The sequence below is a fragment of the Micromonospora alfalfae genome (assembly GCF_022230925.1).
Classification (GTDB): Bacteria; Actinomycetota; Actinomycetes; order Mycobacteriales; family Micromonosporaceae; genus Micromonospora; species Micromonospora alfalfae.
Window position 1 is genome coordinate 230,686 of record NZ_JAKKFH010000062.1, and the last position, 57,671, is coordinate 288,356.

At 70.3% G+C, this 57,671-nt stretch carries 43 protein-coding genes (2 of these 43 only partly in view); 30 read left to right on the plus strand and 13 right to left on the minus strand.

The annotated features are described in order from the left end of the window. The 3 genes from MED01_RS33985 to MED01_RS33995 form a co-directional block, all read left to right on the plus strand. Positions 1–1,859: the 3' portion of a heavy metal translocating P-type ATPase gene (locus MED01_RS33985; protein WP_372493793.1), read on the plus strand. 232 nt of this gene lie to the left of the window's left edge; only the last 1,859 of its 2,091 coding nucleotides appear in the window; its start codon lies off the left edge, out of view; it ends in the stop codon at positions 1,857–1,859. A 60-nt stretch (positions 1,860–1,919) separates the two neighbouring features. Then, positions 1,920–2,351 (plus strand): DUF6153 family protein, encoded by a 432-nt coding sequence (locus MED01_RS33990; protein ID WP_238672577.1) that lies wholly within the window; start codon positions 1,920–1,922, stop codon positions 2,349–2,351. A gap of 96 nt (positions 2,352–2,447) precedes the next feature. Continuing rightward, positions 2,448–3,110, plus strand: a complete 663-nt coding sequence (locus MED01_RS33995) for a DUF305 domain-containing protein (protein ID WP_238672578.1) — start codon at positions 2,448–2,450, stop codon at positions 3,108–3,110. Between the two features lie 163 nt (positions 3,111–3,273). Here the strand turns inward: MED01_RS33995 and MED01_RS34000 are convergent, their stop codons facing one another. Next, positions 3,274–3,531, minus strand: a complete 258-nt coding sequence (locus tag MED01_RS34000; RefSeq protein WP_238672708.1) for a flavin reductase — start codon at positions 3,529–3,531, stop codon at positions 3,274–3,276. Between the two features lie 279 nt (positions 3,532–3,810). Here MED01_RS34000 and MED01_RS34005 point away from each other — a divergent pair, with 279 nt between their 5' ends. Both MED01_RS34005 and MED01_RS34010 read left to right on the plus strand, forming a co-directional pair. Next, the gene (locus MED01_RS34005; RefSeq protein ID WP_238672580.1) at positions 3,811–4,611 is read left to right on the plus strand and encodes a helix-turn-helix domain-containing protein; all 801 of its coding nucleotides are present in this window, start codon (positions 3,811–3,813) and stop codon (positions 4,609–4,611) included. Beyond that, complete coding sequence (locus MED01_RS34010) at positions 4,605–4,787, plus strand: DUF397 domain-containing protein (RefSeq protein ID WP_238672709.1); 183 nt, start codon at positions 4,605–4,607, stop codon at positions 4,785–4,787. The genes MED01_RS34005 and MED01_RS34010 overlap by 7 nt, the downstream gene beginning before the upstream one ends. Positions 4,788–4,888: 101 nt before the next feature. Here MED01_RS34010 and MED01_RS34015 read toward each other — a convergent pair whose 3' ends face one another. Both MED01_RS34015 and MED01_RS34020 read right to left on the minus strand, forming a co-directional pair. Further along, positions 4,889–5,962, minus strand: coding sequence for a hypothetical protein (locus MED01_RS34015; RefSeq protein ID WP_238672581.1), 1,074 nt, complete (start codon positions 5,960–5,962; stop codon positions 4,889–4,891). Further along, on the minus strand, positions 5,959–6,300 hold the full coding sequence (locus tag MED01_RS34020; RefSeq protein WP_238672583.1) for a PadR family transcriptional regulator: 342 nt from the start codon (positions 6,298–6,300) through the stop codon (positions 5,959–5,961). The genes MED01_RS34015 and MED01_RS34020 overlap by 4 nt, the downstream gene beginning before the upstream one ends. Before the next feature lie 110 nt (positions 6,301–6,410). Here MED01_RS34020 and MED01_RS34025 point away from each other — a divergent pair, with 110 nt between their 5' ends. The 3 genes from MED01_RS34025 to MED01_RS34035 all read left to right on the plus strand — a co-directional run bounded on the left by MED01_RS34025 (position 6,411) and on the right by MED01_RS34035 (position 8,055). Beyond that, positions 6,411–7,115, plus strand: coding sequence for a VOC family protein (locus MED01_RS34025; protein ID WP_238672584.1), 705 nt, complete (start codon positions 6,411–6,413; stop codon positions 7,113–7,115). Between the two features lie 185 nt (positions 7,116–7,300). Further along, entirely contained in the window at positions 7,301–7,732 is a 432-nt protein-coding gene (locus MED01_RS34030; protein WP_238672585.1) for a RusA family crossover junction endodeoxyribonuclease, read from the plus strand. Between the two features lie 47 nt (positions 7,733–7,779). Further along, positions 7,780–8,055: a hypothetical protein gene (locus tag MED01_RS34035; protein ID WP_238672586.1), complete on the plus strand. Its 276-nt coding sequence runs from the start codon at positions 7,780–7,782 to the stop codon at positions 8,053–8,055. A 13-nt stretch (positions 8,056–8,068) separates the two neighbouring features. Here MED01_RS34035 and MED01_RS34040 read toward each other — a convergent pair whose 3' ends face one another. Then, positions 8,069–8,845, minus strand: coding sequence for a L,D-transpeptidase family protein (locus MED01_RS34040; protein ID WP_238672587.1), 777 nt, complete (start codon positions 8,843–8,845; stop codon positions 8,069–8,071). Positions 8,846–9,255: 410 nt separating this feature from the next. Continuing rightward, positions 9,256–9,966: an HAD family hydrolase gene (locus MED01_RS34045; RefSeq protein WP_238672589.1), complete on the minus strand. Its 711-nt coding sequence runs from the start codon at positions 9,964–9,966 to the stop codon at positions 9,256–9,258. A gap of 171 nt (positions 9,967–10,137) precedes the next feature. On the opposite strand from MED01_RS34045, the gene MED01_RS34050 reads away from it, so the two are divergent. Next, positions 10,138–10,764, plus strand: coding sequence for a hypothetical protein (locus MED01_RS34050; RefSeq protein WP_238672591.1), 627 nt, complete (start codon positions 10,138–10,140; stop codon positions 10,762–10,764). 31 nt (positions 10,765–10,795) lie between these two features. On the opposite strand, the gene MED01_RS34055 is transcribed toward MED01_RS34050, so the two are convergent. Next, positions 10,796–11,374 carry a TetR/AcrR family transcriptional regulator gene (locus MED01_RS34055; protein ID WP_112602341.1) on the minus strand — a complete coding sequence of 193 codons (579 nt, stop codon included), beginning with the start codon at positions 11,372–11,374 and terminating at the stop codon, positions 10,796–10,798. A 178-nt stretch (positions 11,375–11,552) separates the two neighbouring features. Between MED01_RS34055 and MED01_RS34060 the strand changes: the two genes are divergently transcribed. Next, positions 11,553–12,752: a low temperature requirement protein A gene (locus MED01_RS34060; protein ID WP_238672593.1), complete on the plus strand. Its 1,200-nt coding sequence runs from the start codon at positions 11,553–11,555 to the stop codon at positions 12,750–12,752. 7 nt (positions 12,753–12,759) lie between these two features. Here MED01_RS34060 and MED01_RS34065 read toward each other — a convergent pair whose 3' ends face one another. Continuing rightward, on the minus strand, positions 12,760–13,674 hold the full coding sequence (locus MED01_RS34065) for an RNA polymerase sigma-70 factor (RefSeq protein WP_238672594.1): 915 nt from the start codon (positions 13,672–13,674) through the stop codon (positions 12,760–12,762). Between the two features lie 158 nt (positions 13,675–13,832). Here MED01_RS34065 and MED01_RS34070 point away from each other — a divergent pair, with 158 nt between their 5' ends. After that, positions 13,833–14,216 (plus strand): DoxX family protein, encoded by a 384-nt coding sequence (locus MED01_RS34070; protein ID WP_238672596.1) that lies wholly within the window; start codon positions 13,833–13,835, stop codon positions 14,214–14,216. 194 nt (positions 14,217–14,410) lie between these two features. Here the strand turns inward: MED01_RS34070 and MED01_RS34075 are convergent, their stop codons facing one another. Further along, positions 14,411–16,759 carry an IPT/TIG domain-containing protein gene (locus MED01_RS34075; protein ID WP_238672598.1) on the minus strand — a complete coding sequence of 783 codons (2,349 nt, stop codon included), beginning with the start codon at positions 16,757–16,759 and terminating at the stop codon, positions 14,411–14,413. A gap of 307 nt (positions 16,760–17,066) precedes the next feature. Here MED01_RS34075 and MED01_RS34080 point away from each other — a divergent pair, with 307 nt between their 5' ends. The 3 genes from MED01_RS34080 (at position 17,067) to MED01_RS34090 (ending at position 26,415) form a co-directional block, all read left to right on the plus strand. Further along, on the plus strand, positions 17,067–19,961 hold the full coding sequence (locus tag MED01_RS34080) for an ATP-binding protein (protein WP_238672600.1): 2,895 nt from the start codon (positions 17,067–17,069) through the stop codon (positions 19,959–19,961). A gap of 80 nt (positions 19,962–20,041) precedes the next feature. Continuing rightward, positions 20,042–20,212 carry a hypothetical protein gene (locus tag MED01_RS34085; protein ID WP_238672602.1) on the plus strand — a complete coding sequence of 57 codons (171 nt, stop codon included), beginning with the start codon at positions 20,042–20,044 and terminating at the stop codon, positions 20,210–20,212. A gap of 14 nt (positions 20,213–20,226) precedes the next feature. Further along, positions 20,227–26,415 (plus strand): S8 family serine peptidase, encoded by a 6,189-nt coding sequence (locus MED01_RS34090; protein WP_238672604.1) that lies wholly within the window; start codon positions 20,227–20,229, stop codon positions 26,413–26,415. Positions 26,416–26,812: 397 nt separating this feature from the next. On the opposite strand, the gene MED01_RS34095 is transcribed toward MED01_RS34090, so the two are convergent. Beyond that, on the minus strand, positions 26,813–27,643 hold the full coding sequence (locus tag MED01_RS34095) for a TIGR02452 family protein (protein WP_238672605.1): 831 nt from the start codon (positions 27,641–27,643) through the stop codon (positions 26,813–26,815). 315 nt (positions 27,644–27,958) lie between these two features. Between MED01_RS34095 and MED01_RS34100 the strand changes: the two genes are divergently transcribed. Together MED01_RS34100 and MED01_RS34105 are read left to right on the plus strand one after the other, a co-directional pair. Beyond that, on the plus strand, positions 27,959–29,260 hold the full coding sequence (locus tag MED01_RS34100; protein WP_238672607.1) for a pentapeptide repeat-containing protein: 1,302 nt from the start codon (positions 27,959–27,961) through the stop codon (positions 29,258–29,260). A 597-nt stretch (positions 29,261–29,857) separates the two neighbouring features. Continuing rightward, positions 29,858–30,748 (plus strand): hypothetical protein, encoded by an 891-nt coding sequence (locus tag MED01_RS34105; protein WP_238672609.1) that lies wholly within the window; start codon positions 29,858–29,860, stop codon positions 30,746–30,748. 133 nt (positions 30,749–30,881) lie between these two features. On the opposite strand, the gene MED01_RS34110 is transcribed toward MED01_RS34105, so the two are convergent. Then, entirely contained in the window at positions 30,882–33,590 is a 2,709-nt protein-coding gene (locus MED01_RS34110) for an MGH1-like glycoside hydrolase domain-containing protein (RefSeq protein WP_238672610.1), read from the minus strand. Between the two features lie 42 nt (positions 33,591–33,632). Between MED01_RS34110 and MED01_RS34115 the strand changes: the two genes are divergently transcribed. From MED01_RS34115 to MED01_RS34170, 12 genes are all read left to right on the plus strand, one after another. Then, a complete protein-coding gene (locus tag MED01_RS34115) occupies positions 33,633–35,576 on the plus strand; it encodes an amylo-alpha-1,6-glucosidase (protein WP_238672611.1) in 1,944 nt (647 codons plus the stop codon). Between the two features lie 136 nt (positions 35,577–35,712). Next, on the plus strand, positions 35,713–37,047 hold the full coding sequence (locus MED01_RS34120; RefSeq protein WP_238672612.1) for a glycosyltransferase family 4 protein: 1,335 nt from the start codon (positions 35,713–35,715) through the stop codon (positions 37,045–37,047). Positions 37,048–37,130: 83 nt separating this feature from the next. Then, positions 37,131–38,807: a serine/threonine-protein kinase gene (locus MED01_RS34125; RefSeq protein ID WP_308193593.1), complete on the plus strand. Its 1,677-nt coding sequence runs from the start codon at positions 37,131–37,133 to the stop codon at positions 38,805–38,807. A 119-nt stretch (positions 38,808–38,926) separates the two neighbouring features. Beyond that, positions 38,927–40,558 carry a serine/threonine-protein kinase gene (locus MED01_RS34130; RefSeq protein WP_238672613.1) on the plus strand — a complete coding sequence of 544 codons (1,632 nt, stop codon included), beginning with the start codon at positions 38,927–38,929 and terminating at the stop codon, positions 40,556–40,558. A 103-nt stretch (positions 40,559–40,661) separates the two neighbouring features. Next, positions 40,662–41,471: a metal-dependent hydrolase gene (locus tag MED01_RS34135; protein WP_238672615.1), complete on the plus strand. Its 810-nt coding sequence runs from the start codon at positions 40,662–40,664 to the stop codon at positions 41,469–41,471. Then, complete coding sequence (locus tag MED01_RS34140; protein ID WP_238672617.1) at positions 41,468–42,376, plus strand: amidohydrolase family protein; 909 nt, start codon at positions 41,468–41,470, stop codon at positions 42,374–42,376. The genes MED01_RS34135 and MED01_RS34140 overlap by 4 nt, the downstream gene beginning before the upstream one ends. Positions 42,377–42,884: 508 nt before the next feature. Next, positions 42,885–43,916, plus strand: a complete 1,032-nt coding sequence (locus MED01_RS34145; protein WP_238672711.1) for a LacI family DNA-binding transcriptional regulator — start codon at positions 42,885–42,887, stop codon at positions 43,914–43,916. 76 nt (positions 43,917–43,992) lie between these two features. Further along, complete coding sequence (locus MED01_RS34150) at positions 43,993–45,297, plus strand: ABC transporter substrate-binding protein (protein ID WP_238672619.1); 1,305 nt, start codon at positions 43,993–43,995, stop codon at positions 45,295–45,297. 67 nt (positions 45,298–45,364) lie between these two features. Further along, positions 45,365–46,333, plus strand: a complete 969-nt coding sequence (locus MED01_RS34155) for a carbohydrate ABC transporter permease (RefSeq protein WP_238672620.1) — start codon at positions 45,365–45,367, stop codon at positions 46,331–46,333. Position 46,334: 1 nt separating this feature from the next. After that, on the plus strand, positions 46,335–47,222 hold the full coding sequence (locus MED01_RS34160; protein WP_112603369.1) for a carbohydrate ABC transporter permease: 888 nt from the start codon (positions 46,335–46,337) through the stop codon (positions 47,220–47,222). Next, complete coding sequence (gene yicI, locus MED01_RS34165; RefSeq protein ID WP_238672622.1) at positions 47,219–49,450, plus strand: alpha-xylosidase; 2,232 nt, start codon at positions 47,219–47,221, stop codon at positions 49,448–49,450. The genes MED01_RS34160 and yicI overlap by 4 nt, the downstream gene beginning before the upstream one ends. Further along, positions 49,447–50,856 carry a GH1 family beta-glucosidase gene (locus tag MED01_RS34170; protein ID WP_238672623.1) on the plus strand — a complete coding sequence of 470 codons (1,410 nt, stop codon included), beginning with the start codon at positions 49,447–49,449 and terminating at the stop codon, positions 50,854–50,856. Before yicI ends, MED01_RS34170 begins: the two co-directional genes overlap by 4 nt. A 110-nt stretch (positions 50,857–50,966) precedes the next feature. Here MED01_RS34170 and MED01_RS34175 read toward each other — a convergent pair whose 3' ends face one another. Continuing rightward, a complete protein-coding gene (locus MED01_RS34175) occupies positions 50,967–52,151 on the minus strand; it encodes an MFS transporter (RefSeq protein ID WP_238672625.1) in 1,185 nt (394 codons plus the stop codon). A gap of 16 nt (positions 52,152–52,167) precedes the next feature. Between MED01_RS34175 and MED01_RS34180 the strand changes: the two genes are divergently transcribed. Then, on the plus strand, positions 52,168–53,229 hold the full coding sequence (locus tag MED01_RS34180) for a LacI family DNA-binding transcriptional regulator (protein ID WP_238672627.1): 1,062 nt from the start codon (positions 52,168–52,170) through the stop codon (positions 53,227–53,229). An 88-nt stretch (positions 53,230–53,317) separates the two neighbouring features. Here MED01_RS34180 and MED01_RS34185 read toward each other — a convergent pair whose 3' ends face one another. Together MED01_RS34185 and MED01_RS34190 are read right to left on the minus strand one after the other, a co-directional pair. After that, complete coding sequence (locus MED01_RS34185; protein ID WP_112583306.1) at positions 53,318–53,911, minus strand: nucleotidyltransferase family protein; 594 nt, start codon at positions 53,909–53,911, stop codon at positions 53,318–53,320. A 267-nt stretch (positions 53,912–54,178) separates the two neighbouring features. Next, positions 54,179–55,858 carry a bifunctional 3'-5' exonuclease/DNA polymerase gene (locus tag MED01_RS34190; protein ID WP_372493790.1) on the minus strand — a complete coding sequence of 560 codons (1,680 nt, stop codon included), beginning with the start codon at positions 55,856–55,858 and terminating at the stop codon, positions 54,179–54,181. Positions 55,859–56,008: 150 nt separating this feature from the next. On the opposite strand from MED01_RS34190, the gene MED01_RS34195 reads away from it, so the two are divergent. Beyond that, on the plus strand, positions 56,009–57,671 hold the 5' portion of the coding sequence (locus MED01_RS34195; RefSeq protein ID WP_238672713.1) for an ABC transporter ATP-binding protein. The gene runs 44 nt beyond the window's last position; the window shows 1,663 of its 1,707 coding nt (coding positions 1–1,663); the start codon lies at positions 56,009–56,011; its stop codon lies off the right edge, out of view.

Sequence of the window (57,671 nt, forward strand, 5' to 3'; positions counted from 1 at the left end):
TGGGTCCGGTGCTGGGCACGGTGGTGTTCGCCTACGGCGGGTGGCCGTTCCTACAGGGCGCAGTGCGGGAAGTCCGCGACCGGGCGCCGGGGATGATGCTGCTGATCGCGATGGCGATCACCGTCGCCTACGTCGCCTCCCTGGCGACGGCGTTGGGCGCGTTCGACCTGGACTTCTGGTGGGAGCTGGCCGCCCTGGTCACGATCATGCTGCTCGGGCACTGGCAGGAGATGAAGGCCATCGGCCAAGCCCAGGGCGCGCTGTCCGCTTTGGCGGCGCTGCTGCCCGACGACACCGAACGTCTCGGTGGCGACGGTCAGCCCGAGCAGGTGCGCGTCAGTGACCTGGACGTCGGCGACGTGGTGCTCGTGCGCCCAGGCGGCCGGGTGCCGGCCGACGGGCGGATCTCCGACGGCCGGGCGGAGCTTGACGAGTCGATGATTACCGGTGAGTCTCGTCCGGTGCCGCGCGAGGCGGGGGATCGGGTGGTGGCCGGCACGGTGGCCACCGACGCGGCGATCCGGGTCCGGGTCGAGGCCGTCGGTGAGGACACCGCCCTGGCCGGGATCCAGCGCCTGGTCGCCCAGGCGCAGCAGTCCAGTGGCCGGGCGCAGGTGCTGGCCGACCGGTTCGCCGCCTGGCTGTTCTACATCGCCAGCGCCACGGCCGTGGTGACGCTGCTTGTCTGGACGGTGTTCGGCAACCTCGACGAGGCGGTCGTGCGCACGGTGACGGTGCTGGTGATCGCCTGCCCGCATGCGCTCGGCCTGGCCATCCCTCTGGTGATCGCTCTGTCCACCGCCGTCGCCGCCAAGGGCGGCATCCTGATCAAGGACCGCCTCGCCCTGGAACGGATGCGCACGGTCGACGCGGTGTTGTTCGACAAGACCGGCACCCTGACCCGCGGGAAGCACGTCGTCACCGGCGTCACCGCCGCCACCGGAAGCAGCGACGCCGACGTCCTGGCGATCGCGGCGGCGGTGGAAGCCGACAGCGAGCATCCCCTCGCCCGGGCCATCGTCACTGCCGCCGCCCAGCAGGGGGCCCGGCGCACCGCGACGGGGTTCCGGTCACTGACCGGGCGCGGGGTACGCGCCGAGGTCGACGGCGTCAGCTACGCCGTCGGCGGGCCCGCGCTGCTGCGCGAACTGCGGGCCGCAGCGCCGGATGACCTGCGCCGCCAGCACGACGAGTGGTCGGGCCGGGGAGCCGCGGTGCTGCACCTGCTGCGCCTCGACGACGACCAGGCCAGGGTGATCGGCGCCCTCGCCCTCGAAGACCAGGTCCGTCCCGAAGCGCGGCAAGCCATCGCCGAACTACGCCAGCAGGGCATCCGCAAGATCGCCATGATCACCGGTGACGCCCGCTCGGTCGCCGAGGCGGTCGCCGCGGACCTGGGCTTTCGCCCGGGCGAGGATGAGGTGTTCGCCGAGGTGCTGCCAGCGGACAAGGACGACGCCGTGGCCGAACTACAGAAACGCGGACTACGAGTGGCGATGGTCGGCGACGGCGTCAACGACGCCCCCGCGCTGGCCCGCGCCGACGTCGGGATCGCGATCGGCGCCGGCACCGACGTCGCCATCGAGTCCGCCGGGGTGGTCCTCGCCTCCTCCGACCCGCGCGCAGTCGCAGGGGTGATCCGCCTGTCCCGCGCCTCCTACCGAAAGATGATCCAGAACCTGGCCTGGGCCGCCGGTTACAACGTGATCGCCCTGCCGTTGGCCGCCGGCGTCCTCGCCTGGGCCGGGGTGACCCTCAGCCCCGCGATCGGGGCCGTGCTGATGTCCGCCTCCACCATCGTGGTCGCCCTCAACGCCCAACTCCTGCGCCGCGTGCACCTGCGCCCCGCGAGCGAGTGAGAAGCGGCGATCGCGGGATCGGCCGGGATGAGCCGACGGCGGCACACTAGCGTGGAGCGCATGACCCAGCCAGCAGCACGAACCGGACACCTGGTCCGGTTCGTGCTGCTGGCCTGCACCCTCATCGGGCTGGCCGCCATGCACAGCCTCGGCCACGACCCTTTGTCGATGCGATCCGACAGCGGGCACAGCAGCCCCACCACCGCCGTACTGGCCCCGCCCGCCGCTCAAGACGGATGCACCAGCGACACCTGCGACCAGCAAACGGTTACACCGGCCGGCCACGGCAACGGGCACATGCCCGGCTGGCAGGTGTGCCTGGCCGTGGTCACCGCTCTCAGCCTCGCGGTTGTCCTCGGTCTCCTGCTGTTCACGCACACCAGCCGCGCCCATACCCGCATCCGCTCTGCCTGCTGTGCCACAAGTTGCCGGGCACCGCCCGCGCGCAGGCTCGGACTACACCTGGCCTCGGTGTCGGTGCTGCGCACATAGGGGCACCCGCGCTGCCCGGCGGGCACCTCCGTCGGCTGCGTCGCGCGCCTGTCCCATGCACGCAGTTTTCCTTGACACCGAAAGGCACAACCCGCGATGACTCGCACTCACCTGCGCCGCGCCGTCATGGCCGCGCTCAGCTTCACCGCCGCCGTCAACCTCACCGGATGCGGCGCCGGCGACCACAGCTCCGCCGCGGGCGGGCACAGCTCCACCATGGCCAGCCCGACCGCCACCAGCGGCCAGAACACCAGCCCTGGGGCCGGCAACCCGGCTGACGTCATGTTCGCCCAGATGATGATCCCGCACCACCAGCAGGCCGTGCAGATGGCCGACCTCGCAGCCACCCGCGCCACCGGCCCCGAGGTCAAGCAACTCGCCGCCCAGATCAAGGCCGCCCAAGGGCCAGAGATCGACACCATGACCCGGTGGCTGGCCGCCTGGGGCACGCCCACACCGACGGCCAGCAACACCGGCATGCACCACGGCACGAGCCCCAGCGCCATGCCCGGCATGGACCACAGCATGCCCGGCATGATGACCGACGCCGACATGGCCAAACTCGCCGCCGCCACCGGCACCGAGTTCGACAAGCAGTTCCTCACCATGATGATCGCCCACCACCAGGGCGCTATCACCATGGCCAAGGACGAGACCACAAACGGCGCCAACGCCGACGCCAAGGCCCTCGCCCAGCAGATCATCGACGACCAGCAGGCCGAGATCGCCACCATGAACAAGATCCTCGCCCGGATCTAACGATCGGTTGCCCGGGCGTCTCACGACGCCCGGGCACTCGCCACCTTCTCACTGGCAGGGCAGGTTGCGCCTGGCCGCGGTGCTCACCGGCGAGGGACCCGGACACACCGACGGGGTGCCGCTGATCCACTTCCCGGGATGAGCTACGGCGGGCCGAGCAACGTCAGCCCCGGGCCCTCGCCCAGGAGAGGAAGCGCTCGGTCATCCTGGTCGGTGGATGATCCGGATGGAGCTGGGTGAGCTGGATCGTCGCCTCGTGCATCAGAGTGCCGAGGTAGATCAGCAGTGCGGTCCGGCTGGTCCGGTACTCCGTCAGCAGGGCGAGCTTGGCCGGTTGGCAGGGCCACTCGGTGCCACAGTTCCGGCACCGCCACAGCGGGCGCATTGCGACGTGCGGGACGGGCGGCCGGACCACCACCATCACCGCCACCGCGCCGAGGGCTGCTGGGCTGTCGGGGTGAGCACATCGACCTCCTCGGGGACGGGGAAGGGGCCGCTCCCGCAAGGGGGAAACGGGAGCGACCCCGGGGGCAGGGCCCACCGCCGCCATTCCGGCCACCAGCGGACCCGCCACTGGTGACAGTGTGGTGATGAGCCGACTACCGTCGATACGTGCTCGCGCCATCTGTGCAGCTCAGCGGTCCAGGTGAGCACCCATGAGGGACACGCCGAGCCAGACTGAGCGAAGGTTGGGGAATCAATGGGGACCGTCACCGACTACGTGCTGGAGGAGTTGCGCCTGTTCCGGACGGGGTCCGGGCTCAGTCAGGACGACTTCGGCAGGGGCATCGGTTATTCGGGTTCACACGTCAGCTCCGTGGAGACCGGTGGGCGACCGCCCACGAAGGAGTACATGAGGGCGGTCGACACCCAGCACCGGACCGGCGGACGTTTCCTGCGCATGCTGGACGGGTTGGCCCGGCTCGACGCCGAGCCGGCCTGGCTGCGCGAGTGGATCGAGTTCGAGCGGGAGGCGACCACGCTGCGCTGGTTCGAGTTGGCGTACGTGCCGGGCCTGCTCCAGACCGAGCGGTACGCCCGCGCGACGCTGGCCGGTGGCCGGTTCGACGCCGAGGATGTGGACCGGATCGTCGCCTCCCGGTTGGAGCGCCAGGCGATCCTGCACCGCCCGCGCCCGCCGCAGCTCATCGCCGTGCTGGACGAGGCGGTGCTGCGCCGGCCGGTGCTCGACCAGCCGGGCCTCATGGTCGAGCAGTGCGAGCACCTGGCCCAGTTGGCGACGGCGGAGCATATCCAGGTGCACATCGTGCCGGTGGATGCTGGGATGTATCTGGGGCTGGCCGGTCAGTTCATCATCGCCGAGATGCCGGACGGCGAGCGGGTGGCTCACGCCGACAACCAGCTCACCGCGCAGTTCGTCGATGCCTCGGCCGACGTCGCTAAGCTGGCGAAGACGTGGGAGATCGTGCGGAACGAGGCGCTCCCCCGCCGGCAGTCAACCGAGCTGATCAAGGAAGTGGCGAAGTCATGGGCATGCTGACCCCACAGTGGCGCAAGTCGACCCGGTCCGGCGGCAACGGCGGATCCTGCGTCGAGGTCGCCGACAACCTGCCGAGCGTGGTGCTGGTGCGTGACACCAAGGACCGCGACGGCGGCACCCTGCACGTCGACCCGACGGCCTGGAAGACCTTCGTCGAGTACGCCAAACAGCACTGACCAAAACCGAGTAGAAGGCCCCCACCCGAGGGCCTTCTACTCGCATTCCCGGGCTCGATCACGCCCTACGGGCCCGGGAGTCGGACAACAGCGGCGGAGTTTCAGCTCGCTATCACCGCTGTCTGCGTTCCCTGCTGGGCGCCGGGGCGGGCGAGCAGAATCGCGGCACCCGCGAGCATGACCCCGGCGATGGTCAGGGCGAGAACCTGCCAAGTTGGCCCGACCGGGTAATAGCGGCCGGGGTTGAACGCGCTGTGCACGGTGAAGACCGGGCCGACGTCGCCGTGATCTCTGAATGCCCGCAGCACGTTGCCGTACAGGGCTACTGCCGGCAGAGCGAGCGCGATCAGCGCTACGGCCCAGAGCCCGGCGGAGGCGCGCCGCCGTTCGGCCGACGCCTCCACGATCCGGTACGCGAGGGCCGCTGCGATCAGCCACCCCACGACAAGTCCGATCAGGATGCCCGCCACGATCAGAGGTAGGAACAAGGACGTGCTCTGCACCCAGCCGTCGAGGTGGACAGAGCCGTGCTCGGCGCTGACGTAGCTCCGCACCTGGAGTGTCAGCCCGTTCGACCTGGCGCTGAACGTCGAGTTGCGCATCGGGAGGTCGACGAAGGATTTGGTGTCAGGGTTGAACGCGAACGCTTGGCCGCCGAGTGGCGTGACGTCGGAGACTGACCAGCCATCAGCTGAGAAACGCTGCCGGGCCTGCTCAGCGTCCCAGTTGGCATCGACTTCGGAAGTCGTCGAGATCGACTCCTCCTGCCATGGTGACGCGACGCGCAGCTGGACGGAATCGTTGGCGGCACCGCTGGCCCGCTGGGCCAGGCTGGCGGTCGTGGCGTCGTCGGGCAGGTCCGCGAACGTCTGGGAACCTGTCCACGACCCGACGGCCCCACCGAACGCGCCCATCGTCAGGGCGAGGAGGACCGCCGCGATCACCGCGAGCGGCCGGCGGGTGGGGAGCCGGAGCCGCTGGCGCAGGCCGCTGGCGAGCAGGTGCAGGGCCTCCCCGGGCCGAGGGCGGCGCTGCCCGGGTGCTGCCATCTCAAGGAGCGTGGTGATCATCTCGGTGCCGTACCGGCGCCGATGCCGGCCCGGGTACGCAAGCAGCAGCTTGCGGTAGTGGCGTTCGAGACTGCGGTCGCCGGCCGACCACGTGGCGGCGGTCATGCGGACACCGCCCCGAAGCCCAGGGCACCACCGAGGCGCTTGCTCAGCTGGTCATCGGCCGCCGTCGCATGCCGACGCAGTCGCTCGGCCTGGGCTTGCAGGGCCGCTGCTCCCGCCTCGTTGAGCCGGTAGTAGCGACGAAGTCGCCCGTCGACGGCCTCCTCCCGGTCAACCTCGATCAGGCGTTGCTCGACCAAACGGTCGAGTGCGCCGTAGAGGGTGCCCGGCCGCAGCTTCACGTCGCCCGCCGACAAATCTTCCACCGCCTGCACTACCCCGTAGCCGTGCAACGGCTGGGCGGCCAGAGCGGTGAGGATGAGAAAGGTAGATTCATGCATGCGTGGATAATACGTGCGGCGTTATATAACGTCAAATATCCTATCCAGGAGGGCGTCAACCCAGCACCGTCTGCCCGGACACATCCGCTCCCACCAGTCATGCTGGAAGCATGATCGCGCGCTTCAAGGATCTCTGTCTGGACGCCAACGACCCGCTCGCACTCGGCGGCTTCTGGGCCCGCATGCTCGACGGTGACGTGGCCGATGCCGGTGACGACGACACCCGGGTGGACCCGCGCTCCGCGCGCTCCAACGCCGAGTCGATCTGGGTGAACAAGGTGCCCGAGCCTCGGGTCGGCAAGACCCGCGTACACCTGGATCTGCGGTTGGCCGACGCGGACCCGGCGGCGCTGCTCGCGGACGGCGCCCAACTGGTACGCGACCCAGGCGGTGAGGCGTCCTGGTGGGTGCTCGACGACCCGGAGGGCAACGAGTTCTGCGCGTTCCCGGCTCGCGACGGTGCCCTGCCGGGCCCGTTCGAGTTGGTCGTCGACTCGACCGACCCGGTTGCGCAGGCGACCTGGTGGGCCGGGGTGGTCGGCGGCACCGTCGAGCACGAGTTGAGCACCTCGTCGGTGGCCGGCGCGGCCGGGTTCCCGTGGGAGTACTGGGTGTTCGTCGGGGTGGCCGAGCCCAAGACGGTCAAGAATCGGCTGCACTGGGACGTCGACCTGGTCGACCCGGAGCCAATGGCGCTGATCGCGGCGGGCGCGACCCTGCTGCGGGAGCCTCTCGACGAGGCGCACTGGTGGTGGGTGCTGGCCGACCCCGAGGGCAACGAGTTCTGCGCCTTCGCCCCACGCCCCACCGGGTGAACGACCGACTACCGAGCGCGGGCGTCGTCGGCTAGCGTTTTCCTAGCGCCGTAGCCGGCGCGTTCGCCGCCGCCGTCGACACGCCTCCGGCCGACCCATGCCTGCCCGATCGGTTGGTAATCGCGGGAACGTCCCCCCGCCGCTCCCCCGGTTCGGCAGGATCGTCCCAACGAGGAGGTGCCGTCGTGCAGGACACCCGCGCTCTCGCCCTGACGTTCGAGGTGAGCGGCCTGCCACCGGTCAAGACCGAAGCGTTGTCCATCTTCGCCGCCGGGCACCGGCAGGCGACGAGGGTCCGCACCCTGCTCCAGGCCGCCCTCGCCGCGGCCCAACGCACCGGCTGGACGCCGTTGCCCGGGCCGATCGAGGTGGACCTGGTGTTGCGTTGCCCGCCCGGGCACCGTACGTCCGACGCCAGCACCCTGCTCGGCGGCGTCTGCGCGGTGTTGCAGGACAAGAAGCGGGTGTCGAGCATCGGCCTCGCCCACCTCGGCGTGCTGGTGGACGTCGCCCTCTACGACGACGACCGGCAGATCCGTCGGCTGTCGTACCACGAGGAGCCGGCGGAGGAGTTCTCGTACCAGGTGCGGGTCGCCGCCGCACCGACCGGGGTTTGACCGACGTCCGCGGTGGGGTATCGCGGACGCCGACGAAGGGAGCACCGATGTCGGAGCCACATGTCACGCTCGACCCCCGCGGGCTCGATCCTGTGCAGCAGAAGCTGCGCGGCCCGCTGGAGGAGCAGCTGACCTCGGCGCTTCAGGCGGCCACCGAGCGGGTCCGCTCCGGCTACGCCGGCGAACCGGTCGAGCAGGTCTGCCAGCGGCTGTTGGAGGAGACCCGCTCCGGGTTGCATCCCGACATCGCTGCCGGGTTCAACCCGGACATGGACGAGTTCTGCCGGGTGGCGGTGGCGATCGTCCGGCGCGAGGACGGCTGAGCCGCGGCGGCTCTCAGTATCGGCTGAGCTGGGCGTACGGGCTGAGCACGATGCGTGGTGACAGCGCCGGGTCCAGCCAGTTGAGCACGTCGACAAGGTGATCGTGGGCGAGGGAGACGCAACCAGCGGTGGCGTTGCCGGCGCTGGTGCTGAACTGGTGCAGGAAGATCCCGCTGCCCGCGTTCGGCACCGGCTTCGGCACGTTCGGCGGCATGTTGTAGGTGATCACCGCGAAGTGCGTGTACGCGGGGACCTCCTTCCACAGTGCCTCGCTGGCCCCGCCCGGGTTCGTCGCACTGTGCTGGAAGGTGTTGTAGAGCGCCGACGACGGGTTCTCGTTCCACCAGTCACCGCTGACCAGCCGGTGGTAGGGGAAGCGCACGCCCGGGTTGGCGTCGATGCCGTACATGGTGGGGCCGATCGAGTAGACGCCGGTCGGCGTGGTCGGCACACCCTCCACGTGGTTGTCGCTGAAGCCCTTCGAGCCGATCCGGGCGGGCAACGACGCCGAGGCCGGCTGCCAGGTGCTCCGCACCCGCACGAACGCCTCCAGCGTGGCGTAGGTGGTGGTGTAGCTGCTGGCGCCGACGATGATCACCTGCTTCGTCTCCGCCGGCAGCGTTGTCAATGCGCTGGCCCGGTTCTGGGGCTGCCACCTCGGCAGGGGTCGCGGCGCCGGGGCCGTGCCGACGCTCGGCCCCACCGCCGCGAGTGCGGGCGCGGGCGGGGTGAGCACGGCCGGGGCGACCAGGCCCGCCGCCGCGCCGAGTAGGAGAGATCTGCGCTTCATGCCGCCATCCTGACAGTCGAACCGGCGCGCGGTCTGCCCCGCTCGGAGCTGTCGAACGATTCGCGGGCCGGGTCAGGACCGGGTCCGCAACTACCCGGCCCTGACCCTCGGCCGTCCGGCAGGGAAGCGGACAGCTCCGGCACCCCGCCGCGCGGGCGTGGCACGACGCCACACGCCAGAACGGGGTGAGCCAGCCACTTCGCACTCAGCTCCACGGTGCTCACCCGCCGAACGCCGACGCGCTCCCGACACACCCCGGAGGGCCGTGAGCGCCGAACCAGGTTAGGCGCGCCCCGACCGGCCGGACAAGCCGCGTCGGACGACCGGCGGCAGGACTGATCCCACGATGAAAATCGGGCAGGTTGGCGTAACGCGACCATGATCGCCGACGCTGTTTGGCTTCGGTACGGTCAGAAGTGGCGCAGCAGGTCCCGGAACGCGGCGAGCCGCAGCACCCCGCCGTCGGTCGGGTCCAGCTCGTCATCCTCCAGCACCCAGGTGTTCGCGTTCGGAATGAACACCGCGTTCAACCCGGCGGCCCGCGCCGGCAGGATGTCGGACTTCGGGGAGTTGCCGATCATCCACGCGTCGTCCGGCGCGAAGCCGTGCTCCCGAATGAGCCACCGGTACGTGTCGACGTTCTTCTCGGCGACGATGTGCGCGGCGCCGAAGTGGTGCAGCAGACCGCAGGCGTCCAGCTTGCGCTGCTGCTCCTCCCGATCGCCCTTGGTGAGCAGCAGCAACTCGTGTCGACCGGCCAGCTCGTCGAGCGCGTCGGCCACCCCGGGCATCAGCTCCACCTGGTGCTCGACGAGGGCCACCGCCAGCTGGTCGATCTCCTGACGTTCGGAGTCGGTGGCCGGCCGCTCGCGCAGCCGCTCCAGGCACTCCGCCAGGCTGCGCAGGAAGACCTTGCTGCCGTACCCGTGCGCCACCGCGTTGGCCCGTTCGATGTCGTCGAGGACGGACCGCAACGCGGCCCGGTCCAGGGTCGGGTGGTCCAGCCAGCCCAGGAAGTCGTCGATCACCCGCTCGAAGACGACGTTGTTCTCCCACAACGTGTCGTCCGCATCGAAGATCAGCACCTGCGCCTGTCGTCGCGCCGCCACGCCGACCGTCATGCCATGCCCTCCCCGTGCCACCGCCGCCAAGACCGAGAGACAGGATAGGCGGGAGATCGACGTGAGATCTTCCGGATTTTCGTGAACCGTTCCGGCGCGGCCGTCGTCATGCGGAGGCGACATCCATGATGATTTCCGCCCAGGTTCGGGACGGCTGTTGAGGAGTGCGGCATGGCCACCATGAAGTGGGTCACCGGCGCGGCGATGCTGGCCTGCGCCAGTGTGCTGGTGGCGTGCCAGGGCGGTGCGGACAAGGCGGCGGGCACGCCGACTCCGTCGGGCGCCCTGACAGGCGCGCCGACGGCAGCGGCGCCGACCACGCCATCGGCAGCGGCGAGCGACCCACTGCTGTCCGGCACGCGCGAGGTCACCATCACCCGGGTGCAGGGTTCGGGGAAGCCGTTGGAGATCAGCGGGCGGCTTGAGGAGGGCGGCGACGCCGGCGGTCGCATCCTGTTCGTGCCGACACCGATCGGCGGCGACCGGTACGTGATCAGGGCGTTCGGCACGAAGGACGGCCACCCCGCCAACGACGACCCGTCCTGCTGGCAGGTGAACGGCCTGGACATCGAGCCCGAACTGACAATCGGGGCCGTCGTCTGCGACCAGGACGACCCGATCCAGCGGTTCACCATCATCGCCAAGGGCGACGGCACGTACACGATCGGCAGCGAGACCCGTGTCCTCCAGCACCTCCCCGGCAACGGCCTCGTCCTCAAGGAGTTGGGCAACGCCAAGCTGAACACCACGTTCCGGTTCACCGACAAGGGCCCGGCCGACCGCCAGCCCATCAACTGACCAGGATCCGGGGAGTTCGGCGGTGGCCTGGTCAGGGCCACCGCAGCAACCGTTGCGCGATCAACGCCTCGCGGTCCTCCTGCCCCTCGGGTCGCAGCCGGCCACCGCGGGTGAGCATCACCACGCCGTGCAGCAGGCTCCAACCCACCTCGGCGAGGGTGTCCGGGTCCCGTCCCTCGGCCAGCGGGGTCAGGGCCGCCCGCAGCTCGGCGAAGACCGCCCGCGGCGCGGCCGGCACACCATCCACGCCGAGGGCCAGGTCGGGGGTCAGCGCGAGCATCGCGTCATAGACCTCAGGATTCGTGTACGCGAAGTCGAGGTACGCGGTCGCGACCGCCGGCCAGACCCCCTCCGGGCTCCCGGCGGTCTCCGCGTGCGCCTCGGCGAGGTCGGCGGCCAGATCGGCGAAGGCGCACACCGCGACCGCGGCGATCAGCGCCTCCAGATCGGCGAAGTGCCGATAGATGTCACCCATGTCGATCTCGGTTCGTTCGGCGAGCCGTCGGGTGGTCACACCCGCCCAGCCCTCCGTCTCGGCCAACTCTCGCGCGACAGTGACGATGAGGTCACGCCGGTCCTGTTCAGTGGCCTTCTCGGCAGGTCCGGGCACGTCCACGAGCGTAGAGGCGTACACCTGCCGTGGCGGTCGGGTGACGGATTGGTGACTGTTGTCTGTCGCCGGCCCCTTCGCTCCACGTGCCACAGCCGCACGCTGGCTCGTTAGGCATGGAGATCACCGCGACGGGAGGGCCCGTGATCGTTCGGCGACACCGGCGCGTGGCGAGCCGATGAGGAAAACCCCCGACGGACTGTTGCGCAGCGAAGCCACCCGCCAGCGGGCCACCTTTCTGGAGCTCTTCCTCGACCTGGTCTTCGTCTTCGCCCTCACCCGGATCTCCGCGCGGCTGATCGCCGACTTCACCGACGGCCAACGCGGCGCGTACGCGGGTCTCGGCCAGGCTCTGCTGCTGTTCCTGGCGCTGTGGGCGGTCTGGTCGCTGACGGTCTGGTCGACGAGTTGGCTGGACCCGGACGCCCCGATCGTCCAGACCGTCATCATCATGACGTTGGTCGGCGCCATGACGATGGCCGTCGCCGTGCCCAACGGCTTCGGCGCACGCGCCGCACTCTTCGCCATCACGCTGGTGACCCTCCAGATCGGCCGCGTGGTGTTCTTCCACGTCGCCGGGCACGGCCGGCCGGACCCCCAACAGTCGATCCGGGTCCTGTTCTGGTTCGGCCTGAGCGCACCGCTCTGGGTCGTCGGCGGGCTGGTAAACGACGGCACGGTTCGCGGGGCACTCTGGACCCTCGCCGTGCTGACCGACTACACCGGGCTGCTCCTCGGCTGGCCGACCCCCCGACTCGGCGCGCAACGGCTCGGCGTCCAGATGATCGCGGCCGAGCACCTGGCCGAGCGGTACCAACAGTTCCTCCTCATCGCTCTCGGCGAGGCGATCTTCGTCATCGGCCTCGCCTTCAGCGGCAGCGAGTTCCACACCGACCAGACGGGTGGGTTCGTCCTGGCGCTGGCGAGCACCGTCCTGCTCTGGCGGATCTACTTCCACGTGGCGGGAGGGATGCTGGGCACCGCCGTCGACCGTTCCCGTAACCCGGCCCGGCTCGCCACCGACATGGCGTTCGCCCACATGGTCATGATCGCGGGGATCGTGCTCACCGGCGTCGGCTTCGAACTGTTCATCGCCGAGCCGCTCGGGCACCTCCCGGCGACCTGGCTCATCGCCATCTTCGGCGGCCCGGTGCTCTTCCTCGCCGGACGATCGGCGCTCGAATACCAGGTCTTCGGTCGGGTGTCCCGGTCCCGGCTGGCCGGCCTGGTGGCCTTCGGCCTGCTGATCCCGGTAGCACTGCACCTCCAGCCGCTCACCGCGGGCGCGGTCGCCGCCGTGGTGCTGCTCGGCGTCGCCGCGGCGGACGCCCGACGCTCCCGCCACCGGTCACCGGAGACGCCCACGCCCCCGTACTAGCCCCCAGTCACCGCCGCAGGGTGGTCTCACGCCGCATGTGCGACAACTTCTCGGGGTTGCGCACAGCGTAGACACCGCTGATGAAACCGTCGTCGATACGCAGCGCGAGGACCGTGTCGACCGCGCCGTCGAGCCGCAGAACCAGCGCCGGGTGACCGTTGACCTGGGCAGGGTGCAGCGACATGGTGGCGACCCTGGCGTGTGTGCTGCACAGCAGGCGGGCCACCTTGTCGGCTCCGGCGACAGGCCGCAGCACGGCCTGCTTGATCCCGCCGCCGTCGCCGAGGAGCACCACATCCGGCGCGAGGACGTCGAGCAGGCCCTGCACGTCGCCGGTCTCGACCGCCCGCCGGAACGCGTCCAACGCCCGCCGGGTGTCCGCCGAGGAGACCATCCCGCGCGGCCGGCGCGCGGCGACGTGCGCCCGCGCACGGTGGGCGATCTGACGGACCGCCGCCGAACTCTTGCCGACCGCCTCGGCGATCTCGTCGTATCCAAGGTCGAAGACCTCACGGAGAACGAACACCGCCCGCTCGGTCGGTGCCAGCGTCTCCAGCACCAGCAGCATCGCCATCGAGACACTCTCGGCGAGTTCGACGTCGTCGGCGACGTCCGGTGCGGTCAACAGCGGCTCGGGTAACCAGGAGCCGACGTAGGACTCCCTGCGCCGGCCGACCGCACGCAGCCGGTTGAGCGACAGTCGGGTGGTGATCCGGACCAGGTAGGCGCGCTGGTCCCGCACCGACGGAAGATCCGCGTCCGCCCACCGCAGCCAGGTCTCCTGGAGTACGTCCTCCGCGTCGGCGGCCGAGCCGAGCATCTCGTACGCGACGGTGAAGAGCAGGTTCCGGTGGGTGACGAACGCGTCGACGGCCCGGTCCCCCCGGTTGTCCGCTCCCATGATTCCGCCCCCGACATCCATGCGTCCTCCAGTCTCGTCGAACTCGACCGCGTTGCCCACCAGACACCGGCCACCCGCCGTCCGTGACGCCGGACGCCCGTGCTCTCCGTCACTCGACGAGCTGTCACAGCGAACCGGCCGGTGGTGTCTCCTGAGCGACCCGATACGGAGGGAAACGCATGAACCTGGCACTGTGGATCACGGCCGGACTGCTGGCCGCACTCGCCCTGGCCGGCGGCATCACCAAGACATTCGTACCCAAGCAGAAGTTGGCCGCGGCCAACGGCGGCGGGTGGACCGGCGACGCCAGCGTGGGCTTCGTCAAGGCCCTCGGCATCCTTGAGCTCCTGGCCGCGGTCGGTCTCGTCCTGCCCGCGGTGCTGGACATCGCACCGGTGCTGGTGACGGTCACCGCCATCTGCTGGATCCTGCTGATGGTCGGCGCGATGATCACCCACCTGCGCTACGGCGAGGCGAGGTTCATCGTGCTGAATCTGATCTACCTCGTGATGGCCGCGTTCGTGGCCTGGGGCCGCCTCGGACCCGAGCCCTTCACCGGCTGACCTGGACCCTGTTCGGCCCGGCGTCTGTCTACGTGGGGGCCACCCCCAGGGAGGGCAAGCTGATCGTCCACGTCGGCTATGAGTGAGCGCCAAGGTGGGCCGATGGTTGCTGTGTTCCCGGCGGGCTGAACGAGTGCCCGCCGCGTTGTTCGCCCCGGCCAGGGCCCGGGTTGGGCCCTGGCCGGGACTGCTGGTCAGCCGATGCGACCGGCACGCTGCCGGCGCCGGGTTAGCAGCACCAGAACGATGCCGAGGAGCGCCAGCAACGCGCCGACGCTCAGCGGCGCGGCAACGGTGTCACCCGTAACCGGCAGGATCCGCGGCACGTAGCGGAAGGTCAGCGCGTTGGAGGCGCGCCCGTCGACGCTCACCACCACAGTGGTGTTCCCGGCCACGCAGGCCGGCGTACGGAAGGTCAACGAACGCCCGTCCGGTGCCACGGTGACCAGGCTCGCCGCGATGGTCTGGCCGCAGATGGTGACAACGGTCCGACCTGGGACGAAGCCGGAGCCACCGACGGTCACGGTCGTGCCGCCAGAGGCCGGCCCCTGACCCGGGTTCAGCTCGTCGATGACCGGCGGGGCGATCTGGTACGTGAACCCGTCCGGCTCGACGACGTCGTCACCGGGCAGGAGCACCGTCACGTCCACCGGGCCAGGCAGGCCGGGCGGGGTGACCACTGTCAGTGAGGTGCCGCTCGGGTCCACGACGAGGTTCGTTCCCGGCGTGTTGCCGAAGTTCACGCCGGTCGCGCCGGTGAGGCCGGTCCCGGTGATGGTGACAGTGGTGCCACCGGAGGTCGGCCCGGACGTCGGGGTCAAGCCGGTCACGTCGGCGTCACTGCCGTCGGCAAGGTACGTGTAGTCCAGTGGTGCCGCCGAACCGCTCCCGGTGCTCACCACCACCGCAGCGGGGCCGATCGCCCCGGGCGGGGTGACAGCGGTCAACGACGTGCCGTCCGCGTTGACCGTGACGTCAGTGGCGGGCGCCCCGTCGAAGGTGACGGTCGTGCCACCGGGGATGAAGCCAGCGCCGGTGACCGTCACCGTCTGCCCGCCCGACTGCGGGCCCTCGTCCGGTGTGATCGACGCGGCGATCGGAGCCGCCGCCACATAGGTGAACCCGTCCGGCGCGGTCACGTTGGCGCCCGGGATCAGCACTGTCACGTCCACCGGACCGACCGGCCCAGGCGGAGTCACCACAGTCAAGGAGGTGCCGCTCGGGTCCACCACGAGGTTGGTCCCCGGGGTGTCGCCAAAGGTCACTCCGGTCGCCCCGGTGAGGCCGGTCCCGGTGATCGTCACCGTCGTACCACCGGTGTTCGGGCCGGAGTCCGGCACGATCGAGGTGATCGTCGGCGCGATGTAGGTGAAGCTCGGCGCTGTCACCCGCCCGGCCGGGAAGACGAGTTCGACCTCCGCCGGACCTGCGGGATTCGGCGGGGTGACCACGGTGATCGTGGTGCCGGCCGGGTTGACGGTGAACCCGGTGCCGGGCAGCCCGTCGAAGTCCACGCCCGCCACGCCGATGAAGCCGGTGCCGGTGATCGTCACCGTCGTACCGCCGACGGTCGGCCCGGAGGTCGGCGTGAGGTCGGTGATCACGGCCGCGCTACCGTCGGCCAGGTAGGTGTAGCCCAGCGGCGGCGCGGCGCCGTTCACCGTGCTGACCACGACGGACGCCGGGCCGATCGCGCCGGGCGGCGTGACCGCCGTCAACGAGGTGCCCGCGGGCGCCACAGTGACACCGGTCGCCGGCACACCGTCGAACGTGACGGTGGTGCCGCCTGGAATGAAGCCCGTACCGGTGATGGTCACCGTCTGGCCGCCCGACTGCGGGCCTTCGTCCGGCGTGATCGTGGCGGCGGTGGGCGCAGCCGGCGGACGCTCGCAGGCGGCCTCGGCCACGATCACGGTCCCGACCGGAATGGTCGTCGGCACGCCGAGGATGGTGCCCGACAGGGTGAGCACTGCCCGCACGGCGATCGCGGTGGCGCCGGTGGCGGTTGTCGTCTCGACCCGGGTCAATGAGGCGTTCAGGCTCGCGCCCACCAGACCCGGTACGACCACGGCTGCGCTGCCCACCACGGCGGGGGCGTTGGCCGTCAGCGTCACCGCCGAGCCGAACAGCTCCAAGCCCACGAGCGTGGTGTCCGCGCTGGTCGCGCCGACCTGCGGGCAGGTCGCCGTGGCGGTGACCTCGGCCGCGTCGAGCACGTCGACGCCGAGGACTGCCAAGCTCAGGCCGTTCACGCTTGACGACGCCGAGGACGAGGCCGCCGCCCGGGTGGCGGTGACCTCCTCGACGGTGCCGCCGGCGGTCACGCCGAGCGCACCGGGAATCGCGATGGCCAGCAGCGTCTCGGTGTCAGTTCCGCCGGCCGCCGGTGCGGTGGCTGAGCCGATGGTGGCGTCGGCGCTGATCACGGCGATGCCGAGCACTTCCGCGGACAGGTCGACGACGACACCCCGCGCGTTCGCGTCGCCCGGTGCGGCCCGTGCCGGCGTCCCCGCTCCCAGGGTCGCCAAGCCGGCGACCAGCATCGCTGTGGATGCGGTCGTGACTCTTTGCAGGACAGAACTCACCGATTCCCCCGTTCAGTTCGATTGACGGGTCTGCTCGGTGTGTTGGCACCCGCCAACGATTGAACGAGGAAGAAAGGTACAAGTTATGCTATTTCGGACATTTGGGATGAGGTGAGTATCGTTCGGCACTCCGACTGGGGACCGCGCAACCCGAGTCGCCGGGATGGCACTTGTGCCCGAGCGCCGGAAAGCGAGATCATCACGCATGCTCGACCCCTCGCCCGAGGACGACGGGACTTCACCGACGGTCTCTACGCCGCATTTCGTGGGTCGTGATCGAGAGATGACGGCGCTTCGGGGCGCCCTGGCCCGGCCACCGGCGATCGTGCTGGTGGAGGGCGAGGCGGGGATCGGAAAGAGCCGACTGCTGCGCGAGTGGTTGGCCGCACCGGACCAGCGCACCGCCCTGGTCTCGGTGTGCCCACCGCTTCGCGAGTCGCTGACGTTGGGGCCGATCGTCGACGCGTTCCGTGGGATCGACCACCCGGTGTCGCGATTGCGGCTGACCGAACTCGCGGGCGCGCTACGACCCCTGTTTCCCGAATGGTCCTCGGACCTGCCGCCCGCACTGCAACCCCTGGGCGACGCGAAGGCGGCACGGCATCGCCTGTTCCGGGCCCTGGACGAGCTGCTCCGGGCTCAGCGTGTCGACGTTCTCGTGCTGGAGGACGCCCACTGGGCCGACGAGGTGACCCTGGAGTTCCTGCTGTTCCTCACCTCACGACAGCAGTCGGACGGGCCCAGCCTCGTCATCTCCTACCGGCCGGAGGAGGTGGACGTCGGATCGCTGTTGCTGCGGCTGACCTCCCGGTTGCCCGCCGGCGTGACCCAGCTGAGGATCGCCCTGGCGCCGATGCGACCCGATGACACGGCAGCTCTGGTGTCGTCGATGCTGGACGGCAACCCGATATCGCAGGAGTTCACGACGTTCATGCACGAGCGGACCGGTGGCGTTCCGCTGGCGCTGGAGGAATCGGTTCGCCTCATGTGCGACCGGGGCGACCTCGTCTTCCGCGACGGGCAGTGGGTCCGGCTGAAGCTGCGCGAGCTACAGGTACCGCCGACGGTGCGCGACTCCACCCGGGAGCGGGTGGGCCGTCTGTCGCCGACGGCGCAGCAGGTGCTGCGAGCCGCGGCCACGTTGGCTCAGCGGTCATCGGTGGCGACGGTCGCGGTGACCGCCGGCCTGACCCCAGCTGCGTGTCGCGGCGCCATCGCGGAGGCGGCCGAGGCCGGCATTCTGGACGGAGACGACCGCGGCCAGTGGCGATTCCGCCATGTGCTGGCCGCCACCGCCGTCTACGAAGCGATCCCGTTGACCGACCGAAGACACTTCCACCTGCTGGCCGGCCGGGCGTTGGAGGACATCCAACCGCCGCCCGTGGCACGCCTCGCCCACCACTTCCGTGAGGCGGGCGAGACGCAGTCCTGGGCCCGGTACGCCGAGCAGAGCGCCGAACTCTCCATCGCCTCGGGTGACCACACCAAGGCGGTGAACCTGCTGGTCGACCTGTTGTCGTGGGCCGTGTTGCCGCCGGCGGATCGGGCCCGGGTAGCGCGCATCGCCGGGGTTGCCGCACTGGGCCGCCGTGAACCGGTCGACGAGGTCTACCACCGCGTGATCCGTACCCTGCGCTCGGTGCTGGAGACCCCCGGTCTCTCCGCCCGCCAGCAGGCCGAGATCCGCAACCCCCTGGGTCGGCTCATGATCACCGGAGGCGAGGCGCAGGCCGCACTCAGCGAGCTGGAGCAGGCGGTGGCCAACCTCGACCATGACCCGGTCGAGGCGGCTCGGGCAATGACCTATCTGGGATGGGCGTACGCGGGACCGTGGCCGGCGTCGACCCATCGGCGTTGGCTGGATCGCGCCGCCGAGCTCACCGCCGAATCCGATTCTCCCGCCGAACGGCTGAACCTGGCCGGTAACCGAGCCGCGGCGTTGCTGATGCTCGGCGAGGAGGAGGCCTGGGACGTCGTCGCCGACCTGCCCACCGACGGCGGGACCTCGGCGGCGCGTCTCGACGTGGCCCGCATCCACGCGAATGTCGGGACCGGCGCGCTGCTCTGGGGTCGGTACGCCGACGCGGACACACACCTCGCCGTGGCAATGCGCCTTGCCGAGGCCGAGCAGGCGTCCCGGTTGCTGCACAACGTCCGCCTCGAACAGGCCAACCTGGCGTGGTTCACCGGCCGGTGGGAGGGTCTGGCCGAGCGAGGCGCGGCACTCGCCGATGCCGACCGCGACCGGCCGGCGCACTACCTCGGCAGCATTCGGCTCGCGGCCCGGCTGGCAGCCGCAGCCGGACGGCGGCGCGCCGCGGAGGAGCAGTTCCGGCTGGTCCTTGAGGAGTCTGCCCGTCTCGGCGCGGCCGACGACACGATGGAGGCCGCTGCCGCGCTGGCCAGACTGTGGCTGACGGACGGAAACAGCGGCCGAGCGCTACAGATCACGAACGAGCCGATGGAAACCGTTCGGAGAAAGGGCATCTGGGTCTGGGCGACCGACCTCGTCCCCGCCCGGATCGAGGCGCACCTCGCCGTGGGCGACCTCAAGGCCGCGAGCCGCCTGGGCGACCAGTTCGCCAGAGGACTGCGTGGCCGTACGGCGCCTGCGCCTCGCGCCGCCCTCACCGTCTGCCGTGCCCTGCTGGCCGCCGCTGCCGGAAACCACGCCCGGGCGGCGACGGCGTACGACCGGGCAGCGCGCGCCTGGAGCGCGTTGCCGCGCCCCTACGACGTCATGCTCGCCCGCGAGCGTCAAGCCGAGGCGCTGATCGCGCAGGGTCAGATCGAACAGGGTCGAGAGCTGCTGGGCGCACAGTACGAGCAACTGTTCAGGCTCGGCGCCCGCGGCGATGCCGACCGTGTCGCACAACGGCTTCGCGAACACGGCGCCGAGGTTCCACGATTGTGGCGCGGCGGCCGACGGGGGTACGGCGACCAGCTCTCACCGCGCGAACTCGACGTGGTTCAACTCGTTGTCGCCGGCAAGACGAACCGGGAGATCAGCCGGATCCTGGCCAAGTCGCCGGCCACTGTGGACCAACAGCTGCGTGCGGCGATGCGCAAGTTGAAGGTGACCTCCCGGACCGCGCTCGCGGTCAAGGCGGTGGAGGCTGGAGTGTTCGCCGAAGAGGACTCCCTCCACGACGCGTCGTGAAAATTGACGTATCCGCTGGATAGCGAAGGCCGCTCGGCCACCAGAGCATGAGCTCATGATCCATAGACGTAGGGCAGTTCATGCCTGAGCGACCTGCCGCGCCGGACGACTCCGCCATCGAGCACCAGCCACCACCCGAGCTGTCGCGCGAGCCGCGCGTCAATGGTGCCCACCCCCGCGACGTCCACGAGACCCGTGACGTCCGCGACGCCGACGAGCACGAGAGCCACGACCCCTACCAACCCCTGTAGGACAAAGGACCCCCATGAGACTCAAAGCCCTCGCGGCAACGCTTGCCGTAGCGGTCGGCCTGAGCATGATCCAGCCAACACCGGCGTCCGCCGCCGAGCCGGATTCCGGCGCGGCCGCCAACAAGATCGCGTCGAACCTGAAGGACCGGTTCCGCTCGGAGCCGGCCTCCGACTTCTGGATCACCTTCGACACCAAACCCGACCTCGGGCCGGCGAAGAAGATCGCCGACTGGAACGCTCGCGGTCAGTTCGTCCACCAGGCGCTGACCGCAGCGGCGAAGGACTCCCTGGCATCCGTCTCCACCGAACTCGACCGGGCAGGTGTCAAATACACCTCCTACCCGATCGCCAACACCGTGCTCGTCAAGGGTGGCACCGAAAAGCTCGCCCTGAACGTGGCCTCGAAGGTGCAGGTCGCGGAGATCCACGCGACGCCGCAGGTCGCGCTGGTCGAGCCCGTGGACGAGAAGATCCCAGCTGACCAGGCCACACGCCCCGCCGCCCCGAAGGCCGCCGCCGAGGCAGGCACCGTCTCGTGGGGTCTGGACGCCATCCACGCCCCGCAGGCGTGGGCCATGGGCGCCACCGGCGCGGGCATCACCGTGTCCAACCTCGACTCGGGCGTCCAATTCGACCACCCCGCCCTGATGCGGCAGTACCGCGGCACGAAGCCCGACGGCACCGTCGACCACAACTACAACTGGATGGCCACCCGAGGCACGTGCGCTGACGCACCGTGCGACGACAACGGACACGGCACGCACACCATGGGCACCATGGTCGGCGACGACGGCACCAACCACGTCGGCGTCGCCCCGGACGCGCAGTGGATCGCGACGAACGGCTGCTGCGACAGCAGCGGCGTCGAATCGCTGCTGCGCTCCGGCTGGTGGCTGCTCGCCCCGACCGACGTCCAGGGGAACAACCCCGACCCGTCCAAGCGCCCCCACATCATCAACAACTCGTGGGGCCAGACCGTCGAGCACAGCTTCGACGACTTCTTCCAGGCCATCGACGAGGCCTGGACCGCCGCGGGTATCTTCAGCGTCTGGTCATCGGGCAACACCGTGCCCTACGCGGCCTGCGACACCGTCTCCTCGCCCGGCTCGGCCGAGAGCGCCTACTCCGTCGGCGCGTACTCGTCGGACGGCACGCTCGCGTCGTTCTCCCGCAAGGGCGAGGGTGAGGGTGGTCGGATCAAGCCCGAGATTTCCGCTCCGGGGGACGCTGTCCGGTCGTCCTACCCGAACGACAGCTACGTCGAGATGTCCGGCACCTCGATGGCGTCACCCCACGTCGCCGGGGCCGCCGCGGCGCTGTGGAGCTACGACCCGACCCTGATCGGGCAGGTCGAGGAGACCCGCCGCCTGCTCGCCGCGTCGGCCGTCGACGTCGACGACACCGAGTGTGGCGGCACCGCCGCCTTCAACAACATGTACGGCGAAGGCCGGCTCGACCTCGTCCGCCTGCTTGAGCTGGCACCCCGCACGGGCGGCACCCTGACCGGTGTCGTCACCGCCAACGGCGCCCCCGTCCCCGCCGCCGACGTGACGATCAGCGGACCGTTCAGCCGGTCGATCGGAACCGACAAGGACGGCCGGTTCACCACGAACCTTCCGGCCGGTGACTACCAGCTCAGCACCAAGGTCTTCGGCTACCTGACCGCGACCGCCAACGTCACTGTCACCCTCGGCCAGGACACCTCCGTCAAGCTGCCGCTCACGGCCGCCACGAGGCACGACATCAGCGGCCGGGTCGTCGACGACAAGAAGCAGCCCGTCGGGAACGCCGACGTCACAGTCATGAACACGCCGCTGAAGCCGGTACGCACGGATGCCAACGGCGCGTTCACGATCACCGCTGTGCCCGAGGGCGGCTACAAGCTGAACGTCGAGCCCAACGCCTGCTTCTCGCCGAAGACCGTGCCGCTGACCGTCGGCGCGCAGAACGAGTCGACCGAGATCCCCGTCGGGCTCGTCGTCGACAAGGGCGGCTACAGCTGCGCTGTCTCCGAAGGTGAGTACCTGCGCGGCACCGACCCGGTCACCTTCACCAGCGGCGTGTGGGCGACGGTCAAGCTGCCGTTCCCGATCGCGCTCTACAACGGCAGCCACGACACCCTCGGCGTCGGCCTGCGCGGCGTGATCTCCCCGGACACCAGCACCGGACCGGGCAGCGGCGGTGCGGGCATCTTCCCGTTCTACGTCCAGACCCCCGTCGAGTTCGCCCCCGGCGGCGGAGTCTTCACGGCAGCCACCAAGGTCAACGGCGAGGACGCGTTCGTCGTCGAGTACCGCAACGCCAAGCTCTGGGCCTATCCCGACCGATCGGAGTACACGGAGCCGGTCAACTTCTCGGCCACGCTCACCCGCTCCGGCACGGTGATCTTCGGGTACGGCGACGGCGTCGGTGCCGACGACCCGGTGACCGCCGGCGCGCACGCCGTCACCGGCATCCAGGGCTGGGCCGGCGTCGACGGCATCCGGTTCTCCGTCAGCGCCCCGGTGCTGCGCGACGGGATGACAGTCACCTACGACATGCCGGACTTCGGGTACCTCGACGCGACCGTCGTCGACCAGAACGACGGACAGCCGGTGGCCGGGGCCAAGGTCTCCTTCACGAACAAGGTGGGGCTCGTCGAGACCGTCACGACCACCGCGACGGGCATCGTGCACCGTCAGCTTCCGGTCGGCGACTACACCATGACGGTCGACGCGCCGAACTACACCACCGCGGCGTACCCCTTCTCCCTCGACAAGCTCTACGCGAGCGCCAAGATCGACGCGCGTCTGACCACGGGTGCCGCCGGCCTGAAGGCCGACGGACTCGACGCGCTGTTGGGCACCGACCAGAACGGTGCGGGCTCACTGACGCTGACCAACAACGGGTCCGCCCCCCTCACGTACAACCTGGGCGAGGCCGCGCGCCACCCCGACCTGGACGCCACCGGCGCCACCGGACGCACTGGGAAGGGCGCGGACAGCACGATCGACCTCGCCGCGTGGAAGGCCGGTGCGAGCGGCATGAAGCCGTCGAACGTCGACGGCAAGGCCGCGACGAAGAGCACGGCGGAGGCACAGGCGGCCGCCAAGGTCGGCCCGACCGCCGGCGGTGACGTCATCACCCGGATCGCCATCCCCGGCACGATCGCGGAAAAGGAGCCCTCCGGCATCGGGTACGACGGCGACGTCTGGGTCCACGACTACATCGAGCGGACCAACACCGCCTACACGGTGACGGGCAAGCCGACCGGGAAGGTCTTCGACGCGTCGTGGAACCCCGCGTACCGGGCGTTCGACATGGCGTTGGACACCAAGACCGGCGACATGTGCCAGATGGAGGACAGCCCGGCCAGCTACATCCACTGCTTCGACCGGCAGACCGGGAAGGAGACCCGGCAGATCAAGGGTGACTGGTCCACGCTGCAGCTGACCGGCCTCGCCTACAACCCGACCCAGGACGTGTTCTACGTCGGCGGCCGGGCGAACGGCATGATCGGGACGGTCGCCGGGACGTCGCACGACAACGCGGGTGCGCTGCTGTCCTTCTGCACCCCGCCGCTGCCCGAGGTGATGGGTCTGGCCTACAACCAGGCGTCAGACACCATCTGGTACACCGACCTCACGTCGAACCGGCCCACCCGCCTGCTGCAGGTCGACCCCGACGACTGCTCGCTGGTGAACGCGTGGTGGTTCCCCGGCCAGAAGGTGGGCCAGGGCGGCGGCCTCGAAACCGATGCGACCGGAGCGCTGTGGGCGGCGGACCAGATCGCCGATGACGTCGTGCTGGTCGACGTCGAGGACGACCTGATCACCGACCTGCCGTGGCTGGCGCTCTCCTCGACCGGCGGCACCCTCGCCCCGGGCGAGTCGGCCACCGTCAAGGTCTCCATCTCCTCGAAGGACGCCAAACCGGGAGTCCTCGGCGCGAACATCGTGGTGCGATCCGACTCCGGACGCCAGTCCAAGACCTACGTCCCGGTGACGCTCACGACCACGAAGTACCAGGTCGGTGTCAACGCCGGCGGCTCGAAGTTCACCGACGGCTCCGGCTACACCTGGTCCGCCGACCAGGCCGCCGGCAAGACGGCGTGGGGCTACGAGGGGAAGACGAAGGTCGCCTCCACGAAGGCCGGCATCGACGGCACGACGGACGACGCCCTGTTCCAGTCGCAGCGCACCACGCCGGACAGGCAGTTGTTCTACCGCTTCCCCGACGCGCCCAAGGGCACCTACGCGATCGACTTCGGGTTCGCCGAGATCGACAAGGTGGCCAAGGGCAAGCGGGTGTTCGACGTCCTCGTGAACGGAGCACTGACCGAGTACGCGTACGACCCGGCAGCGGCCGTGGGGCCGAACACCGCCGACTGGCGCACCGCCGCGGTGCAGCACGAGGGCGGACCGCTGACCGTGGAGCTGCGGGGCTCGAAGGGTCTGAAGGCCCCGACCATCGCCGCGCTGCGCGTGACGCTCGACCCGCGCGCAGACGCGGCGGAGCCGGAGCCCCAGCCCGAGCAGCCGGAGCCGGGCCCCGTGCCGGTGGCCCCCGCCGGTCGCTCGTACGCGATGAAGGTGACTGACGGGCTCTACCGTCAGGGCACGGAGGAGTCCGGGTGGCACGGCGATGACCTCTGCGGCGTGCTGTGGTTCGACACCAGCTTCCTGTTCCCGTTCTACGACACCGCCTGGGACGGGGTGTGCGTGACGACGAACGGCACGCTGACCTTCGACCGCGCCAACACGTCGGGAGGCAACACGGCACTGCCCACGTCCAGTCCGATCGACGCGATCTATCCGTTCTGGGACGACCTCATCGTCGACGACGAGGCCGGCATCTACTTCGGCAGGACCGAGGTGGACGGCCTGGCGGCCGAGGTCATCGAGTGGCGCAACGTCGCCTTCTACAACGACGCGACGGCTCGCGTGAGCTTCTCGGTCACCCTGATCGCCGACGGACGAATCCAGATCGGGTACGGCGACGGCGTCGGCGGCGACAACCCCCTGACCCGGGGGTCGTCGGCGACGGTCGGTGTGGAGAGTCTGACGCGCAACCCCGCGGGCCAGCACTCCTTCAACCAACCGGTCCTGAAGGCCGGTCTGGGGCTGGAGTACACCCTTCCGGCCGCGGGCACGATCGAGGGCACGGTCACCGACAAGAACGACGGCAAGCCGATCGAGGGCGCGATCGTCACGCTCAAGGGACCGGCCGGTGACCGGGTCATCACGACCGACGTGAAGGGCCGGTGGAAGGCCCAGGCGCTGGTCGGCGAGAACACCGTGCAGGTCGAGTCGCCGAACTACGTCACCGCCAGCCGCCCCGTGACCATCACCAGGAAGGACCAGGCCGAGGTGGTCGACACGGCGTTGACCACTGGCATCGCCACCGTCACCGGAGCCGACTTCGACTGGCTCCTCGACAAGGGCCAGAAGGCGACGGCCGACGTGACAGTGGCCAACACCGGCTCCGCCCCGCTCGAGGTGCGGCTCAGCGAGCAGAAGCGCACCAGCGACGGCGGGCACGAGGCCGCGGACCTTCCGTGGCTGACCCTCGCGGGTGCGGCCGCAACCGGCACTGTCACGCTCGCGGCCGGGGAGTCCACCACGGTCAGGGCGACGGCCGACAACGCCGGCGTCGAGCCCGGTCTGCTCCTCGGGGACGTGCTCGTGGCGTCGAACGCCGGCAAGGGTGAGACCCAGCTCAAGTCGGTCCGCCTGGCGACCTCGGCCTACTGGCAGGGCGTCGACGTGGGCGGGTCCGGGCACGTCGGTGCCGACGGCTTCGTCTGGTCGCCCGACCAGGAACTCGGCAAGCGGTCGTGGGGCTACGTCGGCGGCAAGGCGCGTAACACCAAGGCCGACATCGCCGGCACGGAGGACGACGCGCTGTTGCGCACCCAACGGACCGGCGAGACGTTCAGCTACGTGTTCAAGAACGCCCCCGCCGGAAAGTACCGGATCGGTCTCGACTTCGCCGAGATCGAGAAGGTCAAGGCCGGCAAGCGTGCCTTCGATGTCCTGGTCGACGGCAAGCCCGTGCTCCACGACCACGACGTGCAGGCGAAGGTGGGTGCGCTGACCGCGGACCTCAACACTGTCACCGTCGAGCACACCGGTGGCGACCTGACGATCGAACTGCTCCGGGAGAAGGGCGAGGGCGACCCGATCCTCAACGCCCTGAAGGTCCAACAGGACCCGCGCCTGTGAGCTAGCCACACCGCATCACCCGGCAGTGGTCGGAGCCTCCGTGGAAAGGATCGCGGAGGCTCCGACCACGACTACCGACGTATGCTCACCGGACACGAGGCGGCATAGATGGATCATTGTCGGTGGCATCTTCGCCGCATGTGTGGTGATCGTGACGGTCGCATTTCTTCGGTTCGCGGCTCCCGGGTGGCGCCAACTCGCGCGGCGGCCGTGGCCGCCCACGTCACCGCCCTCCAAGACCGCGATCGCGGAAAGCTTGCCGAACTCGCGGATCCTCACACCGACTCGTCGGCTGAGATCAGCCGGCGACGCACCGAACTCGGTGGCGGTGGCCTGCCGCTCTTGCCTGCCCGCAATCCTCAGGTCGGAGCGTACGGCCGGTCCAGGGGCCGTTCGATCAGACGTGGTCTCCCGCCGATTCCCCTGCAGATCCTGGGAAACGTGCAGCGAACGTGCGATAGACGGGTGCGCCGGGCAGGCCATCGTGGATGGCGAACACCACGTGGTCGAATCGGTCGATCATCTGCAGTGCGTCGGCGAATGCGCCCGCCACGGTGACGGGATCGTTGCGGAACACCCCGCACCCCCACGCGCCCAACACAAGAGTCCGATGCCCGTGCGCGGCGGCGACCTCCAGCACCCGCCGGGCGCGACGGGCCAGTATCGTCGGCACATCGGCGGCATGCTCGGGCTGGTTGCGGAGGATCGCGCCCAGGTTCGGTGCCGCAGCCGTCAGGAAGGACGTCGAGTACGGCTGGTCAAGCAGGTTGCCGCTATCGTCGCGAAACACCGGCACGCTCGGGGAGTAGATGATCCGGTCGCTGTATCGCAGATCCAACTGTCGCCGATGGAACGCGTAGAACTCCGGTGCGGAAAGTAGACACGGGTACAGCGCCGATGAGCGAGCGATGCTCTCCTCCTGCGCCTTCGCCCCACTCAGGAACCCGCCGCCCGGGTTCTTCGCCGACGCGAACACCAGGCATGCCGCACCCGGCCCAAGCCGGTGGGCCGCCTGCAACGTCGACTCGTCCGTCACCTTCACCTTGCCCGCGCCAGACCCCGGTTCTCCCACGGGAAGCACCTCGTCTGGCAGGTGATGACGCGTGCCAGCGACCGCGGCACCGACGACTCCGCCGATGACAACCTCATCTCCGGCGCTGTTGCGATAGCTTCCCGACTCGGCGATCGCGACCGTCTGTCGAGCAATCTCGCGAAGATTGCCACTCACCTGATGCGCCCACATGCACCAGTACCAGTGATCTGCACGGTGACACGCTAGGCAGTCCCGCGCCGACCGGGCAACCAATTAGTGATCCCGGTTGGTGTAGCCGTACTGCGCGGTCAACTGGCGGTGCGCGGCTACGGACCTGACGACAGTCAACATGCGGCGGGCCGACGACCGTTATCGGCATCGCCAACGCCACACGAGCTGACCGTCCACCCGCGACAGCCGCAGCACTTCACGCTGCCCAGTGGTTGGGCCGAGGTCATTGCCGCCGAACACTGCGTGGGAAAGTGGCCCCTCGGGCAGATGCGGAGGGCCATGGCAGAGCAACGGATACGCGGCGTGCGTCCCTGGGTATGGGCAGTTGGCGGCTTCGTGGGTGGGCTCCTGCTCGCGTTCGCGCTTGTGGTGGGTCCGTGGCTACTCACCCGATACCCTCATCAGGGACTGACCGCCGAGCAGAAGCTCAAGGCCAGGAATGACGTACGGACTACGCTTGTGCAGGCTTTAGCCGGACTTGCCGTGGCCGGCGGTCTCGTTGTCACATACAGCACCTATCGCCAGAACCAGCGTGATCAAGCGGACCGGCGGATTGAGCAAGACCGATCACATGGGCTCAGCGTCGCCAGGCATGTCAACGACCTCTACATGAAGGCGATCGAGCAGCTCGGTCATGCCCAAGCGCCGGTTCGGCTCGGTGCCCTTTACTCCTTGGCGCAGCTCGCTCAGGCCAACCCGGGACAGCGGCAGACCGTGGTCGACGTGATGTGCGCCTACTTGCGCATGCCCTACTCGGTCGCGGGTCCAGCTACGCCGGCCGCCACCGAGGAGCACGCGCAGCAACTTCAAGTGCGTCTGACTGCGCAACGCCTCCTCGTGGACCACCTCTGTCTCCCCCGGGATGTATCTGCTGCGGACGCCAGACGCGCGCAGCATCGGGCTCCATCTGAGGACGACGTCTTCTGGCCTGGCATCAGTCTGGACTTGACCGGCGCATCTCTCGTCGACTGTGACTTCGCCGGGTTGTCGGTCCTCGGGGCAGTCTTCGACCGGGCAAGATTTACAGCATCCACGATCTTCAACGACGCCACCTTCTTCGGCTTCGCGGGGTTCCGCGGTGCAAGCTTCGAGGAGGAAGCCGTGTTCGACAAGGCGACCTTCGCCGGCCACACCGACTTCCGTGGAGCGACCTTCGTGGAAGCTGGCTTCGTCAGTGCAAACTTCCATGACGGTGTCTGGTTCGACAAAGCAGTTTTCAAGGTCGACGTCAACCTTGCCTACAGCTGCTACGGCGGCTATGCCGTGTTCAGAGAGGTCGCCTTCAACGGCGGTGCCTGGTTTGATATGGCCCACTTCAGTGATAGCGCAACATTCGAAGGGGCCACCTTCAGCGGTGGAGTCTCATTCCAATCCGATGCCCTCCTGGATGCCATGTTCAACGACGCGCGGGTACTGCCGCCGAGCGACGAGTACCTCGAAAGCGGCCGCGACGTCGACCGGGAATGGCCACCTGGATGGACCGTTCAGCCGGATGAAGACGACCGTAACCGCGGTACGTTGGTTCGCCTGCAGCCCAACCAGCCATCCGAGGTGATGCAGATGCCAATCACGGACCCATGACGCACTGATCTGGGCGTCGAGGGCACTCCCTTCAGTCGATACCCATGCCGCCGCAGGCCGTTGCCCGGTCCTTGGCGGTCGAGGTGGAGCGAGGGTGGCGTCGCGACGGACTCCAGTTGTGTCATACATGCCCTCGCCGGCTACGGTCTCCCCACTGCCGGCACTCCTTCTGCTGCGACTCCCACAAGCTCATGGCCGCGACCTGCTGCTCCGGCTTCGTCCGCTCGGCGAGCGGGTCGCCATTCGATTGACCCGGAAGTAGCCGATGCATGGAAAGTCTTCGCGGATGCCCGCGACGTGGACGACAAGTGAGTTCAACGGCGGTAATCCCCACTCGGCGCAGCGGTGGTGAAATCGCTTAGCGGTAAGAACAGCTGCGGAGCGGCAGGGGCCGCAGTTGTGGGCGAGCGACCCCCGGTGACGCACGCACTGGTCGGTGCCGGCGGCGGGCGACAGAGCCACTCCTTTACGTTCCTGGGGACGAACCGACGCCAGCCCCGGGCGCTTGCGCCAGTCTTCCGCCGCGCCGCTGTGAGATAGACACGTCGACACTGACTGATACGCTGCCTCGCCTCACCCATCGAGGAGAACAGCCACGTGAAGAAACTGTCGAGCGTCGCGTCCGTACTCGCCCTCGCCGTTGGTATCGCCGTCGCCCCGGCGGCCGCTGCCTCCGCCGCCACCGATCGGAGCGGCGCGGAACGGCTGAACATCCCGAACAGCAGTGCGTGCAAGGACGGCCGCACTGTCATGCAGGGCATGGTGGCGGGGCCGGGCGGCCAGCTCTACATCATCTTCACGAAGGCGGCCGGCGCGGAGCCGGTCCTGTCCCGGTGGCTGCGCGACGGCTCGACCTGGGACGGCGCCAGCTGGGTCTGCGCCGGGGCCCCCACCTCCATACCGACGCTCGGCCACGGCAACGACCTCGCCTACAACGCGAACTATCTGGGCCAGGGCCCGGCACTGATTGCCACCCAGGGAAGCCAGTCCGCGTTTCTCAGCGACAAGGTGACGATCGTGCGCCTGAACGCCGACGGATCTGTCGGCACGACCGGGGAGGTGCGGCTGCCGATCGGCAACATCAGCGGCCTCTGCTACAGCGCGACGGCAGCCGGCGGAGCCGGCAAATACGCGGCCCGCCGGTTGGGCAGCCTGTGGACCCATCCCGGCGCTGGCGCCCTGACCAGTGGATGGACGCTGGTCAAGAGCAACCTGACCAGTCACGACAATCGTTCGGACCAGGGCATCGACTGCTCCGAGAACTACATCTGGAACACCAAGTCGATCAACACCTCAACGCCGACCACCGGGTGGAACTGGGTGTACCAGTACAACTGGTCCGGCGGCGACGTGGAGAGCGACATCGGCATTCCGGGAAACAACCTGACCGACGAGATCGAAGACGTCACCCATGTCGGCAGCGAATTCTTCGTGGGCATCAACCGCAACGACGGGCTCGCCGACTCCGTGAAGGTACTCACCGAATAGTGGCGACCCCTCGACACGTCGTCACGGCATGACCTCGTACTGCCACACAGCCGCCGTGTTCCGCAACGCGCGGCAGCCCAGGTCTCGGCGACCCTCAAGTTGTCGAGAACGCAGGGTTGGTCGACCAGGAACGTCAGCGGCGCAGGGTGAGGATGAGGTCAGCGACGAGGGCCGTCCAGCCGGTCTGGTGCCAGGCGCCCAGGCCGGCCCCGTTGTCGCCGTGGAAGTACTCGGGGAAGGCGATCAGGTCGCGCCAGTCCGGGTGGGTCTGGAACATCTGAGCGGCACCGTAGATCGGCCGTCGACCCCAGTCGTCCTGGGTGAAGAGCGAGATCAGCCGGGCGGAGAGGTCGTCGGCGATCTCGTCCAGGGTGTGCTTCACCCCGGAGCGGGTCGGGTACTCCACCTGAAGGTCGTCGCCGAAGAACGCCGCGTAGTCGCGCAGCGCGCTGATCAGCAGGAAGTTCGTCGGCATCCAGATCGGACCACGCCAGTTCGAGTTGCCCCCGAACAGCCCGCTCGTCGACTCGGCCGGCTCGTAGCCGACGGAGAACTCCTGCCCGCCCAGGGTGACCGAGAACGGCTTGTCCAGGTGCGCGCGGGACAGCGTACGGAGGCCGAAGTCGGAGAGGAACTCGTCGGGGTCGAGCATCCGGGCGAGCAGGCGGACCACCTGTTCCGGGCCGACCATGGACAGCAGCCGCTGCTGCCGGCCATCGGGGCCGAGGCGACGGGTGCCGATCACCTGGGCGTACTCCGGGCGGTTGGTGAGGAACCAGCGCAGCCGGGCGCCCAGCTCCGGTAGGTGGTGCAGGGTCCGAGCGGTGAGCCGGGTGGTGGCGGCCAACGGCAGCAGCCCGACGACGGAGCGGACCTTCAGCGGCACCTTCGTGCCGTCGGCGAGGCGCAGCACGTCGTAGAAGAACGCGTCCTCGTCGTCCCACAATCCCTGCTCGTACGCGGCGGCGGCGATGTAGGCGAAGTGCTCGAAGAACTTGGTGGCGGTGTCCACCCAGGTCCGGTCGTGTTCGGCGAGCACTATCGCCATGTCCAGCAGGTTGAGCGCGTACATGCCCATCCAGCCGGTGCCGTCGGACTGCTCCAGCACCCCGGCGACCGGCAGCGCCGCCGAGCGGTCGAACGGCCCGACGTTGTCCAGCCCGAGGAAGCCGCCCTCGAAGACGTTGTTGCCGCCGGTGTCCTTGCGGTTGACCCACCAGGTGAAGTTGAGCAGCAGCTTGTGCATCACCCGGGCCAGGAACTCGTAGTCCCGGCCGCCGTCGATCTCGAACACCTTCAGCGCCGCCCACGCGTGCACCGGCGGGTTCACGTCGCCGAACGCCCACTCGTACGCCGGGATCTGCCCGTTGGGGTGCAGGTACCACTCGCGGAGCAGGAGCAGGATCTGCTCCTTGGCGAAGCCCGGGTCGACCCGGGCGATGCTCACGCAGTGGAAGGCCAGGTCCCAGGCCGCGTACCAGGGGTATTCCCACGGGTCAGGCATGGAGATGACGTCGAAGCTGGTCATGTGCCACCAGGCGCTGTTGCGCCCGTGTCGACGCCCGGCCGGCGGCGGTGTCGAGCCCGGGTCGCCTTCGAGCCAGCGTTTGACGTCGAAGTGGTAGAACTGCTTGCCCCACATCAGCCCGGCGATGGCCTGCCGGGCGACCAGCGCCTCGTCGGGTGTGGCAGCCGGCGGGATCACTGCGGCGAAGAACCGGTTCGCCTCTGCCCGCCGCGCCCACACCACTGCCTCGAAGCCGTCGCTGAGGTCGGCCGGGGGCGGCGGCGCGGCGGCCGGCGGCGACGCGGTACGGGTCAGCCGCAGCCGGATCTGGCGCTGCCCGCCGGCCGGCACGTCGAGCACGTAGTGCAGCGCGCCCTTGGTGCCCTCCCGGGCCGGGTTGACGGTGGCCGCGCCGTTGACGACGTGGTCGTTGATGCCGTCCTTCGGATACGGGGAGCGGCCGGGCAGGCCCCAGAGCCGCTCGGCGTTGGTGTCGTTGTCGCAGAGCAGCGGCACCGGGCCGCCGTCGCCTTCCAGCAGCAGTTGGCCGAGCACCCGGTGCTCGCCGACGAGCCGGGTGCCCTGGCCGGTCAGCCGGGGGATCCGGTCGCCGCCGGGCAGGCCCCAGGACCAGGTGTTACGGAACCACAGGGTGGGCAGGACGTGCAGGGTCGCCGCCTGGTCGCCCCGGTTGGCGACGGTCACCACCATGCAGAGGTCGGTCGGGGACGCCTTGGCGTAGTCGACGGTCACCGCCCAGTACCGGTCGTCGTCGAAGATCCCGGTGTCCACCAGCTCGTACTCGGTGTCGTCGCGGCCGCGCAACGCGTTCACCGCGACGAGTTCGTCGTACGGAAAGGCGGCCTGCGGGTAGTGGTAGCGCCAGCGCATCCAGGAGTGGGTGGGTGTGGAGTCCTCGTACCACCAGTACTCCTTGGCGTCCTCGCCGTGGTTCCCGCCGTCGCCGCCGAGGCCGAACATCCGCTCCTTGAGGATCGGGTCCTTGCCGTTCCAGAGGGCCAGGGCGAACGCGAAGGTCTGTCGTTCGTCGCAGACGCCGGCCATCCCGTCTTCATTCCACCGGTAGGCTCTGGACCGCGCGTGGTCGTGCGGGAAGTAGTCCCAGGCCGTACCGTGCTCGCTGTAGTCCTCCCGTACCGTCCCCCACGCCCGTTCGGACAGATAGGGACCCCATGCACGCCAGTCCTGCTCCCCCGAGTCAGCCTGGGCGAGCCGGAGCCGCTCAGCGTCGGGTGGCGAGGCGTCGGAGGACGATCGGTCAGTGATCACGTGCACATCTTTGACGTCGCCGCGGTACTTGACCACAGCGGCCATTCTCGTCGTGGCGTGTTACACCCCGCCGCCGGTGGAGGAAAGTTGATCGACATTCACTTCGGCCCGCAGATCTGCGGCGACCTGACCAGCGCCGCCAGCCGGGAGTGGCTGGTCCCCGACGGCCTCGGCGGCTATGCGATGGGCACCGTCGGCGGGCTCCGGACACGTCGCTACCACGGTCTGTTGGTGGTTCCCGGCGAAACGCCGGCCTCCCGCCAGGTGGGACTGGTCAGCCTCGATCCGGCGGTCACAGTGCCGTCCGGCGCGCGGGTGCGCCTCGGCGCGCACGAGTGGGCCTCCGGCGACGTGGACCCGCGCGGCTTCGAGCTGTTGGAGCGCTTCGACCTGGTCGACGGGCTGCCCCGGTGGCGGTGGCGGATCGGCGCGGTGGTGATCGAACGGGAGCTGGCCATGCTGCCCGGCCGCTCCTGCGTCGCTGTGGTGCACCGGCTGGTCGCCGGAGGTCCGGTCCGGCTGGAGCTGTCGGCCGCCTGCACCTGGCGGGACGCGCACGGAGAACGACGGGCCGACGGCCCGATCCCGCAGGTCGAGGCGGTGGCCGACGGCGCGGTGGTCGAGGGCGCGTACCGGCTCGCCGGACCGGGCTGGTCGCCCGAGGGGCAGTGGTGGCTGGGCGTGCACCACCGCGAGGAGGCCAACCGGGGGCTGCACCCGGACGAGGACCTCTGGTACGCGGGCCGCTTCTCCGGTGAGCTGGAACGCCCCGGCGACACCCTGTCGGTGCGGGCCTGGGCCGGTCGGCTCGACGAGGAGCCGCCGCCGGCCACTGAGATAGTGGCGACCGCGAGGCGGCGCAACCGGCGGGTGGTGGCCACGGCGAAGCCAGCCGACGACGTGGACGCCACACTGGCGCTGGCCGCCGACGCGTTCGTGGTGCGCACCGACCAGGCGGCGGTGGACGTGGTGGCCGGCTACCCGTGGTTCGGGGCGTGGTCGCGGGACACGATGATCTCGTATGAGGGGTTGTTCCTCTGCACGGGTCGCGCCGACGAGGGCCGCGAGCTGCTGCGGGCGTACGCGGCGACGCTGTCCGAGGGGATGCTCGCCAACACGGCCGACACCGGTCGGGTGGAGTACAACACCGTCGACGGCACGCTCTGGTTCCTGCACGCGGTGAGCCGGCACGTCACAGTCACCGGCGACACCGACCTCGGCGACGAGCTGCTGCCGGCGCTGCGCGCGGTGATCGACGCTCACACCGCCGGCACCCGGTACGGGATCCGGGTCGATCCGGCCGACGGGCTGCTCACCCAGGGCGCCGCCGGCACCGCGCTGACCTGGATGGACGCCCGGGTGTACGGGGTGCCGGTCACCCCGCGGACCGGCAAGCCGGTCGAGGTCAACGCGTTGTGGATCAACGGGCTGGCCGGGCTCGCGGAGCTGACCGAGCTGGCCGGGCAGGACGCCGACGAGCTGTGGCGACGCCACCGGCAGGCCACCGCCTCGTTCCGGGAGCGGTTCCCGGCACCGACCGGCTGGCTGCACGACGTGCTGGACGCGCCCGCTCCGGCGTACCCGTTGGGTGGCGCCGCCCTGCACGACGACGACGCGTTGCGCCCCAACCAGCTGCTGGCCTGGTCGCTGCCGTACGCGCCGATGGAGCCGGACGAGGCGACGCTGCGACGGGTCGGGGGCGGGCTGCTCACCCCGCTCGGGCCGCGCAGTCTGGCCCCGGATTCCACGGAGTTCGTGGGCCGGCACCGGGGCGGCCCGGCCGACCGGGACGGGGGCTACCACCAGGGCACGGTCTGGCCGTGGTTGCTCGGCCCGTACGTGGACGCCGCCCGCCGGGGGAAGATGTCCGTCGATGACGTATTCGTTGGCATTGAGTCCCATCTGATGGAATTTGGGTTAGGCTCGGTGAGCGAGACGGCCGATGGCCTCGCGCCGCACACCGCTACCGGGTGCCCGTTCCAGGCATGGTCGGTGGCCGAGCTGCTGCGGGTGCGGCGAAAGAGCCAGTAGCGCTTTACACGACCGCAACGGTGGTGTCGCCGCTGGTTATCGCGATCCCGGCAGGATTGGCCTCGATCCAGACGCGACGGCGACATCGATTCGGTGTCGGTCGGCGCGCGCCCGGGGACAACTCAAAGGGGGCCGCATGTCACTCGATGCCCACGTGATCGACATCAACCCCGCCCGACAGCTGCGGGTGCTGATGCTCTCCTGGGAGTACCCGCCGGTGCTCGTCGGCGGTCTCGGTCGACACGTGCACGCCCTCTCCGTCGCCCTCGCCGCCGCCGGCCACGAGGTCACCGTCGTCACCCGCCACAGCGACGGCGCACCCCTGGAGGAGTACGCCGACGGCGTACGCATCCTGCGCGCCCCCGAGGACCCGGTCACCTTCCCCCTCGCCACCAACTCGCTGCTGGCCTGGACGATGGCCTTCAACCACACCCTCACCCGCACCGCCCTGCGCGCCACCGAGGCCGGCTCCTACGACGTCATTCACGCCCACGACTGGCTCGTCGCCCACACGGCCGTCACGCTCGCCGAGCACCTGGACCTGCCCCTGGTCACCACCATGCACGCCACCGAGGCCGGCCGGCACCAGGGCTGGCTGCCGGAGGAGATGAACCGCACCATCCACGGCGTCGAGCACTGGCTCAGCGGCTCATCCATTCGGGTGATTGCCTGCTCCGGGTACATGCGCGACCAGGTGACCGCGCTGTTCGACGTACCGGCCGCCCAGGTCGACGTGGTGCCCAACGGGGTCGACGACAGGGCCTGGCGGGCCCGACCCAGAGCGGTCGCGTCGGCCCGAGCACGCTTCGCCGGAGACGGCCCGTTGGTCGGGTACGCCGGACGGCTGGTCTACGAGAAGGGCGTCCAGCACCTGGTGCACGCCGTACCCCGGCTCCGCGAACGACACCCGGGGCTGCGCGTGGTGATCGCCGGCGACGGCCCGTACCGCACCGAGTTGGAGGCGCAGGCCCGGCGACTGGCGCTCAGCTCGACCGTCCGGTTCACCGGTTTCCTCGACTCCACCCAACTACCGGCGATGCTCGGCGCCACCGACGCGACTGTGGTTCCCAGCCTCTACGAGCCGTTCGGCATGGTGGCGCTGGAGGCGGCGGCCGCCGGAGCGCCCCTCGCCGTGGCCCGTACCGGCGGCCTCGCCGAGATCGTCGAACCCGGGGTGACCGGGGTGACGTTCCCGCACAGCGACCCGGATGCGCTCGCCGGCGCGGTCGGTCAACTGCTCGGCGACGAGGTCTTCGCCAGGCGGCTGGCCCGCCGGGCCCGCACGATGGTCGGCGAGCGGTACGGCTGGGCCACCATCGCGGCCCGCACCGCCGCCAGCTACGCCGCCGCTCGCCGCGAACACGGCCCCGTGCAGGCCCGACGTGCGGCCGCCAGGTTGAGCGGCGGGCGGGCCCGGATCGCCATCCCGGAAGGGAACCTGCTCACCGCCGCCCACCACGCCGCCTGCTGAGCCGAGTCGGACGACCGATAGGTGACTTCCGATCCGCTGGTTAGGGTGTAGCCCGGACAGCGGCTGAGGAGGAGCGTGCACAGGTGCTGATCGCCGGTCGGTACCGGCTGCTCGACCTGGTGGGTCGCGGGGGCATGGGTCGGGTGTGGCGCGCCCGCGACGAGATGCTGCACCGCGAGGTAGCGGTCAAGGAGATCGTTCCACCGAGTTGGCTGGCCGATCCGGAACGGGCCGAGGCGCGCTCGCGCACCATGCGGGAGGCACGCGCCGCGGCCCGACTCAACCACCCCGCCGTGGTCCGGCTCTACGACGTCGTCGCGGTCGAGGGCAGCCCATGGATCGTCATGGAGTACGTCCCGTCCCGCACCCTGCAGGATGTCGTGGACGCCGAAGGGCCACTGGAGCCGTCCCGCGCGGCCCGGATCGGGCTGGCCGTGCTCGACGCGCTGGAGGCCGCGCACACCGCCGGGGTGCTGCACCGCGACATCAAACCGCAGAACGTGCTGGTGGCGCACGACGGACGGGTGATGCTCACCGACTTCGGGCTGGCCACCTTCGACGGCGGCGACGGCGCGATGACCCGCCCCGGCATGGTCTTCGGCTCCCCGCAGTACGTAGCCCCGGAGCGGGCCGCCGAAGGGGTGTCAACGGTGGCCGCCGATCTGTGGTCGCTCGGGGCGACCCTGCACGCCGCTGTGGAGGGGCAGTCCCCGTACGCGCGCAGCACCGCGATGGCCACCCTGAGCGCGCTGGCCGCCGGTCCGCCGGACCCTGCCCCGCACGCCGGGGCGCTCGCGCCGGTGCTTGACGGGTTGCTGCGCCGCGACCCGCGCGAGCGCCTCGACCACGAGACGGCCCGTCGGCTGCTCAGGACCGCCGCGGCCGGCCGCGCCGACCCGCCGTCGGCGAGCGACAGACCCTCGGCCGACGGGCCGGTGCCACTGCCGGTTGGCCAGCCCGCCACTGACGACCCCGACGACCTGGACCCCACGGTTCCGCTGCCCGACCCGGCCGCACCCGGTGACGCCTCCCCCGGGCCGGCCCCGGATCCGGCGGCCGTCGGGCGTACCGCGCGTCGGGTGGCGGTGGTCGCGGTGGCGCTGCTGGTGGCCGTCGTGGCCGGCGTCGCCACAGCGCTGACAGTCGCCGACGACAAGCCCCGCGACACCACCGGCTGGTCCACCCCGGGGCCGAACCGCCCGCCCAACGGCGGGCCACTCGGCCCCGGCCCGCCCCCGAGGGGGCGGAACGTCCCGCCGCCCCCGTTCGCCTGTGTCCGCCCGGACGTCGTCGGATCGCCCGTGCAGGCCGGCGCGCCGACCCCTGGCGACGAACTCCGGCCGCCGCCCGGCTGGGTCTGGTACGCCGACACCGCCGGCTTCCGGGTCTCCGTACCGGCGACGTGGGTGTTCTCCCGCGACGGCACCGTGGCGTGCTTCCAGGACCCGGCGACCGGCCGGGCCTTCAGCGTCGCGGAGGGCGGCGCCGCCGATCCCCTGAAGCGTCTGCGGACCGCCCGCGAGACGGCGGCCGGGGAGGGCGCCCTGCCGGGGTACGACGAGATCCGGCTCGCCACGGGCGACGACGGCGCCGAGTGGGAGCTCCGCTGGCAGACGCCGCACGGCACGTGGCTGCACGCCCGACAACAGGTCCTCGGCGGCGACCGGTGGACGCTGGGTTGGATCACCCGGGACGAGGACTGGGCCGGGGCCGCCGCCGACTGGCAACTGGTGCGAAAGAGTTTCCGACCACCCCGCTGACCTGCACCGTATGGCCATGATCCGGACCACCGTCCGTCGTGGATCGAGGCCGCTCAGTGGATGAGAAAGCCGGCATTGGTGGCTATCGTGGATCCCGGGGTGACCGAGGGGGAGCGACCGTGCATCAGTTGCTGATCGCGGGTCGGTACCGGCTGCTCGACCTGGTCGGCACCGGCGGAATGGGCCGGGTGTGGCTTGCTCGCGACGAGATGTTGCATCGCGACGTGGCGGTGAAGGAGATCGTGCCGCCGTCCTGGCTGGCCGAGACCGAGCGCGAGGAGCTGCGGCTCCGAACCCTGCGTGAGGCACGCGCCGCCGCCCGGCTCAACCATCCCAACGTGGTCCGCCTCTACGACGTGGTCCACGACCGGGAGAGCCCCTGGATCGTGATGGAGTACGTGCCGTCGCGATCGGTGCAGCAGATCATCAGCGCTGAGGGGCCGCTGAGCCCGCAGCGCACCGCCCGGATCGGGCTGGCGGTGCTCGCCGCGTTGCGGGCCGCGCACGCCGCCGGGGTGCTGCACCGCGACGTGAAGCCGCACAACGTGCTGGTGGCCGACGACGGGCGGGTGGTGCTCACCGACTTCGGGCTGGCCACCTTCGACGGCGGCGAGGGTGTGATGACCGGGCCCGGAACGGTGCTCGGCTCGCCGCAGTTCGTCGCCCCCGAACGGGCCCGCGAAGGGGTGTCCGACGCCCGCACCGACATGTGGTCGCTGGGCGCGACGCTCTACGCGACGGTCGAGGGCAAGTCACCGTACGCGCGGTCGAGCGCGATGGCGACACTCAGCGCGCTGGCCACCGAACCACCGGATCCGATGCGTCGAGCCGGCCCGTTGCGTCCCGCCCTCACAGGCCTGTTGCAGCGCGACCCCTGGCGGCGGTTGACCGCCGCCGAGGCGGAGCCGCTGTTGCGCAGCGCCGCGGCGAGCGTCGACGAGCCCGCCGGGTCGGTCCGCTCCTCGGCGGTCGCGGCGATCCGCAGCGCCGGGCGGGCCATCACGCCGCACCCTGTCGAACCGGTGGCCCCGTCGGACGAGCCGGCCACGCCGACCCCGACCCCGCGCCCGCGGCGTCCACCTGGCCGGCGAGGGCGGCTGCTCGCCCTGGGTGGTGTGGCCACCGCCGTGCTCGTCGCCGGTGGCGTCACGCTGGCGCTGGTCAACCGGCACGATGATCGAACCCCACCGTCCGGCTCGGGTGGTGGCGCGACAACCTCCCGGCCGGCGGCGTTCGCCTGCACGTCGTCCCCGCCCCCGTCGGCGACCCCGGTGGTGGCGGTGTCACCGCCACCCGACGTGAAGTACGGGCTGCGCGAGGGCTGGACCTGGTACGACGACCCGACCGGGTTCCGGATCGCCGCGCCGGTGGGGTGGGAGCGCTGGGCCGAGGGCCCGGTGACCTGCTTCCGGAAATCCGGCGGGTCCCGGGTGCTCAGCGTCGAAGCGGGGCCGGCCCGCCCGGATCCGGTGGCGTACTGGAAGGCCGAGGAGGCCCGGCTGACCGGGAGTGCCGCGCTGCCGGGCTATCGCAAGGTGGACATCTCCGCGATGGACATCTTCGAGGGCGGCGCGGTGTGGGAGTGCGGCTGGCAGAACGCCGTCGGCGTTCCGGTGCACAGCTTGAGGCTGTTGGCCAACACCGCGACCGACCGTTCCTACACCGTCTCGTGGTTGACAGAAGAGTTCGACTGGCAGGTCAACGCGGCATACTTGCCGATGATCCGGCAGAGCTTCACCCCCACCCTGTGATGCGGTCCGATGTGGACCTTCCGGGTGATGCCCCTGCGGCGCCGACGCTGACTACAGTGGCGTAGTTTTGGGCGCTCAAGATCCCTGGGGAGGGTGAGCCGAGATGATGGGACCGCAACACGCGCTGTCCGGCGCGGCGGTGTGGCTGGCTGGCTCCTGGGCACTGGAGCAGTTCGCCGACTACCACCAGTCGCCGCTCGCGTTGGCGGTGGGCACCGCGGTGTGCGCCGGTGGCGCGCTCTTTCCCGACCTCGACATGTCGGGCAAGGTGACCAAGAACCAGGGTGGGGCCACCGTGGCCCGCACCTTCGGAGTCTTCTCGCTCTTCGCCGCCGAGGTGATGGAGAAGATCTCCCTCGGGGTCTACTACGCCACCAAGCTCAGCAAGGACCCACGCCGCAACAACGGGCACCGGACGCTGACCCACACGCTGCCGTTCACCGTGCTGGTCGGCTGGGGCACCACAGCGCTCTGCGCCGCGTACGGCAAGTGGGCGGTCATCACCATCCTGTTCTTCATGTTCGGCCTGGCGTTGCGTGGGCTGTTCGACGAGTGGGCCGAGCGGGCCGGGTGGGTGATCATCACCCTCGCGTCGGCCGGCGCGGCCTGGTTCACCTTCGCCAACCTGCCGGGCGGACGCGGCTATCCGCTGATCGGCACCGCGCTGGGCGTGGGCTGCTTCGTGCACATCCTCGGCGACATGATCACCAGAGCGGGTGTGCCGATCCTCTGGCCGATCCCGATCAAGCGGCGCATGTGGATGATGATCGGCCTGCCGAACAGCATCGCCCTGCGCGTCGGCAGCAAGGCCGAAGTGGTCGGGATGCGCATCGCACTGACCGTCGTCTCCGCGCTCGCCACCGTCGGCCTGATCGCGCCCTCGGTGCTGAGCCGTTTCGACATCGACATATGACCGATCCGGCGTCGGCGATCCCGCCGGTCGAGGACGAACGCGTACCGGAGTTCTGCCGCGCCCTCGGGTTGCCCGGCCTCGCCGACGTGCACGTGCACTTCCTGCCGCCGCGCCTGCTGCGTCGGGTGTGGGCCTACTTCGACGCCGCCGGGCCGCTGGTCGGCACCGAGTGGCCGATCCGCTACCGGTGGAGCGACGCCGACCGGGTCGCGCACCTGCGGCGGATCGGGGTGCGGGCGTTCAGCGCCCTGGCGTACGCGCACCGACCGGGCATGGCGGCGGAACTCAACCGCTGGACGCTGGACTTCGCCCGCGACACCCCCGGATGCCTGGCCTCGGCCACGTTCTATCCGGAGCCGGAGGCCCCCGGGTACGTCGAGGCGGCCCTCGCCGAAGGTGCCCGGGTGTTCAAGCTGCATCTACAGGTCGGCGGTTTCGCGCCAACCGACCCGGCGCTGGACCCGGTGTGGGGGATGCTGTCCGACGCGGGTGTGCCGGTGGTGGTGCACGCCGGGCACGCACCGGTGGGGACCTCCCACACCGGGCCGGAACCGTTCGCCGCCCTGCTCGCCCGCCACCCTCGGCTGACCGCCGTGGTGGCACACATGGGCGCCCCGGACTACCTGGCCTTCCTGGACCTTGCCGAGACGTACGAGCGGGTCCGACTGGATACCACAATGGCGTTCACGCCCTTCTTCGACCAGTTCGTCGCCTTCCCCGCCGAGGAGCTGCCCCGGTTGCGCGACCTGGGGCTGGCCGGCAAGGTGCTGCTGGGCAGCGACTTTCCGAACATCCCGTACCCGTACGCCGACCAGGTGAGCGGGCTGGCCCGACTGGACCTGGGCGACGACTGGCTACGCGCGGTCTGCTGGAACAGCGCCGCCACCCTCTTCGACCTGCCCTGACCCGCGACCGCCGCGCCCCGCGCACTCACCTCCGCCCCACGCCCCCACGCCCCGCGCCCCGCGCCTGCGCCCCCGTCCCCATGCCCGACGCCCGACGCCCGACGCCCGACGCCCGACGCCCGACGCCCAAGATCGTGCTCGATCCTTGATGTAGTGGCCTCTGCGTCGACCCGAGGGGACTACATCCAGGATCGAGCACGATCTTGCTGTCGCCCCCCTCACCGGCGGCCAAGATCCGCGCAACGTCCCGGATGGCGCCGCCCCTGGCGGGTTGGAGGCGGCACCATCCCCGATGTTGCGCGGATCTTGGCCGCGCCCCTCACCGACCGACAAAGGCGCAGCGCGGGCTGGACGAGGGCCGAGCGTCCTCCTGAATTCTTTTCGACATCGGCTATTGACGTCGCCGTAACAGGTGGCCTAGCGTCCTGTCGAACCGCTTCGTCGAAACGCTTCGACGAAGTTCGGGAGCGGTCCCACCCCAGGCCGGAGGAGGTGCGCGGTGGCCACCATGCATGACGTCGCCCGCCTCGCGCAGGTCTCGGTCAGCACAGTCTCGTACGTGCTCACCGGCACCCGCCCGATCTCGCAGGCCACCCGCAACAAGGTTCTCGCCGCGATGGCGCAGCTCGACTACCAACCCAACGCGATGGCCCGTGGGCTGGCCAGTCGCCGTAGCCGGATCCTCGGCCTGCTGATGCCGATGGACGAACGCGGCCTCGGCGCCACCGAGACCGCCTTCGTCACAGGTGCCGCCGCCGCGGCCAGCGTCGCCGGCTACCACCTGGTGCTCTCGCCGGTCGGCGGAGGCAACCTCGACGACCTGCGTCGGCTGGCCAGTCAGCGGATGCTCGACGGGGTCGTGCTGATGGAGGTCCAACTGGCCGACGAGCGGGTCACAGTGCTCCAGGAGGCGGGGGTGCCGCTGGTGCTGATCGGCCGCACCGGCGACACCAGCACGCTCTCCTACGTCGACATCGACTTCGACCAGACCGTCCGGGAGGCCGTCGCGCACCTGGTCAGCCTCGGGCATCGGCGCATCGTCTACGTCAACCACTCGGCCGCCACGTTGGCCAGCGGTTACGGGCCCGCGCTGCGTACCCGCGACGCCTTCACCGCGGCGATGACCGGGCACGGCCTGGAGCCGGTCATGATCGCGGCCGAGGACAGCGCCGCCGGCGGGCGGGCCGCCCTGGCCGCCGCGTTCGCGCAGGCCCCGGAACTGACCGCGGTGTTGGCCATGAACGAGACGGCGATCTTCGGCATCCTCGGCGAGCTGACCGGCCGCGGGTTGTCAGTGCCCGACGACGTCTCCGTCGTCTCGATGGTCACCTCGCCGCAGGTCGCCGAACTGGCCACCCCGGCGCTGACCGCCATGACGTCACCCGGTTCGGCGCTCGGCCGGATCGCGATCGAGGCGCTGACGCGCCACCTTGATGGCCCCGCTGACCTTCGTCACCAGCAACTGCTGCCGTGCACGTTGGAGATCCGGGGGTCGACCGCCGCGCCCCGACGCCACCAACCGGTAGGGGCCGATCAGTAAATGGCCCGCCGCCGCGCTGCAACGCGACGACGGGCCCCGTGAAGTACCGGCTAGATACTCAACGAGGAGGATGCTAATGCAGCGATTCCGCCGGCTCGTCGCCGCGATCGCCCTGGCAGCGACCGCGACAACCACAGTGGCCGCCTGCGGCGGTGGTGACAACGGGGACAACAGCGACGCCAAGACCCTCAAGCTCTGGCACTACGAGAGCGAGAACAGCGCCATGGGGGTCGGCTGGAACCGGGCGATCGAGATCTTCAAGTCCGAGCACCCGGGCGTCGAGGTGCGCTTCGAGCGCAAGGCGTTCGAGCAGATCCAGCAGAACGCGGGCATGATCATCAACTCGTCCGAAGGCCCGGACATCATGGAGTACAACAAGGGCAACGCGACCGCCGGGCTGCTCTCCTCCCAGGGCCTGCTGGCCGACCTGAGCAGCGAGGCCGACAAGCGCGGCTGGGCCGGCAAGCTCAGCCCCAGCCTGCAGACCACCGCCCGGTACAGCGACAAGGGCGTGATGGGCTCCGGCAAGTGGTTCGGCGTGCCGAACTACGGCGAGTACGTCACCGTCTACTACAACAAGGACCTGTTCCAGAGCAACGGCGTCAAGGTCCCGACCACGATGGCCGAGATGACCGCCGCGATGGACACCTTCGTCGGCAAGGGCATCACCCCGCTGGGCATGGCCGGCGCCGAGTACCCGGCCGGGCAGCTCTTCTACCAGCTCGCCCTCTCCAAGGGCGACAGGCAGTTCGTCGACAACTACCAGCTCTACAAGAACCCTGTCGACTTCAAGGCCGACCCGCTCAAGTACGGCGCGGACACCTTCGCCCAGTGGGTGCAGAAGGGCTACGTCGCGAAGAACTCGGCCAGCCTCAAGGCCGAGGACATGGGCACGGCCTTCATCGGCGGCAAGGTTCCGATGATCGTCTCGGGTAGCTGGTGGTACGGCCGGTTCAAGACCGAGATGAAGGCCAACTGGGACACCTTCCTCTTCCCCGGCAACACCCTGCAGGCCGGCTCCTCCGGCAACCTCTGGGTCGTCCCGGAGAACAGCAAGGCCAAGAGCCTGGCGTACGACTTCATCGACATCACCCTGCGTCCGGAGATCCAGGACCTGATCGGCAACAACGGTGGTGTTCCGGTCGCCGCTGACGCGTCGAAGATCAGCGACCCGAAGGACCGCAAGCTGATCGAGGACTTCAACACGGTCAGCAAGTCCGACGGGCTCGCCTTCTACCCGGACTGGCCGGTCCCCGGCTACTACGACGTGCTGGTCTCCGGCTTCCAGGGTCTGATCAACGGCTCGAAGTCGCCCGACCAGGTTCTCGACACGATCGCCAAGCCGTACGCCGATGGCGTCAAGGAGATCACCGGCAAGTGACACGGCGAGCGGGGGGCGCGACCGGCACGACCGGCGCGCCCGCCCGCCCCGCCGGGAAGGATCTTCCATGGCAGTCTCCGAGACGGTCGCCGCCACACCGCCGGCCGCGACCCCCACCCCGCCCGCGCCCAGCCGCAGACGCCGCGGCCGCAACGCGGCGTACTGGCTCTACCTGCTCCCCGGAGCGGTGCTCTTTCTCCTGGTCATCGGCGCGCCGCTGGTCGGCACCCTCTACCTGTCACTGACCAAGTGGTCCGGCATCGGCGACCCCCGGTGGGTCGGCCTGGACAACTACCAGGCGTTGCTGCAGGACGACGTGTTCTGGGCGTCGTTCCGCAACACCGTCTGGATGCTCGTCGCGATGGTGGTGGTGCCCACAGTGCTCGGGCTGCTGCTCGCCGCGGTGCTCTTCGACGTCATCGGCCGCCGGTTCAAGCCCCGCACCGCCGCCGCGCTGCGGGCCGCGTTCTACCTCCCGCAGGTGCTGCCCGTCGTGGTGGCCGGCATCGTCTGGGGCTGGATCCTGCGCCCCGACGGCGCGTTCAACAGCCTCCTCGACGCTGTCGGTCTCGGTGCGTTACGCCACGACTGGCTCGGCGACCCCGGCACCGCCCTGCCGGCCGTGATGGCCGTGATGATCTGGGTGCAGATCGGCTACCCGGTGGTCGTCTTCATGGCGGCGTTGCAACGGGTCGACCCCGAGCTGTACGAGGCGGCCGAGGTCGACGGCGCGAACTGGCTGCACCGGTTCCGGGCGATCACCCTTCCGCAGATCCGCCCGGAGACTTTCGTGGTGGCCCTGACCTGCACCATCGCCGCGTTGAAGGTGTTCGGTCCGATCTTCGCCCTGACCCGGGGCGGCCCGGACAATGCCACGAACGTGCCGTCGTACTTCGCCTACTACACGTTCTTCAAGAAGCTGCAGGTCGGCTACGGCTCCGCGATCTCCATGGTGCTGACACTGATCATCGTGGTGGTGGCCGGGGTCTTCATCTGGATGCAGGCCCGCAGCGAGCGCCGGGACCGGGGGTTCTGACATGGCCGTCACGCTCACACCGAGCACGGTGCCGGTGACGCCGGCCCGGCCCGTACGCGATCGACACCACCGTGGCGTCAGCCGCTGGGTGGTGCTCGCCCTGGTCACCCTCGGCGCGCTCGTCATGCTGGTGCCGTTCGCGTTCATGCTGCTCAACGCGTTCAAGTCGCCCGGCGACTACTCGTCGGGCGGCCCGCTGAGCTGGCCGACGGAGTTCTACACCAAGGGTCTGCGCACGTACTGGACCGAGGTGAACTTCCCGCTGAAGTTCTGGAACTCGGCGGTCATCGCCGGCTCGGTGGCAGTGCTCGGCGTCGCCGTGTCGCTGCTCAATGCGTACGCGCTGGGCATCGGCCGGGTCCGGGGCCGGCTGTGGATCGTCGGTCTCTTCCTGCTGGCCAACATGCTGCCGCAGGAGGCGCTGATCTACCCGCTGTACTACGTGGCGAAGCAGGTCGGCCTCTACAACACCCAGCTCTCGGTGATCATCATCTTCACCGTGATCCAGAGCGCGTTCGGCACGTACCTGCTCGCCTCGGTGATGGGCACGTTCCCGCGCTCGCTGCTGGAGGCCGCCGCGCTGGACGGCGCCGGCAAGTGGACCGTGCTGTGGCGGGTGGTCTTCCCCAACCTGCGGCCCACCCTCGCGGTGCTGCTCATCTTCTTCTTCATCTGGACGTGGAACGAGTTCCTCATCCCGCTGGTCATGCTGATCGACAACCAGACGCAGACCATTCCGGTCGCGCTCGCGTCGTTGCAGGGCGACCGGCTGATGGACGCTCCGACCACAAACGCCGGCGCGCTGATCAGCCTGGTGCCGGCCATCCTCTTCTTCCTCATCTTCCAGCGCACTCTGGCGCGCGGCATCACGGCAGGAGCCGAGAAGTGAAGTTCACCGACGGGTACTGGCAGCTGCGACCCGGCGTCAGTGTCCTGCGCCCCGGCGTCGTGGAGTCGGTTGAGCCGGACGAACGCGGCTTCACCGTCTTCGCGCCGACCGGTCAGATCACCGGCCGCGGCGACACCCTCAACCGCCCCCTGGTCACCGTCCGGTTCTTCTCCCCCGCCCCCGGCGTCATCGGAGTGACCATCGCCCACCACACCGGAGGGCTGCCCCGCGAGCCGCACTTCGGGTTGAGCACCGACGAGACGCACCCGGTCACCGTCGACGTCACAGGGCTCAGCGCGACGCTGACCACCGGTGAGTTGACCGCGCGGGTCGCGCTCATCGACGGGTGGCGGGTCGACTTCCTGCACGGCGACCGGCTGGTCACCGCATCCACCGCACGCAGCATCGGCGTCGTCACCGACGCCGAGGGCCGCCGGCACGTGCACGAACGGCTCGCCCTCGGTGTCGGCGAGACGGTGTACGGGTTGGGCGAGCGCTTCGGCCCGTTCGTCAAGAACGGGCAGACCGTCGACATCTGGAACGCCGACGGGGGCACCGCCAGCGAGCAGGCGTACAAGAACGTGCCGTTCTACCTGAGCAGCGCCGGCTACGGGGTCTTCGTGGACCACCCGGAGCACGTGTCGTTCGAGGTGGGCTCCGAGGTGGTCACCCAGACCCAGTTCAGCGTCGAGGGTCAGTCGCTCACCTACTACGTCATCGACGGGCCCCACCCGAAGGACGTGCTGCGCCGGTACACCGCACTCACCGGCCGTCCGGCCCGGATCCCCGCCTGGTCGTACGGCCTCTGGCTGTCCACCTCGTTCACCACCTCGTACGACGAGAAGACGGTGACCGAGTTCGTCGACGGGATGGCCGAGCGCGGGCTGCCGCTGTCGGTGTTCCACTTCGACTGCTTCTGGATGCGTCAGTTCCACTGGGTCGACTTCGTCTGGGACCCGGCGACCTTCCCCGACCCGGAGGGGATGTTGCGCCGGTTGCACGAGCGCGACCTGAAGGTGTGCGTCTGGATCAACCCGTACATCGCGCAGCGCTCGTACCTCTTCGAGGAGGGCCGCGAGGCCGGTTACCTGGTGCGCAACCCGGACGGTTCGGTCTGGCAGTGGGACAAGTGGCAGGCCGGCATGGCGCTTGTCGACTTCACCAACCCGGACGCGGTCCGCTGGTTCACCGGCAAGCTCAAGGCCCTGCTGGACATGGGCGTCGACTGCTTCAAGACCGACTTCGGCGAGCGCATCCCGACCGACGTGGTGTGGCACGACGGCTCGGACCCGCAGCGGATGCACAACTACTACTCGTACCTCTACAACAAGGCGGTCTTCGAGCTGCTGGAGACCGAGCGCGGCGAGGGCGAGGCGGTGCTGTTCGCCCGCTCGGCCACCGTCGGCGGGCAGCAGTTCCCGGTGCACTGGGGCGGCGACTGCGAGTCGACGTTCGTCGCGATGGCCGAGTCGCTGCGCGGCGGGTTGTCCCTGGCGGCGTCCGGCTTCGGCTACTGGAGCCACGACATCGGCGGCTTCGAGGGCACTCCCGACCCGGCGGTGTTCAAGCGGTGGGTCGCCTTCGGGCTGCTCTCCTCGCACTCCCGACTGCACGGGTCCGGCTCGTACCGGGTGCCGTGGGCGTACGACGAGGAGGCCGTGGACGTGCTGCGGCACTTCACCCACCTCAAGCTCGGCCTGATGCCGTACCTGGCGGCCGCCGCCCAGGAGGCACACCGCGACGGTACGCCGGTGATGCGGCCGATGTTCCTGGAGTTCCCGGACGACCCGGCGACGGCCCACCTGGACCGGCAGTACATGCTCGGCCCGGATGTGCTGGTCGCCCCGGTGCTCAGCGCCGACGGCGACGTCACGTACTACGTACCCGCCGGCACGTGGACGCACCTGGTCACCGGCGCGCAGGTCACCGGCCCGGCGTGGTTGACCGAGAAGCACGGCTTCGACAGCCTGCCGGTGCTGGCCCGACCGGGCGCTGTCATCCCGTTCGGCTCGCGCACCGACCGACCGGACTACGAGTGGGCCGACGATGTGCGGCTGCGGGTGTACGCACCGACCGAGGGGCAGCGGACCCGGGTACGGGTACCGTCACCCGGCAACGGGCCGGGCGCCGAGTTCGACGTGCGCTACGAGGGCGGGACAGCCAGCGCCGAACTGGTCGCCGGCACCTCGACGGGCTACATCTGCGAGATCCAGGGGACGGAACGATGACGCAACACCACTTCCCGGAGAGCTTCGTCTGGGGGTCGGCGACTGCCGCGTACCAGATCGAGGGCGCGGCGACCGAGGACGGGCGCGGAGCGTCCATCTGGGACACCTACAGCCACACACCGGGTCGGACCCTCAACGGTGACACCGGCGACGTGGCCGCCGACCACTACCACCGGTGGGCCGACGACCTCGGGCACATCGCCGACCTGGGGCTCGGCGCGTACCGGTTCTCCATCTCCTGGCCCCGGGTGCAGCCGGGCGGCTCGGGCCGGTTCAACCAGGCCGGCATCGACTTCTACTCGCGGCTGGTGGACGGGCTGCTGGAGCGGGGTGTCCGCCCGGTGGCCACCATGTACCACTGGGACCTGCCGCAGGAGTTGGAGGACGCCGGTGGTTGGGCGTCGCGGGAGACCGCGTTGCGCTTCCAGGAGTACGCGGCGGGCATCGTCGGTGCGCTGGGCGACCGGGTGCACACCTGGACGACGCTCAACGAGCCGTGGTGCTCCGCGTACCTGGGCTACGCCTCCGGCGTGCACGCGCCGGGGCGGACCGAGCCGGCGGCGGCGCTGGCCGCGGTGCACCACCTCAACCTCGCGCACGGCCTGGCCGGTCGGGTGGTCCGGGAGCTGGCCCCGTCCGCCGAGCTGTCGGTGACGCTGAACCTGCACGTCATCCGGGGCGCGTCCGACTCGGCCGCCGACCAGGACGCGGTCCGGCGGATCGACGCGTTGGCGAACCGGGCGTTCCTCGGCCCGATGCTGGACGGGAAGTACCCGGCCGACCTGCTGGCCGACACCGCCTCGGTCACCGACTGGTCGTTCGTCCGCGAGGGTGACGAGAAGCTGATCGCGGTGCCGCTGGACGTGCTCGGGGTCAACTACTACTCCAGCACCCTGGTCCGGGCGTGGGACGGGGTGTCGGCGCGCTCCGACGCCGACGGGCACGGCGCGTCGACCTCGACGCCGTGGGTGGCTGCGGAGAACGTCGACTTCCTGCCGCAGCCCGGCCCGTACACGGCGATGGGTTGGAACATCGACCCGCCGGCGCTGACCGAGCTGCTGCTGCGCCTCCAGCGTGAGTACCCCAGCCAGCCCATGATGATCACCGAGAACGGCGCGGCGTTCGACGATGTGGTGTCGGCCGACGGCCGGATCCACGACGACCGGCGGATCGACTACCTGCGTCGGCACATCGGCGCGATGGCCGACGCCCGCGCGCAGGGCGCTGATGTGCGCGGCTACTTCGTCTGGTCGTTGCTGGACAACTTCGAGTGGGGCTACGGCTACGACCGTCGCTTTGGCATCATCCGGGTCGACTACGACACCCAGGTACGCACCTGGAAGGACAGCGCCCACTGGTACCAGCGCCTCGCCGCCACCGGCGAGCTGGACCAGGCGCAGGACTGACCGTTCGCGCGTCGCCGTCACCGCCCGCCGAGGGCTGGTGGCGGCGTCGCCGTTTCGGCACCCTGACCTGCACTCCGCCGCCCGGCTTGCCACCGGGAACGGCGTCCGTCTCAGGCGTTGGTGCGGCGGGCACGAAGCCCGCCCCACAGCAGCACAAGGCAGACGCCGATCAGTACCGGCTCGAGGGCGAAGGCGGTAACCAGCCCGTACTGGTCCGCCAGGTTGCCGAGCAGGAAAGGGGAGACGCCGGCGACCACGCCGAGGATCAGTTGCGAGCGGGCGTTGGCCCGGTCCTCGTGTCCGCCGGCCGCGCCGAGGGTGAGCGCGAGCGAGAGCGGATAGAGGTTCGCGATGCCCACCCCGCACAGGAACAGCCCGAGGACGGCAAGAACCGGCTGGTCAGTCAGCCAGAACAGAACGAAACTGGGGCCGGTGATCGCCAATGAGGCGTACAACAGCGCGACGCTGCGGCCGGGGCGGCGGGTGAGCCGCGCGCCGAGCAGGCGACCGATCAGGATACCGAGGTAATTGCTGCTCAGCGCGGTGCTGGCGGCGGCGGCGGACATGCCGGCGTGGATGAGCAACTGGGGGCCGAAGTACACCAGACAGAACTCGATCGCCGAACTGACCGCGGTCAGCACGGCGAACAGCCAGCAGGCCACCGGCAAGCCTCCGGCTCCCGCCGCGGTGGCGGGTTGAGGCACCGCCGGTAGCGGTTGGCGGCGGTAGCGCAGGTACAGCACCAGGAGGACGGCGGCCGGCAACGCGAACGTGGCGCGCCAGCCCACCGCGCTGGCCGCCAGCAGGCCGAGGATCAGCGGAGCGAACACCGCGGACGCGCCCGCACCGACGTTGGCCTCGGTCAACGCTCGGTCCCGCCGATCACCGTGTCGGTCGGACAGAACCGCCTGAACCACGGTGAGCATCGTGGTCCCGGCCAGACCGAGCACCACGGCGCCGAGCAGGGTGGCCGGTACGCCCCCGCCGAGGGTGAACAGACCTGCACCGATGACCGTGGCGGGGGCCGAGCACCACAACAGCACACCCCTCGCCAGACGGCGAGCCGCCCACACGAACCCAACTGCGGCGAGGGCCGCGCCCGCCGCCAGGAGCAGCTCGTACACGCCGAGCAGTGTGTAGGAAAATCCCCACTCCTCCCGCAGGAGGGTCAGTGCCGGTCCGAAGGCGTACAGCCAGAACGTCCAACAGGCCAGGGCGGCGTACGAAAGCACAGTCGGCGAATCCCGTACGAACGTCCCGGTCTCGGTCTGCTGCTGCGTTGTGTATCGATACACAGATAGAGTCTGTGCCATGAAACGCCCTGCCGACAACCCCAAGCGGCCGACGCTGCGACAGGTGGCGAGCGCTGCCGGCGTCTCACCGATGACGGTTTCCTACACCTACTCCCAGCCTGGAAGGGTTTCCGCCGAGGCTGCGGCGAAGGTGCGCGCGGCGGCGCAGAAGCTGGGCTATCCCGGGCCACACCCGGCCGCCCGCGGGTTGCGCCGTGGGCGGGTCGGCACGCTCGGCGTCGTGCTCGGTGAGCGGTTGAGCTACGCCTTCGACGATCCGCAGGCGGCGCGCTTCCTCGCCGGAGTCTCCGACGTGTGCGCCGCCGAGGGCGTCGGACTCACCCTGGTCCCGATCACCGGTGCGCCCACCGACGCCCAACGTGTCGCGCAGGCAGCCGTGGATGGGTTCGTCGTCTGGACCACCAGCGACGACGATCCGGTCCTGGACGCCGTCGCCGGCACCGGGCTGCCCGCAGTTGTCCACGCCGGGCCGCACGGGCGGGGAATGCCGGTGGTCGGCATCGATGACCGGGACGCCGCCGCCGCCATCGGGCAGGCTGCGTTCGTCACAGCCCGCCGCCCGATCGTGCTCAGCTTTCCGCTTGACCGGGGACGCACCCGCCAACTGCTCACCGGCAGCGACGTGGTCGATGCGAAGTTCCCGGTCACCCGCCAGCGGTGGGAGGGATTTCGTGACGCCTGGACGCGCGCGGGCCACCCGGCCACCCAGCTGCGACTGGCTGTCTGCCCGGTGAACCACAGCGCCGAAGGGGAAGCCTTCGCTCTTGAGCTGCTACAGGGCGCCGAGCCACCGGACGCCATCGCCGCGATGAGTGACGAACTCGCCCTCGGGGCCCTGCGGGCCGCTGCACGAGCCGGCCTGCGCATTCCCGACGACCTGACTCTGACCGGCTGGGACGACGCGGACGCCGCCGCCGACGCCGGACTGACCACTTTGGCCCAGTCCCTGCGCGACCAGGGCGCACACTGCGCGCGCATAGCGCTCGGGGAGTCCACCGACGCTTCGACGCGACACCGGTGGCACGTCGTGGAACGGTTGACCACCCGCCGTCCACACTGACGCCGGCACCGCGACATTCACTGGAAGCCGACCAGCCGTTCCGGAGTTCCGGCTGTCCGGGCGGCGCGGGCCGCAACATGTGGGCGGGCTAGACGCCGACCCGTTGCGGCGGGACGGTGAGGCCGTAGAGCTCCATCAGTTCGGGGGTGTCGATCCGGCTGCCGTCGGCGACCGAGTCGCAGGCGATGTCGACGATCTGGTCCTTGTGCGCCAACAGGTACGGCCGGGCGCCCACGTCGGCACTGGCCAGCGTGGCGATGCCGGGCCAGTGCCGGCGGCCGAACAACATCGGGTAGCCGCGCAAACCGTCGTAGGTGGCGCAGACCAGCACGTCCGGGTACGGCAGCGCGGTCACCCGGCTGACCGCCGTGGCGGTAAGGCCCGGCATGTCGACCGGGACCACCACCACCGCCTCGATCCCCTCGTCGTCCATGGCGGCCAGGCCGGCCCGGATGGACGAGCCGACTCCGGTGCCCCACGCCTTGTTGATCACAACGGTCGCCTTGCCCAGGTCGGCGGCTTCCTGGACCTGCTCGGCGGCAGCGCCCAGGACGACCACGATCTGCTCGCAACCCGCCTCGGTCATCGTGTCGATCATCTGATTCACCAGGGGCTTGTCACCCTGGTGCAGCAGCGCCTCGGGACCACCGATCCGTCGTCCCCCGCCTGCGGCGATGATCATTCCTGCGATCCGGTTCAGCTGCGCCCCCTCCAGCACGGGACGGACCGTGTCCGATCCGTCCCCTCCTACGGACACTGCAACGAGGACGGCCAGTCGGGGGTGGCGGGGCGAAAAGGAGAAATAGCACAACCGTTATACACCGGACCGTGGCAGCGCCCCCGCACCGTCGCCGCCCCCTGCCGAGAGGCGTTGATCAAGTGATGAAAAGTAGGTCAGGAGAGCTCCTGGAACCTACTTTTCATCACTTGATCATGGCAAGAGCAGGGGTCAGGCGGCGTCGGCGTAACAGTCGACGATGGACAGATCTAGCGGAAACCGGACCGGCGTCGCACCGAAGAGCAACGCGGAGGCGCGCTCCCCGGACCGGTTGACAGCCTCGGCGACCGCGTCGGCCTGATCCGCCGGCGCGTGCACGACCACCTCGTCGTGCTGGAAGAAGACCAGCTCGGCGTCGGTGCCGGACAGCTCCGTCCGCAACGTGGCCAGCAACGTGGAGGCCCACTCCGCCGCCGTGGCCTGGATGACGAAGTTACGGGTGAAGCGCCCCCGGGACCGGGCGGCCCGCGCCCGCGGACTGTGCGGATCACCCGCCCCCTCCGGATCGGCGGGCTCGTCGTCGAGATCACCGAACCCGGCCGAGCCGGGCGGACACGTCCGCCCCAGCCACGACCGCACCAGCCCACCCGTCTCACCGGTACGCGCCGCCGCCTCGACGTAACCGAACGCCGTCGGGTAGCTGCGCTTCAGCACCGCCAACGCGGGCACCGCAGCCCCGCCGGTCTGCCCGTACATCGCGCCGAGCAGGGCCACCTTGGCCTTGGCCCGGTCACCGCCGAACGAGTCCCGGGCCAGGGCCGCGTAGAGGTCGCCGGCACCGCCCGCCGCCGCCAACCGCGCGTCGCCGGAGACCGCGGCCAGCACCCGTGGTTCCAACTGCCCGGCGTCGGCGACCACCAACCGCCAGCCCGGATCGGCCACCACCGCCCGCCGGATCACCTTGGGGATCTGCAACGCTCCACCACCCCGGGTGGCCCACCGGCCCGAGACGACACCAGCCGGCACGTACTCCGGTTGGAACCGGCCGCCCCGCGCCCACTGATCGAGCCAGGACCAGCCGTGCGCCGTCCAGATCCGGTAGAGCTCCTTGTATTCCAGCACCAGCGGCACCGCCGGATGGTCCACCCCGCGCAGCACCCACGCCCGGGTGTTTGGCAGCTCCACCCCGACCCGGGCGAACGCCTTCAGCAGCTCCGCCGGGGAGTCGGTGTGCAGGCCGCGTACGCCGAGCGCGTCGGCGATCCGGCCGGCCAACTCGGCGAGTCGGCGTGGCGGACCACCGACCGGGGACGCCTCGCCGAGCAGCTCGTGCAGGATCTCGTTGTGCACGTCGGCACGCCAGGGCAGCCCGACGACGCCCATCTCCGCCGCGATCAGCGCGCCGGCCGACTCCGCGGCCACCAGCAACCGGAACCGGCCGGGGTGCTCGGTCGCGGCGACGCGGGTGAGCTGGTCGGCGTACACCTGGGTCAGTGCCTCGATGCCCGGGCCCGACGGACCGGGCACCGTGTCGAAGAGCGCGCCCTGCCCGTGCCCGGGCGGTGCGGCGGCGCGCGCCGGCGGGTCGGGCGGCACCGCCGCGCCGGTCAGCCGGGCCCAGGCGGCGGCCAGCGAGCGGGGCTCACCCCAGCGGCCCACGTGCCCGAGCAGCAACGCCTCGGTCAACTCCACGTCGTGACACCGATCGACCCGGACGCCGGCGCGCAGCAGCGCCGGGTAGAGCGCCGTGGCGGTCGCCCAGACCCAGCGCGGGTGCTCGGCGGCCTCGCGGGCGGCGACCGCGGCGACGAGATCGGTGACCACCTCGGGCGGGCCGGTCGGCCGGCCGGTGGCGTCCAGCGGGCACAGCACTCCCCCACCCCGCTCGTCGGACACCACCGCCACCAGCACGAACGTGATTCTGCCTCCCCCGTCCGACAGAAACGGAGGCGCACCTCACCAAGATCGGGTCGGTGGGGTGTCACTGCCGGTCGGTAGCGTGATCGGGTGCCTCCGCAGATCCCGCATCCCGATCCTGGCACCCCCGACGCCCGCGGTCCGATGCGCTACCTGTGGTGGCTCGTCCGCCGCCAACCCTGGCGGGTGCTGCGCGGCAGCCTGATCGGCACGGCCTGGATGATCGGGCTCTCGGCCCGGCCCTACCTGATCGCCCGCGCCGTCGACGACGGGCTGCGCGAACGCGACACCCGGGCCCTGGCGCTCTGGGTCACGGCGATCGTCGTCGCTGGCGTGGCCCTGTCGTACCTGGGCATCATGCGGCACCGCACGATGACCTTCATCCGGGAGGACGCCAAGGCCCGCTCGGCGGAGGTCCTGCTGCGCCACCTGTCCCGCATCGGCGCGGTGCTGCCCCGCCGGGTCGGGGCGGGTGAGGTGTCCACCATCGGCGGCTCCGACATCGACTGGACGGCGCAGGTGCTGACGCTGACCGGGCCGGGCGTCGGCGCTGTCGTCGCGTACGGGGTGATAGCGGTGGTGCTCTGGTCGATCTCCCCGATGCTCGCGCTCTGCGTGCTGGTGGGGGTGCCGGTCGTCGGTCTGATCGTGGGGCCGCTGCTGCGCCGCCTGGAGCAGGTCGAGTCGGTCTACCGCCGGCAACAGGGCGCGCTCACCGCCCGATCCGGTGACATCGTGGCCGGGCTGCGGGTGCTCGCCGGGGTGGGCGGCCGGGACCTGTTCGCCCGACGGTACGCGGCCCGGTCCCAGGAGCTACGCGCCGAGGGCTACCGGGTCGGCGCTGTCAACAGCTGGATCGACGCGGCGACGGTCGCCATCCCCGGGTTGTTCCTGGCGGCGGTGGTGTGGCTGACGGCCCGGATGGCGGTGACCGGTGACGTCACGATCGGCGAGTTGGTCGCCGTCTACGGCTACGTGGCGACCCTGATCGTGCCGGTCTGGTTTCTGCTGGAGGGCAGTTACCAGCTCATCCGCGGTCGGGTCGCCGCCCGACGAATCGCCGACCTGCTCAACGTGACGCCGGACGACGTCGGTGGTCCGGGCCGCCGGTGGCCGGGCGCCGTGCCCGAGGCACGCCGGCCCGACGACCGGGCCGGGCCGGACCGCCCGGCCGACCTGCACGACCCGGTTACCGGCCTGACCGTGCGCGCCGGCCAACTGACCGGGGTGGCGGCAGATGATCCGGCGGCGGCCGTCGCACTGGCCGACCGGCTCGGCCGGTACGTCGCCAGTGACGTCACCTGGGGGGCCGTGCCGCTGCGCGAGGTCGCCCTGGACGAGGTCCGCGCGCGGATCCTCGTCGCCGACCACGACTCCTACCTCTTCGCCGGCACGCTGCGCGACATCCTGTGCGCCGGGGCCGACGGCGACGACGAACGGATCGGCGCGGCAGTGCGGACCGCCTCGGCGCAGGACGTCGTCGACGCCCTGCCCGCCGGGCTGGACACTCCGATCGACGCCCGAGCCCGGACGCTCTCCGGCGGTCAACGTCAACGGGTGCGCCTGGCCCGGGCGTTGAGCATCGAACCGGAGGTGCTGATCCTCGTCGACCCGACGTCGGCGGTGGACGCGCACACCGAGGCGCGGATCGCCGAGCGGCTGCAGGTTGCGCGGGCCGGGCAGACCACAGTGGTGATCGCCACGTCGCCGCTGCTGCTCGGCCGGGCCGACCTGGTCGCGCTGCTGAGCGCCGGCCGGATCACCGCCACCGGCAGCCACGCCGACCTGCTCGACGACGACCCGGCCT

Bases quoted from the DNA above. Each gene is read 5' to 3' on its own strand.
- MED01_RS34005 (WP_238672580.1), top strand. From the start codon at position 3,811: ATGGGGACCGTCACCGACTACGTGCTGGAGGAGTTGCGCCTGTTCCGG.
- MED01_RS34040 (WP_238672587.1), bottom strand. From the start codon at position 8,845: ATGAAGCGCAGATCTCTCCTACTCGGCGCGGCGGCGGGCCTGGTCGCC.
- MED01_RS33995 (WP_238672578.1), top strand. From the start codon at position 2,448: ATGACTCGCACTCACCTGCGCCGCGCCGTCATGGCCGCGCTCAGCTTC.
- MED01_RS34160 (WP_112603369.1), top strand. From the start codon at position 46,335: ATGGCCGTCACGCTCACACCGAGCACGGTGCCGGTGACGCCGGCCCGG.
- MED01_RS34110 (WP_238672610.1), bottom strand. From the start codon at position 33,590: ATGGCCGCTGTGGTCAAGTACCGCGGCGACGTCAAAGATGTGCACGTG.
- MED01_RS34020 (WP_238672583.1), bottom strand. From the start codon at position 6,300: ATGCATGAATCTACCTTTCTCATCCTCACCGCTCTGGCCGCCCAGCCG.
- MED01_RS34065 (WP_238672594.1), bottom strand. From the start codon at position 13,674: ATGGATGTCGGGGGCGGAATCATGGGAGCGGACAACCGGGGGGACCGG.
- MED01_RS34145 (WP_238672711.1), top strand. From the start codon at position 42,885: ATGCATGACGTCGCCCGCCTCGCGCAGGTCTCGGTCAGCACAGTCTCG.
- MED01_RS34150 (WP_238672619.1), top strand. From the start codon at position 43,993: ATGCAGCGATTCCGCCGGCTCGTCGCCGCGATCGCCCTGGCAGCGACC.
- MED01_RS34075 (WP_238672598.1), bottom strand. From the start codon at position 16,759: ATGCTGGTCGCCGGCTTGGCGACCCTGGGAGCGGGGACGCCGGCACGG.
- MED01_RS34185 (WP_112583306.1), bottom strand. From the start codon at position 53,911: ATGATCATCGCCGCAGGCGGGGGACGACGGATCGGTGGTCCCGAGGCG.
- MED01_RS34010 (WP_238672709.1), top strand. From the start codon at position 4,605: ATGCTGACCCCACAGTGGCGCAAGTCGACCCGGTCCGGCGGCAACGGC.
- MED01_RS34050 (WP_238672591.1), top strand. From the start codon at position 10,138: ATGGCCACCATGAAGTGGGTCACCGGCGCGGCGATGCTGGCCTGCGCC.
- MED01_RS34070 (WP_238672596.1), top strand. From the start codon at position 13,833: ATGAACCTGGCACTGTGGATCACGGCCGGACTGCTGGCCGCACTCGCC.
- MED01_RS34000 (WP_238672708.1), bottom strand. From the start codon at position 3,531: ATGGTGGTGGTCCGGCCGCCCGTCCCGCACGTCGCAATGCGCCCGCTG.
- MED01_RS33990 (WP_238672577.1), top strand. From the start codon at position 1,920: ATGACCCAGCCAGCAGCACGAACCGGACACCTGGTCCGGTTCGTGCTG.
- MED01_RS34120 (WP_238672612.1), top strand. From the start codon at position 35,713: ATGTCACTCGATGCCCACGTGATCGACATCAACCCCGCCCGACAGCTG.
- MED01_RS34140 (WP_238672617.1), top strand. From the start codon at position 41,468: ATGACCGATCCGGCGTCGGCGATCCCGCCGGTCGAGGACGAACGCGTA.
- MED01_RS34045 (WP_238672589.1), bottom strand. From the start codon at position 9,966: ATGACGGTCGGCGTGGCGGCGCGACGACAGGCGCAGGTGCTGATCTTC.
- MED01_RS34135 (WP_238672615.1), top strand. From the start codon at position 40,662: ATGATGGGACCGCAACACGCGCTGTCCGGCGCGGCGGTGTGGCTGGCT.
- MED01_RS34180 (WP_238672627.1), top strand. From the start codon at position 52,168: ATGAAACGCCCTGCCGACAACCCCAAGCGGCCGACGCTGCGACAGGTG.
- MED01_RS34090 (WP_238672604.1), top strand. From the start codon at position 20,227: ATGAGACTCAAAGCCCTCGCGGCAACGCTTGCCGTAGCGGTCGGCCTG.
- MED01_RS34015 (WP_238672581.1), bottom strand. From the start codon at position 5,962: ATGACCGCCGCCACGTGGTCGGCCGGCGACCGCAGTCTCGAACGCCAC.
- MED01_RS34060 (WP_238672593.1), top strand. From the start codon at position 11,553: ATGAGGAAAACCCCCGACGGACTGTTGCGCAGCGAAGCCACCCGCCAG.
- MED01_RS34170 (WP_238672623.1), top strand. From the start codon at position 49,447: ATGACGCAACACCACTTCCCGGAGAGCTTCGTCTGGGGGTCGGCGACT.
- MED01_RS34100 (WP_238672607.1), top strand. From the start codon at position 27,959: ATGGCAGAGCAACGGATACGCGGCGTGCGTCCCTGGGTATGGGCAGTT.
- MED01_RS34025 (WP_238672584.1), top strand. From the start codon at position 6,411: ATGATCGCGCGCTTCAAGGATCTCTGTCTGGACGCCAACGACCCGCTC.
- MED01_RS34035 (WP_238672586.1), top strand. From the start codon at position 7,780: ATGTCGGAGCCACATGTCACGCTCGACCCCCGCGGGCTCGATCCTGTG.
- MED01_RS34085 (WP_238672602.1), top strand. From the start codon at position 20,042: ATGCCTGAGCGACCTGCCGCGCCGGACGACTCCGCCATCGAGCACCAG.
- MED01_RS34155 (WP_238672620.1), top strand. From the start codon at position 45,365: ATGGCAGTCTCCGAGACGGTCGCCGCCACACCGCCGGCCGCGACCCCC.